We start from the raw sequence: 51588 nt of genomic DNA, 5'->3' as shown, positions 1-51588 counted from the left end.
CCCCCCCCCCACCCCCCCCCCGCCCCCCCCCCCCCCGCCGCCCCCCCCGCCCCCCCCGCCCCCCCCGGGCCGCCGCCCCGCCCCCCCCCCCCCCCCCCCCCCGGGGGGGTGCCTCGCGCCGGGTTTCAGGCGAAGAAGCCCAATCCCCTGAATCGCTTGGCGCCATCTATTCAACGAACACCTTCACGCTTGCCGCGCGTCCCACGGCGTCGATGACGGTGAGCGTTGAATAGCCGGCGCCGTCGGGCAGCCAGGTCGCGGTGCGGCGGCGGTCGATGCCGACGAGCGGCTTGCCATTGGCCAGCCAGCGGAACGGCGCGCGGCCGCCTTGCAGTTTCAGCACCAGCGGCGAGGCCTCGGCGGAATTGGTGGCGAGATCGACGCGGGCGCCGTTGGGCGGGAAAATGATCGTTGGCGCCGGTTCCGTCGGGCCTGCCTGCACCAGTCCGTCGGCGCCGGCGCCGAAGCGCCCCAATGTCACCGGCAGGTCTTCGCGCCTGGCCTTGAGGACACCGGCCGGCTGGCTGGGCAACGGGACGGCGGTGAGGCCGGAGCGGACGAAGCCCTCGAACAGGATGGGGGCGGCCGAGACATAGCCGGACAGGCCGGGCACCGCACCGGCATCGGCGCGGCCGACCCACACACCCAGCACGTAGCGGCCGTCGAAGCCGACCGACCAGGCGTCGCGATAGCCGTAGGACGTGCCGGTCTTGTAGGCGATGCCGCGCTGCAAGGCGCCCTCGGGCGGCTTCACGCCCGACAATATGTCGGTGATCTGCCAGTTCGCCTGGGCGTCGAGGATGGTGGCGGTGGTGCGCTCGGAATTGGCCGGCTCGGTGCCGTCATGCAGCGTGTTTGCCTTCCCGCCATTGGCGAGGCCGGTATAGAGCTGGACGAGATCGCGCAGCGTCACGCCGACGCCTCCGAGGCCGATGGCGAGGCCCGGCGCCTCGTTGACCGGTAGCACCGGGCTGACGCCGGCCTGGCGGAAGCGCGCCATCAGCCGTGCCGGGCCGACAGAGTCGAGCACGCGGATTGCCGGCACGTTGAGCGACAGCTGCAGCGCCTGGCGGATCGAGACATCCCCCTGATAGCCCATGTCGAAATTCTTCGGCCGGTAGCCGCCGAAATCGACCGGGCTGTCCTCGATCAGCATTTCCTGGGCCACCAGCCCCTGCTCGAAGGCGAGGCCATAGATGAACGGCTTCAGCGTCGAACCGGGCGAACGCACGATCTTGGTCATGTCGATCCAGCCGGAGCGGCTGGCGTCGAAGAAATCGGCCGAACCGACTTCGCCGAGGATGTCCCCGGTGCGGGCATCGGCCATCACCATGGCGACGGAGAGGCGCGGCCCAAGTTTGATCGCGGCATCGCGCGCCACCTGCTCCAGTCCTTGCTGGACGCTTTTGCGGATCGTCAGCTGCAGCGGCTTGCCGGGGACGGCCTTGGGCAGCATGGCGTAGGCGGCGTGTGGCGCCAGCGCTGGCAATTTGCGGCGCAGGCCCGAGACATCGTCTAGTGCGGCGCGCGCGGCTTCGCGCTCGCCGAGCAGGCCAGCTGATACCATGCGGGTCAGCACGCGGTCGCGGGCGGCATGAGCGATGGTGAGATTGCGGTCGGGACGGCGCTTTTCCGGCAATTGCGGCAAGGCGACGAGCAGGGCTGCTTCCGAGACGGTCAGCCGCTTCGGCTCTTTGCCGAAATAGGCGAGCGAGGCGGCACGCACGCCTTCGAGATTGCCGCCATAGGGCGCCAAGGTCAGGTAGCGTTCCAGTATCTCCTGCTTGGACAGGCGCCGCTCGATCTGGATGGCGCGCAGCATCTGCTTGATTTTCGAGCCGAGGCTGCGGCTTTCGCGGGGCTCGATCAGCCGGGCAAGCTGCATCGACAGGGTCGAGCCGCCGGAGACGATATGGCCGGTGGTGGCGAACTGGCCGGCGGCGCGCGCCAGCGCCAGCACATCGACGCCATCATGGTCCCAGAAGCGCTTGTCTTCATAGGTGACCAGCATGTCGACGAACTGCTTGTCGACCTGGTCGAGATGAGTGTCGAGCCGCCAGTAACCGTCCGGCGTGGCGAAGGCGCGCAACAGCTGGCCGTCGCGGTCCTGGACCTCGGTGGAGACGGTGAGCCTTCCGGGCAGCGGCGGCGGAAAAGCGCGGTCGAGTTCCCAGAGAGAAGCGGCAGCGATCGCCGCAAAGCCGACGAGGGAGGCGGCGGCGATGCCTGTTCGACGGAGAAATTTTCTGGAGAGCATGGTGGTGCCCTTCATCCGCCTGCCGGCTCCTTCTCTCCGCATAGCGGGGAGAAGGAGATGGTCGCGGACATCGGCGTGTTCATCTTCGTCAAGGCGCCTTACGGCGCCTTGATCTCCATCATGCCGGTGGCGGTGCGGGCCGAATATTGCGGCCGGTACATGTCCTCCACCGTGGCCGCCGGATGGGCGTAGGTGCCCGGCGTCACCGCACGCACGACATAGGCCAGCATGATGTTGCGGTCGCCATCGCCGTCATTGGGATTGAATGCCGCGACGAAACGGTCGTCGCGGAATTCGAGATGGGCTGCGTCCGTTTGCGCCAGCCAGGTGAAGTTCGACAATTGGGCGCTGGAGACAAGGCCCGGATTGTCGATCTCGAAGCCGGCCGGCAACAGGTCGGTGATCAGCAGGCGCGAAGGCCAGCGGTTCTGCTCGTAAACCTTGAGCACGACCACGTAGCGTTCGTTCTGCGTCGCCTCGGTGACGTTGGCTTCGGTGCCATCGAGCTTGTAGTAGGTGCGGTCGATGGTGAAGCCGTCGCCGCCGGCCGGCAAGGGCTCTACCGGCGAGGCGACCGTGGTGACGACCGCCTGCAGCGGCGTGGCGCCGGTGTTGGCGATGGTCAGCGGGCTGTCGGCAATGCCGGTGCCGCTGAGGTGGTTGGAATACCCACCGGCATGAGGCGCGCCGTTGACCGAGAGCGTGATCGAGTCGTTGCCCGACTTCAGCGCGCGGGCCGCCAGAAGCATCCAGGACTCGTCCTGCGTGCTGGTCCAGCGGGCATCGGCGCGTTCCCTTGCCACCAGCCGGATCAGCTCCGGCACGATGGTCGGCACCGGCTTCGATTCGGCGGCGAGCGCCAGGATCGCGGCGCCATCACGCAGCCGCGAGCCATAGTCGGACCGGTAGTAGTCGTATTCGGTGGTCGACTTGGCCAGCTGCAGCGCCGTCTGGAAGGTTGCTTCCGAACGCTGCGCGTCGCCGTAGAGCGCCAGGCTCGCCGCCAACTGGGCGACGGCCATCGGGCTCGAGAAGGCTTCGAGCTTGGTGTCGGCGTAGTAGCGCAGATCGCCGACCGAGGCCTTCTTGTTGCGGGCCAGAACATAGAGCGCGTAGGCGATTTCGCTGCCGCGATCCTGGACGTCCTGGTCGTAACCGACCGAGTTTTGCAGATTGCTCAGCGCCTGGCTCATCGCCAGGGCCGGCACGTCGTAGTTCTGCTCGCGCGCCCGGGTCAGGAAGTCGGTGACGTAAGAGTCGAGCCACAGATCGCCGGAGCCCGGACCCCACAGGCCGAAGCTGCCGGCCGAAGCCTGGTAGCTCAGCACCTTGTAGATGGCCGCCTGGACGCGGTCGTGCAGTTCGGGATCGCTTTGCATGCCGACGCCGGACGCCAGATCGTTGACGTAGAGAAGCGGCATGGCGCGGCTGGTGGTCTGCTCGGCGCAACCATAGGGGTAGCGGTCGAGCGTCATCAGCAGCGACGGCACGTCGAAGGCCGCAGCCTGCGAAACGCCGACGCTGATCGAGGCGCCGTCGAGCAGGCTTGCCGCGAGCAGCTCCTTGTCGACGCGCAGCGAGCCGCCATTGCCCTTGAGGTCGACGACCAGACGGGTGGTGACCGGCAATTGCGCCGGACGCACCGGAACATACAGCGTCTGCTCGACGGAGGTGCCGTCGCCATGGGCGAGCTTGATGGTGATCGAGGCATTGCCCGCCGTCTGTGCAATCAGCGGCACGGTCAGCGTCTGGCGCTTGCCCTTGGCCAGCGTCAGCTTTTCGGGGAAGGGCTTGTCGCCGGTCGAGAGGTCGCCGGTCGTGGCGATCGACAGGGCATAGTCGCCCTCCGGACCGTCGGTGTCGGCGACGTCGAGCCGCATGATAGCTGCATCTCCAGGCGCCAGGAAGCGGGGCAGGCCGGCGGTGATCACCACCGGATCGCGCACAATGACATCGGTCGTGGCATGGCCGACGGCCTCCTTGGTCCAGGCGACGGCCATGACGCGCACGGTGCCGTTGAACTGCGGGATGTCGAAGTCGATCCTTGCCTTGCCGTCGGCGTCGAGCTGGACCGGGCCGGAGAAGAAGGCGACCAGCTTTTCGGTCGGGGGACTGCCTTGCGGCTGCATCGAGGCGCCGTCGCCACCGGTCCTGAGCTTGCCGGTGGTGCCGAGCGAGCCGTCGATGAGACGGCCATAGATGTCGCGGACTTCAAGCCCGAGCATGCGCTGGCCGAAATACCAGCCCTCCGGATCCGGCGCCTTGTAGTTGGTGAGGTTCAAAATGCCGACATCGACGGCAGCGACCGTGACATAGGCATTGCTGCCCGGTGCTACGCCGGCGACCGAAACCGGGATCGACAGCTGCTGGCGCGGCATCGTCTTGTCCGGCGGCGTCAGGGTAACCGCGAGCTTTTTCGAGCCCGGGTCGACCGTCAGCCATTTTACGCCGATGGCGCGCGCCGGCATGCGGGTTTCCTGCGCATCGCCGGGCCGGAGCAGGGTTGCGGTGATGTAGGCGCCGGCGCCCCAGTCGTCACCGACCGGGATGTCGACCGTGCTGCCGCCGGCCGGCACGGTTGCCGTGACGGTCTTGAGCAGCTTGTCGGCGCCGATGGTGACCAGCAGTTCGCCGGCAAAATGCGGCGACACCTTCAGCTTGGCCACGTCGCCGACGGCATAGCTGTCCTTGTCGAGAGCGATCTCGAGCCCATCAGGCGTTTCGGTGGAGGTCGAGGAGACATACCAGCCGGCGTCGAACTCATAGCTGGTCGCCGGGCCCTCGGGATCGGCAGTCTCGATCTCGAGCCGGTACTGGCCCCAGTCGACCGGCATCGTCACGGTCGCCTCGGCATCGGCGCTGAGATCGACCTGGCCGTTGGCGATCGACTTGGTGAAGGTGACCGGTTCGTAGTTCCACGAGTTGTTGTTGCGGTACCACTGGTAATTGCGTTCGACCTTGACCAGCGACCACTGTGCGCCCTTCAGCGTCTCGCGCTTGCCGTCGGGGTCGACCGCGATGAGGCTGAACTTGGCGGTGCCGCCCTGCGGCACCTCATTGTCGGCGAAATCCGGACGAATGCCGATCATGTGGCCTTGCGGGCGGATGCCGATGTTGAGCGAGCGTTCGATGGCGCGGCCGCCGGTTTCACGCATGCGAACCGTGACCTTGGCGTCGACCAGCTTGGTGGTCGCGGGCAACTGGTCGACCGTGACCGGGAAGGTCGCCTTGCCGTCGTCGCCGACCACCGGCAGACCGGTGAACGGGGTGACCGAAGGCTCGGCCGACTGCTCGTCGGCAAGGCCGAACGAATAGCCGGCGAAACGGTCCCAGTCGCGCGCCGTCGACAGCGTCAGCTCGCCTTCGAGCGCGAGGCCGGCGGCCGGCGCGCCATAGAGGAAGCGGCCGTCAATGTCGATGTTGGCGGTTTCGCCCTGGGCGATCTCCTGCTTGTCGGACTTCATGTCGAACTCGATGCGATCCGGCACGAAGTCTTCGACCAGGAACATCTGGCTGGAAACGGCCGCCTGCTTGGGATCGGTATAGATCGACACCGTCCAGGTGCCGCGCATGGCGTTGGCTTCCAGCGGCAGGTCGACGGCATAGCCGCCGGCCGAGACGCCATCGGCAACGATGCGGCGGTTCTCGACGCCGTCGGGACGGGTGAAGATGAAGGTCAGCGGCAGGTTTTCCACCGCTTTGGAGGCGCCGTCGCGGGCAAGGGCTGCGACATGCACATCCTCGCCGGCGCGGTAGATGCCGCGTTCGGTCCAGGCATAGACATCGAGCGCGCCCGGTGCGGCGCGTCCGGCGACGCCGCGATCGGACAAATCGAAGCCGGCGCGGCCCATGTCGAGGAAGACGAAATCGTTGTCGCCCTGCTTGGCCATCAGAACGGCCGGCACCATGCCGCCGTCGCCGCGCGTCAGGCCGGGGTTGAAGACAGCATGGCCTTCGGCGTCCGACGTGGCTGTGCCGAGGATTTCATTGTTCCTGGCCAGCAGCGTCAGTTCGGCGCCGGCGATCGGCTTGGCGGTTCCGAGCGAGCGGGCAAAGACATTGAGGCCATCCTGGCCGGTATAGGTCGACAGGCCGATGTCGGAGACGACGAACCACTGCGTGGCAAGCGAATTGTAATTGTCCTCGTCATTCTCGTTTACCGCTTGCGCGGTCAGCACGTAGACGCCGGGCTTGCGCTGCGGCAAGGCTTCGTCGACCGGGAACGACGTCGTGACGTCCTTGTTGAGGTCGTTGGCGATATCGAGCTGGCCCTGCCAGACCGGCTCACCCATCTGGTCGGAAATGCTGGAGATATCATAGCTGTCGAGCTGCTTCAGGAACTGATAGCCGGACAGAAGCTGCGCCAGCGAACGATCCCCGATGCGGTAGAGCTTCATCTGCGCGGTGTTCATGTTGACGGTGACGACCGGGATGCCGCGGCGGGCGCCGGCGGGCAGCACGAAGCTGTCGCCGGTGAAGCGGGCGGACGGCGCACGGTCCTGCACATAGATCGACAGCACGACCGGAGCGGCGGTGACCTCGCCAATGGCGGCCGGCAGACCGGCGCGGAAGGTCACTTCGTAATGTTGGCCGTGCTCCAGGCCTTCGACGCAGATCTGCTTGTCCTTGGCCTCGATGCCCTTGGGCGGCTGGTTGTCGACGGTGACGAACTGGGCGTAGTCGACGCCGGTCTTGACCAGCTCCTCGGAAAACTGCGCGCAAATGCGCGGCGCGCTGGTGTCGGCGTCGATCGAGTGATCGATGACGCGGAAGCCCTTGCGGGCCTTGAGATCCTCATATTCGGCCTTGACCGCCGGCGAACTGACCAGCGCGAGGCTGGCTTCATAAGCCTGCAGGGCTGGACGGTAGAGATCGCGGCGGTCGAGGCCGTTGCCGAGCAGCGCCAGCACTTCGGCGCGGGTCTTGGTAGTGCGCAGCAATTTGTAGGCGTTGATGGCGGCGGAGGTGCCTTTGACCGGCAGATTGTAGGATTCGGAGGTGCCGCTGGCCGGCTGTATGGCAAGCGTTTCACGCGCCAGACCGAGCCAAAGCTGGCCGTCGTCAGGCAGGACCGAGACCGCGGCCTCGTATTTGTTCATGGCCTGGCCATGGTCGCCGGTCAGTGCAGCCTGTTCGGCGGCGGCGCGGAGTGATTCCAGCCCGTCGGTCGGCTTGTCATAGGCCGGATCGGTCAGCTTGTTGCGGTATTGCTGGGCCTGGTCGGCCATCCAGTTGGGGAAGAAGGCGAGTTCCGGCGGGGCGCCGATATCGGGGTCGCCATCGACATTGACGACCTTGCCCGCGACCGCGCCGCTGAAGGGTTTCAACTGGTTATAGTCGGATTTTAGGAAGCACCATTTGGCCTTGTTGTTGTAAGTAAAGGCGCGGCAGGCGGGGTCGCCGAGGCATGTCGTCTTGCACTGATCGAGGCTGACATTCTGGTCCGATCTGAGATCGAAGCCGAAATAGTCGGAATTATTTGAGGTCACCACCCGGCGGGCTTCGGCCGCTTGCGCTACAGACCCCCAGGCGAAAATGAGAAGAATCAAGATCGACAGACCACGAGCCGCCGCGCGCATCGCCATAACACCCTCCAGACACTGCTACGTCCGCGGCATGTTCAAGCTTCAGTCAAGCTTGTCAACACGAGGACGGGCAGGTTTCCGCCCGCCAACGGTTCCCAAACCGGCCAATGACCGGTATGCCGATAGTTCATCCACGGGAAAGGGATCACGCTTTCTTGCGAAAACGCAGAAGGTGTGAATTCCAAGCCCTGCCTATTTCAGACAATTGGATTGTGGCCCCTTTACGAGCGCTTCAAAACTTCATTCCAATTTTAGTTTTGTAACCTAGGTTGTCCTGATGCCGGCGTATGAAGCGCAGATGTCGAAGGTAAGTGCGCCACGGCGCACGCTTTCGCGCGCGCTGATTGTGGCGTTGGCGTGCTCGACCGTGCTCGTTGCCGAATCGGGGTCGGCGGCCGCCTTCGAGCTCTTCGGCATCAAATTGTGGGGCTCTTCGAATGACGAGGACGCCGATATCGTCGACCCGCTGCGCTATGCGGTGACCATCGAAGCGCCCGATGCCGACAAGGACTTGGTTAAGAAGCTCGAAAACGCCTCGTCGCTGAAATCCGACGAGGACCGCCCGGTTTCCGGCTCGCTCGGCCTTTTGGCCAAGGCGCGTAGCGACCGCGAACAGCTGGTCGCCGCGCTTTATGCCGACGCCCGTTATGAAGGCGTCGTCACCATCACCATCCAGGGCAAGGCGCTGGACGATTTGCCGCCCGATGCCGAATTTACGGGTCCGCAGCCGATCCCGGTGGTGATCAGCATCTCGAGCGGGCCCAAATTCACGCTCGGCAATATTCGGCTGGAGGGCGATGCCGCCGGGCTGGCGAGCGCCGATTTCGGCCTGATAGCCGGCGGCGATGCCGGCTCGGGCGCCGTGCTCAAGGCCGAGGCGCTGATCGTGCGGGCGCTGAAGCAGGAGGGCCGGCCGCTGGCCCGGATCACCGACAGGCAGGTCGTGGCCGAGCACACCACCTCGACGCTAGACGTGACGCTGACGGTGGCCGCCGGGCCGGTTGCCGGTTATGGCGACACCACCGTCGATGGCACCGAGAAGGTCAATCGCGAGTTCACTGAATATATGACCGGGCTGAAACGCGGCCGGCAATATTCGCCCGACGAGATCGACGATGCCCGCGACCGGCTGCTGAGGCTCGAAGTGTTCAACAGCGTGACGCTGAAGGAAGCCGACAGTCTCGACGCCGACGGCAACATTCCGATCGGCGTTCAGGTCAGCGAGCGCAAACCACGCTATTTCGGCGTCGGCGGCACTTTCTCCAACACCGAAGGGCTAGGCCTGGAAGGCTATTGGGGCCACCGAAATCTGTTCGGCCGGGCCGAAAAGCTGCGCATCGAGGGCAAGATCAGCGGCATCGGCAGCAACGATCTCAGCGAGCTCAACTACAATGCCGGCATCATGTTCGAGAAGCCGGGCGTGATCGGGCCGGCTTCGAAATTCATCGCCAGCGTCAAGACCGTCCTCGAACATCCCGATGCCTACGACCATTTCTCGGTCAAGGGCAGCACCGGCCTGTCCTATGAGATCGACAAGAAGCAGACGGTTTCGGCTGAAATCGCGCTGGACTATTCCAGGATCACCGACGCCTTCGGCAAGCACAAATACCTGATCGCCAGCATTCCGCTGCAATATGTCTATGACAACAGGGACAACCGGCTCAACCCGACCAGCGGCTTCAGGGTTCTGGCCTATGCCGAACCGAGCTACGACATTCTGAGCGGCGCCGCCTTCCTCAAGCTCAGGGGCGAGGGGTCGGCCTATCAGTCGCTCGACACGGCCTCGAAATTCGTGCTTGCCGAACGCGTCGCGCTGGGTTCGATCGTCGGCACCGGCCTTCAGAACGTTCCAGCCGACAGGCGCTTCTATTCCGGCGGTGGCGGCTCGGTGCGGGGCTATGCCTATCAGGGCATCGGACCGAAGGACATCGACAACCAGCCGATCGGCGGGCTTTCCTTCTTCGAAACATCGGTCGAAATGCGCATTGCGCTGACCGACACGATCGGCATCGTGCCGTTCGTCGACGCTGGCACTGTCTCGACCACAGCGACGCCGGACTTTTCCGACGTGAAGGTCGGCGCGGGCGTTGGCCTGCGCTACATCACGCCGTTCGGGCCGCTGCGCATCGACGCCGCCGTGCCGCTCAACCGCGACCGTGGCGACCCGCGTTTCGGCATCTATGCCGGGATCGGACAGGCGTTCTGACGATGAAGATTTTGAAACGCATCCTTCGCCTGTTTTTCTACACGCTGCTGATCGTGGCGGCGGCGGGCATCGGCGCGTTGGTCGTGCTGACCAAAACCGAGCGCGGCCGCGAAAATCTCGCCGGCATCATCTCTGACATGGCCTCGTCAGGGGACAGCAAAGTCACGGTCAGCGGCATTAACGGTATCTGGTCCGGCGCGCTGACGGTCGACCATGTCGTGCTGGAAGACCGCGAGGGCGCCTGGCTGGTGGCCCGCAAGGTGGCCGTCGACTGGTCGCCGCTGGCGCTGTTGTCGAAGAATTTCAGCGCCGACCGCATAGCGGCCGAACGGATAGAACTGGCACGGCTGCCTGTGGCGAGCACCGAGCCGAGCAAGAGCGGGTCGACCGGCCTGCCGGTTTCGCTTGATATCAGAGCGATCGATTTGCCGGAGATCGCGCTCGGCCAGCAACTTGCCGGCAGCGGCATTGCCGAACTTGCGGCCAAGGGATCGGCCAAGGTCGATGCGTCGCCGCTGGCGATCCAGACGGTGCTCAACGTTACCCGCCATGACGGCAAGCAAGGCAATGTCGACGCCAACATCCACTTCGCGCCGGATGAAAACAAGCTCGACCTCGATCTCAAGGCTTCCGAGCCGGCCGGCGGCATCATCGCCAACCTGCTCAAGCTACCCGGCGCGCCGCCGGTCAACATCGTCGTCTCGGGCACCGGGCCGCTGGCCAACTGGAGCGGCATCGGCACCTTCATGGTCGACGGTCAGATCGTTACCCAGCTCACCGGCCGGCACCAGCTCACCGACAAGGGCAACCGGATCGAGGCCAAGGGCGACGGTTCGTTCGAAGGCTTCCTGCCGGAACGGTTCAAGTCGCTGTTTGCCGGCAAGACCAGCTTCGACCTAGCCGGCACCGCGACCGCGGCCGGCGGCGTCGACATCGAGCGCGCTGCGATCGAGAGCGACGCAGTTCATGGTACCGCTGCCGGCATGGTCGAGCCCAAGGGCGCCAGCGACCTTTCGGTCGAACTCGTGGCCAAAGCCAAGCCGGTCACGGTCAATGTCGGTACCCAGGCGCAGCCGATCATGGTGGCCATCAACAATGTGACCGCGCGCGCCTTCGGTGACGGCAAGGCGCCGATGATTGACGCCAGCGCTTCACTGGTCTCGGTGGTGGCGGGCGGCTCTCAGGTGAACAATCTGGATGCGAAGATCCATTCCGACGGTTTCGACATCGAGAGCCGCAGCGGCCCGGTCAGTGTAAGTCTGGCGGCCGCCGGGCTGAAGACCGACGTGGCGACGCTGGCGCCGCTGATCACCGGCAAGCTGACGGCCTCTCTTGCCGGTTCGATCAGCAGGGACGAGATTTCGCTCGACGAAGGCACGCTGCGCAGCGATGCTCTCAATGCCGGGCTGACGGCTAAGGTGACGCTGGCCGATCTCGCCATGACGCTGAAGATGAATGCCGATGCTGTGTCGACGGCGCTGCCGCCGCAGATCAGTTCGCTGCTTGGCGAACGGGTCAAATTCTCGGCGACCGCGACGCGCGATCCGCAGGGCTCTTTCGCCGCCAACTCGATCGAACTCACTTCCGGTTCGCTGAGCGCCAGCGGCACCGCCAGCGCGCAAGGCAGCGATATCCAGGCCGACATCAAGGGCAAGCTCGGCGACGTCTCGGTGCTGTCTTCGCTGGTCGGCGTGCCGATCGCCGGCGGGGTCGATTTCGCGCTGACGGCAAGCGGCGCGCGCAACGCACCGGATTTCTCGGTTTCGGCCGACAGTGCCAGCCTGACGGCCTCCGGCCGCACCGTCAAGGACATCAAGCTGACCGCATCGGGCAAGGCCGACATTGTGAGCCCGGCCGCAGATGTCTCGCTGACCGGCGCGGTCGACGAACAGCCGCTCGCCATCAAGGCGGCGCTGGTGACGAGCGACGGCAAGCGCTCCATCAAGGGGCTCAGCGTAGCGCTGGGCGACAACAAGGTGTCGGGCGACCTCGCGCTCGATGAAAAATTCCTGCCGCTGGGGACGCTGACGATCTCCGCCCCCGACATCGCGCCGCTGGCGTCGCTGGCCGGGCAGACGGTGGCCGGCGATATCGGCGGCACCGTGGTGTTCTCCAAAGACGGCGAGGCGCCCACCGTCACCATCAATGCAGCCAGCGTGTCGATCGCGCGCGGTGATGTGGCAGCCAAGGCAGTCACCGTCAGCGCACTGATCGCCAACTATCTCAACAGCCCTGCGATCTCCGGCACGATCAAGGCCGACAGCGTGACCTCGGGAACGACCGTCGTCAGCGGCATCGGCGTCGACCTCAAGCGTGACGGCGACTGGACGAATTTCACCGGCGGCGCAACCATATCAGGCATTCCGGCGACAGCTGCCGGGCGGGCGAAGATTGCCGGCGGCGCGACCAGCGTCGAGATCGCGTCCGGCGAGGCGACGGTGCGCGGCATCAAGGTGGCGATCGCCGAGCCGTCGAGCCTGACCATTGCCGATGGCATAACCAACATTCAAAGGCTGGTAGTCGATCTCGGCGGCGGCTCGGTGACGCTGTCGGGCACGGCGGGCCAGACGCTCGATCTGGCGGCGACCTTCTCGGCGCTGCCGGCTGCGCTTGCCAATGGCTTTTCACCCGGCCTCGATGCCGGGGGCACGCTCGACGGCACGGCGCAAATCACCGGGCCATCGGCAAATCCCGACATCCACTTCGATGCAAAGCTGGCCGGCGCCGAGACCAGCCAGACCCGTCAGGCCGGGCTCGGGCCGCTCGATGTCGATGCGGCCGGCAGCTATTCCGCGGCCGGCGGCGTCGTGCTCGACCAGGCGACGCTTTCGGGTGAGAAAATCTCCGGCAAGGCGGCCGGCACCCTCAACCCGAACGGCGCCAGCGATTTCGCGCTCGACCTGACCTCTTCCGGTCCGAGCCTGCCGCTGGCGTTCGGCAGCGTGGAAGGCCCGATCAAGCTCGAACTGCAGGCGCTGTCCGTGAAGGCGGCGGGGCAGGCTGCGCAAGCCAAGCTCGATATCTCGGCGGTGTTGCCGTCGGTGGCGACGAATTTCACCAAGGTCGAGGGCATCTCGCTGGCGCTGCATTCCGACGCGTTCGATGTGAGAAGCCGCACCGGTCCGATCTCGGGCACGGTGACGGCGGACAAGATCGGTCTGGACAATCCGACCATCGCACCGCTGATCGCCGGCAAAGTCACCGCCAAGGTCGCGGGCAGCCTGGCGGCCGATGCGATCACCATCGACAGCGGCTCGGTGCAGGGCGATGCGCTGGGCAGCGCCTTCAATGGCCGTGTCGGCTTTGCCGATGGAGCAATCGACCTCAACCTCGACGCCGACGTGCTGTCGGCGGCGTTGCCGGCGGCGGCGCGCAGCGTGCTGGCAGAGCGCACGCAGCTCAGCGCCACGCTGAAGCGGGATGTCAATGGCAATGTCAGCGCCAATCCGGTCACGCTGGCGTCGGGCGCACTGACCGCGGACGGTCAGGCCAGCCTCGCCGACAACAAGCTTAGCGCAGATATCAAGGGTGCACTGGCCGACATCTCGCTGTTGTCGAAAGATGCCAAAGGCGCGATCAGCTTTGCACTCAACGCGCAGGGGCCCAGCCTGGCGCCGGACCTGTCGCTGACGGTCAACAGCGACCGCCTGCTGGTGGCGGAACGCGAAATCACCGGGTTGAAGCTGACCGCCACCGGCAAGGCCGATGCCGCCAATCCGGCGGCCAATGTGCAACTGACCGGCAATGTCGCTGGACAGGCGCTGCAAGGCAGCGCGGTGCTGGCGACGGCGGACGGCAAGAGCGCCATCAACGGACTGCTGTTGTCACTCGGCAAGAACAGGATTTCCGGCGACCTTGCGCTCGACGAGGCTTTCGTGCCGGTCGGCACCATCGCGCTCGACCTGCCGGATATCGGGCCGCTGGCGGCGCTGGCGCTGGAAAAGGCCGAAGGCGATGTGCGCGGCACGATTGCATTCTCCAAGACCGCGGATGGCCCGAACGTCGCGGTCAAGGCTGCGACCGCTTCGATCACGCGCGGCGACCTGCAGGCGAAGACGGTGTCAATCGATGCGCTGGTCGCCAACTATCTCGCCGCGCCGGTCATCTCGGGCAAAATTCGCGCCGACAGCGTTATTTCCGGCGGCACCGCCATCAGCGGCATCGATGTCGATTTGAAGCGCGACGGCGAATGGACCGGGTTTTCCGGCGGCGCCACCGTCAAGGGCATTCCGGCGAAGGCTGCGGGCAGGATAAAGGTGGCTGGCGGCACCACCACCATCGAACTCGCTTCCGGCCAGGCCACGGTGCAGGGCATCAAGGCGGCCATCGCCCAGGCCTCGACCGTCAGCATCGCCAACGGCACCACGACGCTGGACAAGCTGGTGCTCAATCTCGGTGGCGGCACGGCGACGGTGACCGGCAAGGTCGGGCAGGCACTCGACATCAGTGCCGCGCTGTCGAAGGTGCCGGCTTCGCTGGCCAACAGTTTTTCGCCGGGCCTCCAGGCCGCCGGTTCGATTTCAGGAACAGTCAAGGTAACCGGCGCGCCGGGCAATCCGACTGTCGCTTTCGATATCGATGCTGGTGGGGTGCAGACCTCGCAGACGCGCAGCGCCGGCCTTGGCGGCATGAATATCTCTTCGTCGGGAACATTCGCCGGCAAGAAGCTCACCTTCAACGCTGACATCAGCGACGGCGCCGGGCTTGGCCTCAAGGGCGGCGGTACGGTGACGACGGCCGGCACACCAGCGCTGGTGCTCGACTTCAACGGCAAGGTGCCATTTTCCTTCCTGGCCGCCAAGCTTGCGGCGCAAGGGCTGTCGCTCAGCGGTACCGCCAACGTCAATATCCAGATGCGCGGCCCGGCGGCGTCGCCGGTGATCGGCGGCACGGTCAGCACGTCGGGCGCCCGCCTGGTCGACGCGCGTTCCGGCCTTGCCGTCAACGACATTGCCGCCGACATTTCGATCGGCAACGGCGTTGCCCGGATCAACCGGCTGACCGGCACGCTGTCGACACGCGGCAGCCTGTCGGCCTCCGGCACCCTCGGCATCAATCCGGCGCAAGGTTTCCCAGCCGATTTGTCGATCAAGCTGGTTGACGGCCGCTATACCGACGGCAGGGTGGTGACAGCCAATCTCGGCGGCGACCTGACCATCAAGGGGCCGCTCACCTCGGCGCCGGTGATTTCGGGCACCGTCAACCTGGCCAAGACCGTCATCACCGTTCCCGATAAGCTGCCGGGCTCGCTGGCAGCGCTCGGTGTCAAGCACAAGAACGCGCCCGCCTCCGTGCGGGCGCAGGACAAGGCCTTGCGACCGGCGGCGGCCAGCGGGGGTGGCGGCAGTGGACTTGTCCTCGACGTCACGGTCAATGCGCCGAACCAGATCTTCATCCAGGGCAGGGGTGTCGATGCCGAGTTCGGCGGTTCGCTGAGGCTGACCGGCCCGGCGGCTTCGCCGCAGGCGGTCGGCACCTTCACTTTGCAGCGTGGGCGGCTGTCGATCCTCGGCAAGCGGCTGACCTTTACCGAAGGCACGGTCGGCTTTTCGGGCTCGCTGGTGCCCTACCTCAACTTGACCGCGACATCGACCACGACCAGCGCCACCGTCACCATCGTCGTCTCGGGCGAAGCGACCAATCCGAAATTCGACTTCTCATCGGTGCCGGCGCTGCCCGAGGACGAGGTGCTGGCGCAGCTGATTTTCGGCCGCTCTATGTCGAACCTGTCGCCGCTGCAGATCGCGCAGCTGGCCGAGGCCGCCGGCCCACTGGCCGGCGTCGGCGGCTCGACCGCGCTGCTCGAAAACCTGCGCAGTGCAATCGGCGTCGACGACCTGGATGTGACCACCGATGACCAGGGCGGGACGGCCGTGTCTGCGGGCAAGTATCTCAATGACCGCACCTATGTGACGATCCAGAAAGGCGACAGGCCAGGATCGGGCAAGGCGACGATCGACCTCAATGTCGGGCGCGGCGTCAAGCTGCGTGGCGAGGCTAACGATGGCGGCGAGGCCAAGGGCGGCATATTCTACGAAAAGGAATATTGAGTTCCTGGCCCTTACCGCCGCCGGAACTGGCGCTGTCTCAACCCGCCCAAATGTATCAGTTACTCGCCTAAGCAGATTCCGGCGGAATCTGGGCGCGCTAGCACTTTTGCGCCAAGTCTGTCGTTATCACGCGAACCGCTCCCTTTTCAAAGTTGCACATTCCCTAACAGGTTCCGTAGCCATGCCGTCTTTGACATCACGGCAGGGATGCGGAATGTTAAAAGGCGGAAAGCCAACAATGGGAGTTAAGGTATGACAAATTACAAGAGTAATGGCGATCGCGTTCCCGATCACATCCTGGCCATGGCCGAAGAAGCCAAGGCAGGCAAAGTCGATCGCCGCGAGTTCCTCGCCATGGCCAGCGTGTTCGGCGCGTCGACTGCGATGGCCTACGGCATGCTCGGCGTAGCCGTGCCGACCCAAGCCAGGGCCGAAGAGGTGCAGGGCAAGAAGGGCGGCATCCTGAAAGTCGCGCAATGGGTCAAGGATCCCAAGGATCCACGCAAGGCCGACTGGTCGGAAATCGCCAATGCCGAGCGCCAGGCGCTTGAGCCGCTGGTCAAGTACACCAGCGAATACACGTTCCGCCCGTACCTTCTGGAGAGCTGGGAGGTCAACGACGACGCCACCGAGTACACGCTGCATGTGCGCAAGGGTGTGACCTGGTCGAATGGCGATGCCTTCACCGCCGATGACGTCATCTTCAATCTCAAGCGCTGGGCCGACAAGAAGGCCGAGGGCAATTCGATGCCTGGCCGTCTCGGCACGCTGGTCAAGGACGACAAACTCGACGAAAGCGCCGTGACCAAGGTTGACGACCACACCGTCAAGCTGAAGCTCGGCAAGGCCGACATCGCGCTCATTCCGAACATGTGCGACTATCCCGGCCTCATCGTGCACAAGAGCTTCGACGAGAAGGGCGGCGACTTCAAAGCCTGCCCGATCGGTACCGGCCCGTTCGAGCTCGTCTCCTACGATGTCGGCCAGAAGGTGGTCTACAAGCGCCGCGAGGACAACAAGTGGTGGGACGGCGAGGTGTTCCTCGACGGCATCGAATTCGTCGACTACGGCACCGATCCGGCAGCCATGGTCAGTGCCTTCGAGGCCGGCGAAGTCCATACCAATTTCGAGACCTCGGCCGACTATGTGTCGATCCTCGACGGACTGGACCTGGTCAAGTCCGAAATCGTCACCGCCTCGACCATCGTGTGCCGCACCAACATCAACAACAAGCCTTACGGCGATCAGAAGGTGCGTAACGCGCTGCAATTGGCGGTCGACAACAATGTCGTCCTGCAGCTTGGCTACGGAAATGCCGGCACGGTGGCTGAAAACCACCATGTCTGCCAAATCCACCCGGAATATTACGAGCTGCCCAAAGTCGCTCGCGATCCGGCCAAGGCCAAGGCGCTGATGGCGGAAGCCGGCCAGGCCGACTTCGAGCACGAGCTGATCACGGTCGACGAAGACTGGCACAAGAATACCGGCGACGCCATCGCCGCGCAGATGCGCGACGCCGGCCTCAAGGTAAAGCGCACGGTGCTGCCGGGCTCGACGTTCTGGAACGACTGGACCAAGTATCCGCTGTCGATGACCAACTGGAACATGCGCCCGCTCGGCGTTCAGGTTCTGGCGATCGGCTACCGCACCGGCGAGGCGTGGAACGAGTCGGCCTATTCCAACCCCGAATGGGATGCCAAGCTCAATGCAGCATTGGCCGTTGCCGATGCGGCCAAGCGCAAGGAGATGATGAAGGACATCGAGCAGATCCTGCAGGATTCCGGCATCATGATCCAGCCATACTGGCGCAAGCTCTACAGCCACTCGGTCAAGGCGGTGCAGAATTACAAGATGCATCCGACCTTCGAGCGCGACTACGGCAAGGTCTGGCTCGACCAGGCGTGATCGGAACGTCAGGGAAGGGGCGCTTCGCTCCTTCCCGTCACGCCTCGCTTGGTCCAGAACCGGAAGCCGCCGCAGCAAAAAGTTGCGGACTCTCCTGAAAGACCGTTCAATAAAACTGGGTTGATTGCATCCGAGTGCCGATTTGACGGCCAACTCTGCCGGCAACGGCAAAGCTGGTTTTTCGAACTGGCTCCAACCCCAACCAGACCGGCAGGGGACCGCCATGCTTTCTTTCGTAATCCGGCGTCTCGGCACCATGGCATTGACGATGCTGTGCCTGACGATGATCGTCTTCTTCCTGATCAACCTCGAGCCGAATTTGAAGAAGCTGGCGATCAGCCAGACCGAAATGCACACATCGGCCGAACAGCTCGAAAGCTGGCTGGTCAACCATGGCTACCGGCAGAACTTCTTCGTGCGCTACGGGCAATGGCTGGGCGTCGTCCCGAAGCAACCGGTGACCGATCCGGCGACCGGCAAGCCGACGCAGCGTTTCTCCTTCTGCAACGATCCGCTGGAGCCGAAATTCTCCGGCATCCTGGAAGGTGATTTCGGCTGCTCGACGAAGTTCAAAACCTCCGTTGCGTCAAAGCTCTTCCCCGCACTCGCCGCCACCGGCATTCTGATGCTCTGCGTGCTGTTGGTGATGGTACCGATTTCGCTGCTGATCGGCATCCTGGCCGGCATGCGCGAGGGCTCGCGAACGGACCGAACGCTGTCCGTCGCCTCGATCGCGTCGACGGCGACGCCCGAATATGTGTCCGGCGTCATCTTCACCGTCATCTTCGCCTCCTGGCTCGGCTGGCTGAACGGTTCGGCCGCCTCGGCAAGCCAGGGCATCACCTTCTACAATTTCACCCTGCCGGTGATGACGCTGGCGATCTACGGCATCGGCTACATCGCCCGCATGACGCGCGCCTCGATGGTCGAGGTGATGACGCAGCAATATATCCGCACCGCCCGGCTGAAGGGGCTTTCCTTCGGCAGCGTCGTCGTCAAGCACGCGCTGCGTAATGCGCTGATCGCGCCGTTCACCGTCATCATGCTGCAATTTCCCTGGCTGCTTACCGGCGTCGTCATCGTCGAGGTGATGTTCCGCTACCAGGGCTTTGGCTACACGCTGGTCGAAGCCGCCGGCAACAACGACATCGATCTGCTGCTTGGCTGTTCACTGGTCTCGGTGTTCATCGTGCTGATCACGCAGCTCATCTCGGATGTCGGCTACGCGTTCCTCAATCCGCGTATCAGAGTTCAATAGGGGGCTGGGGCAGATGCAGGTCGAATATATCGGTGCCTTCAATGTCGTGCTCGGCGTGATTGGGCGTTTCTGGCCGGTCTGGTTAGGGCTTGCCCTGGTGATGGGAGCCAGCTTCGCCTACAAGAAAAGGCTCGGCCTCTACGGCCAGCTGTTCGATAGCGGCGTCGGCATAGTGGGTGTCGGCATCTGCCTGTTCTGGCTGTTCACGGCAATCTTCGCGTCGACCGTCGCGCCCTTCGATCCGCTCGCCCAGGTGCCGATCATGAAGGATGCGCTGCCGGGCGCGCTCGAGCCGGTATCGAAACTCATCTACTATTTCGGCGGCGACAAGCTCGCCCGCGATGTCTTTTCGCGCATGGTCTATGGCAGCCAGATCGTGCTGATCATCGCACCGGCTGCGACCGGTTTCGCGCTGATGGTCGGCATTACGCTCGGTCTGCCCGCCGGCTACTATGGCGGCCGGATCGACACCGTGCTGTCCTTCCTGGCCAATCTGGTGCTGGCCTTCCCGGTGATCCTGCTGTTCTACCTGCTGGTGACGCCGGGCATCATGGATACGCCGATCCCATACGCCATGGCCGGGCTGTTCTTCCTGTTCCCGATCATCTTCTTTTCGGTGCTGTTCTGGACCCGCTACAAGAACCGGCCGGACCGCCTCTATATATTGCTCGGGCTGACGCTGATCATCGGCGGCTGGGTCTATGCCGGCCTGGTGTTCGACGCCGATCCGTTCAAGATCATCCACATCGATCCCAACCAGCTCAACATCTTCGTGGCGGTGGTGTTCGCCTCCAGCCCCGGCGTATTCCGCATCGTGCGCGGCCTGGTGATGGACATCAAGACGCGCGACTATGTGGCGGCGGCGCAGACGCGCGGTGAATCGCCCTGGTACATCATGCTGTGGGAGATCCTGCCCAATGCGCGCGGGCCGCTGATCGTCGATGCCTGCCTGCGCATCGGCTACACCACGATCCTGCTCGGCACGCTCGGCTATTTCGGGCTGGGCCTGGCGCCGGAGAGCCCGGACTGGGGCACCGCAATCAAGGACGCCAGCCGCCTGCTGCGCTCCTTCATCCACCCGGCGCTGCCGCCGACGATCGCGCTGATGTCGTTCGTGCTGGGCTTGAACCTGCTTGCCGACTCGCTGCGCGAACAATCGATGAAAGACTGATCTGCGGGTTTCGGCCCGCGAGCATGAAAATAGGATTGGAGCGACCCATGAATGAGGCAGTTCGAAATCCCGGCAACCCGACCCTTGGGCCAAGCGCTGCGCCGATCATCGAGATCGAGAACCTGTCGATCTCCTTCTTCACCCGCAAGGGCGAGATCCCCGCCGTCATGGACTTTTCCTGCACGGTGATGCCGGGCGAAGCCATGGGCATCGTCGGCGAGTCCGGCTGCGGCAAGTCGACCGTGTCGCTCGGCATCATGCGCGACCTCTCCAACATCGGAAAGATCGTCGGCGGCAAGATCAAGTTCCAGGGCAAGGACATGGGCGAGCTGTCCGACGAGGAGTTGCGCTCCATCCGCGGCAACAAGATCGCCATGATCTACCAGGAGCCGATGGCGAGCCTCAATCCGGCGATGAAGGTCGGCCAGCAATTGATGGAAGTGCCGCTGATCCACGACAAGGTGTCGAAGGAAGAGGCTTACAAAAGGGCGCTCGAAATGGTGCGCTCGGTGAGATTGCCCGATCCCGAACGCATGATGCGTTCCTATCCGCACCAGCTGTCCGGCGGCCAGCAGCAGCGCATCGTCATTGCCATGGCGCTGCTGTCGAAGCCGGCGCTGCTTCTGCTCGATGAACCGACGACGGCGCTCGACGTGACGGTGGAGGCCGGCATCGTCGAACTGGTCAAGGGGCTGGGCGAGAAGTTCGGCACGTCGATGATCTTCGTGTCGCACAATCTGGGCCTCATCCTCGAGACCTGCGACCGCATCACGGTGATGTATTCGGGCGAAGCGGTCGAGACCGGCAAGATCAAGGACGTGTTCGACCGGATGCGCCATCCCTATACGCAAGGGCTGTTCCGCTCGATTCCGCTGCCGGGCGCCGACAAGAATTCGCGGCCGCTGATCTCTATCCCCGGCCAGTTGCCGCTGCCGCATGAGCGGCCCAAGGGCTGCAATTTCGGCCCGCGCTGCCACCATTTCGTTGAGGGCGTCTGCAATGCCGCCGAAATCCCGATGATCGAGGTCGCCGGTCACGAAGGGCATTTCTCGCGCTGCGTGCGCTTCAACGAGATCGACTGGGAAGCGCTGCCTCCCGGCGCCAAGAAGGTCAATGAGAAGGTCGTGCCCGGCGCGCCGGTGCTCAAGATCGAGGATTTGAGAAAATACTACAAGGTCGGCGGCAGCGAAGTGTTCGGCTCCAGCGAAGGCCGCGTGGTCAAGGCCAATGAGACGATCTCGTTCATGGCGCGCGAATCCGAGACCGTCGCCATCGTCGGCGAGTCCGGCTGCGGAAAGTCGACACTGGCCAAGGTCCTGCTGGGGCTGGAGACGGCAAGTGCCGGCACAGTGACGCTGGGCAACAAGGAGATCCAGTCGACCGGCATCGAGAAGCGCAGCGTCGAAACGGTGTCGTCGATCCAGATGGTGTTCCAGAACCCGTTCGATACACTCAATCCCAGCCACTCCGTCGGTTCGCAGATCATCCGCACGCTGGAAAAATTCAAAGTCGGCAACAATGTCGCCGAGCGGCGCAAGCGCATGCTGGAGCTGCTCGACCTGGTGAAGCTGCCGCGGGCCTTCGAGACGCGCAAGCCGCGTCAGCTCTCAGGCGGCCAGAAGCAGCGCATCGGCGTGGCGCGTGCCTTTGCCGGCGATGCCAAGGTGGTGGTGGCCGACGAGCCGGTGTCGGCACTCGACGTCTCGGTGCAGGCGGCGGTGACCGAGCTGCTGATGGACATCCAGCGCAAGAACAAGACGACGATGCTGTTCATCAGCCACGATCTGTCCGTCGTGCGCTACATCGCCGACCGCGTCGTCGTCATGTATCTCGGCTACATCGTCGAGCAGGGCACGACCGACCAGATCTTCGCGCCACCCTATCACCCCTACACAGAGGCGCTGCTGTCGGCTATCCCGATCGCCGACACCAGCGTGGTCAAACGGCACATCGTGCTCGAAGGCGATATCCCGTCGGCGATGAACCCGCCGAGCGGCTGCCCGTTCCAGACGCGCTGCGGCTACAAGAAACTGGTGCCGGACAATCTGTGCGAGACCAAGGTGCCGCCGGTGAAGCATCTCGGCGATGGCCATATGAGCCTGTGCTGGCTGTCGGACGATGTGCTGGCGACGATGGAGCCCGTGATCAAGTTCGACAGGGAACACGCAGCGCATGAGGGCGTGCCGGAAGACGCACCGGATGGGATCGGCCCCGGTTTCGCCGGCGAACCGCCGAAGCGCCCGCATGGCAAGAAGCCGAGCTGACCAGCCATAGAGGCAATGCCGCTCGTTGGCGCATTGCCGCAGCGTCGCCATAGCTCAAGGAACGACAGCTACGTTCGCTTGAATATTGCTGTCCATTGCATTATGTGATGCGTGATGTTTGATGCGCGATAGGGAGCATATTGTGAGAACCACACTTGCAATCGATGACGATGTCCTACTTGCGGCCAAGGCCATTGCGCGGCAGCAGGATCGCAGCGTTGGCGATGTCATTTCCGATCTGGCTCGCCGCTCACTGCGCAGGCCACCGACCGGCGGTGAACGCAACGGCATCCCCTTGCTTGCATCGCGGCCCGACGGCCCGATGGTCGATCTCGAAATGGTCAATGCGCTTCGCGACGAATTGGCGTGACCTTCCTGCTCGACGTCAATGTGTTGATTGCGTTGATCGATCCGGCTCACGTCGCGCATGAAGATGCCCATCGGTGGTTCCAATCCACCGGGCATTTATCATGGGCAACATGTCCCATTACCGAGAATGGCGTCATCAGGATTGTAAGCAACCCGAAATACCCCAATTCTCCGGGTTCGCCCGCCGTGGTGGCGCAGATTGTCGGCAAGCTGCATGCCCTTTCAGGACATCAGTTCTGGCCTGACGAGATCAGCCTTGTCGGTTCCAACGACATCGATGCAGCCAGGATCCTCACCCCGGCACAGGTAACGGATAGCTATCTGTTGGGACTCGCCAAGGCGCGTGACGGCCAATTGGCGACGTTTGACCGAAAGCTGTCGACGGCAGCGGTAAAGGGAGGGAGGTCGATCCTCCACCTGATCCCAAGCGAATGAATGGCTGAGTTCCGCTTCGATCGCAAACTGCGTGGCTGCAAGACCGCTTGGCAACGTCAGCTGCTGCATTGCTGCAGCTGTTCGGCATAGTCGCGGGCCATCTTTTCGGTCGCCCTGGCATAGCCCTGCACGCCGGCATCGCCACGGTTGCCGCGGCCGTAGGCGGTCCAGCCGAGATAGTAGGCGAGATAGAGATTGTAGGTGTCGTTGCGGGCGACGCCGAACGTGTCTGATGTCTTGGAATGATACCAGCCGACGAAATCGACGGCATCGGCAAACTTGGTCCGCCGCGCCGCCCAGCTGCCGGTTTCGCTCTGATATTGCGACCAGGTGCCGTCGAGCGCCTGCGAGAAACCGGTGGCCGACGAGACATGTTTCCACGGAATGAAGCCGAGCAGTTTGGTACGCGGCGGCCTGGCATTGCTCTTGAAACCGGATTCCTTGCGCACCGTCGCCATCAGCACGGGGACAGGGACGCCGTATTTCTGCGAGGCGCGCTCGGCGGCCGACTGCCAGTTGTCGAACCAGCCGTCGTTCTGGTCGAAGACGGCGCAGACATTGTTGATATGGTTGGGCGGCGTCGCGCAGGCCGGCAAAGCCAGCAGCACGCCAACCGCTACAATTTTACTCAAACTCGAACTACGCATTGGAAAACGAATAGGCCGAAATCATAAAGGGAATCTTGCGGTGTTTGTTAACGGCTTGCCGGCCTGGCTGCGCTCGGTGGGCCTGTATCATTATTCCGACCTTTCGCGTCGCCTTTATCTCCATCAGAATTCAAAAATGCCGCCTTGGATAAAATCACGCCCGCGAAGGGCGGATTTCTGACAGCGATATCCGGATGCCGGCGCTCTGATGCCAGGCATGAATGAACCAAGACGAAAGCGCGGCGCGGAGCGAACCAGCAACCGGGGGCCCGCCGCCATCCCGCAACTTCCACTGCGGCGGGTGACCAATCCCTATCCGCCGATGGCGATGCTCTCAGTCGACCAGGTCGAAGCGATCCACCAGGCGTCGATGCACATTCTGGAAAATTTCGGCATCGAGGTGATGTCTCAGCGGGCGCTGGCGCTGTTCGAGAAGGCGGGCGCAAAAGTCGACCATGCGACCGCGAATGTCCGCATCGACCGGGGCCTTGTCGCCGAGGCGCTGAAGACCACGCAGTCCAGCTATCGGCTGACGCCGCGCAACCCCGCCAACACCATTCATCTCGGCGGCAACACGATCAATTTCACCCTCGTCGCCGGGCCGCCCAATGTGCACGACATGGAGCGCGGCCGGCGCGCTGGAAACTTGCACGACTATGCCGATCTGACCCGGCTGGCGCAGCATTTCAACTGCATCCACATGCTCGGCAACCAGGTCTGCGCGCCGGTGGAACTGCCGGCCAACACCAGGCACATGGATACCTATTTCACCAACCTGACGCTGACCGACAAATCGTTCCATGTCTCGGCGATCGGACGAGGCCGGGCGCTGGACGGCATCGAGATGATGGCAATCGCGCGCGGGCTGACGCTGGACGAGATGCGCGATGATCCCGGCATTGCCACCATCATCTCGGTCAACTCGCCGCGGCGTTTCGACGAGATGATGGCCGAAGGGCTGATGACCATGGCTGAGTTCGGCCAGTCGGTGGCGGTGACGCCGTTCACGCTAATGGGCGCGATGAGCCCGGTGACGCTCGCCGGCGCCCTGGCGCAGCAGAATGCCGAGGCGCTGTTCGGCGTGGTGCTGACGCAACTGGTGCGCCCCGGCGCGCCAGTGATGTACGGCGCCTTCACCTCCAACGTCGACATGAAGTCGGGCGCGCCGGCCTTCGGAACGCCGGAGAACACCAAGGCCAACATCGCCTCGGGGCAATTGGCGCGGCGCTACAACCTGCCCTACCGCACCACACCGGGGTCGGCATCGAATGCGGCGGACGCGCAAGGCGCCTACGAGACGCTGATGGCGCTGTGGGGCGCTGTGCTCGGCCACGGCAACCTCGTCTATCATGCCGCCGGCTGGCAGGAGGGCGGGCTGACGGCATCGTTCGAAAAGCTCATCATCGATGTCGAGATGATCCAGCACATGATGGAATTCCTGCGCCCGATCGTCGTCGACGAGGCGGAGCTTGCTGTCGAGGCGCTGGGCGCGGTGCCGACCGGCGGCCATTTCTTCGGCGAACCGCACACGCTGGAACGCTATGCCACGGCCTTCTACCAGCCGATGCTGTCCAACTGGCAGAATTACGAGGCCTGGCAGGAAGCCGGCGGCCTCGACACCACGGCGCGCGCGACGCGGCTGTGGAAGAAGGCGCTGGAAGATTATGTCGAGCCGGTAATGGATATCGCCGTGCGCGAGGCGCTGGAGGCGTATGTGGCCAGGCGCAAGGAAGCGATCGGGCAGGGCGAGCCGTGACTTTTTCAGCGTCGGCGCGCGGCGCTGCCTTTCTGATTCACCTTATCTCCTCAACTCATTGATAACAGAGCAAAACTCATGAAATCGCATGCAAAGGTCGTGGTCATTGGCGGTGGCGTCGTCGGGTGTTCGGTGCTGTTCCATCTGGCCCGCCATGGCTGGACCGATGTCGTGCTGCTGGAGCGCGACGAGCTGACCTCGGGCTCGACCTGGCATGCGGCTGGCGGCATGCACACGATCAATGGCGACCCCAACGTCGCCAAGCTGCAGAAATACACGATCTCGCTCTACAAGGACATCGAGGAGCTGTCGGGACAGGCGACCGGCGTACATCTGACGGGCGGCGTGCTTCTGGCGGCGACCGAGGCGCGGCTCGACTGGCTGCGCGGCGTCGTCGCCAAAGGGCGTTACCTCGGCATCGAGCTCGAAGAAATATCGGCCAATGAAGCGGCCGAGCTGATGCCGCTGCTCGACCCGAAACAATTCGTCGGCGCCGTCCGCAACAAGGAGGACGGCCATCTCGATCCCTCCGGCGTGACCCATGCCTATGCCAAGGCCGCGCGGAAACTGGGCGCCGAGGTCGAGCGCTTCACCAAGGTCGAGGACATTGTGCGCCGGCCCGACGGCATGTGGCGCGTCGTCACCAACAAGGGCGAAGTGGTGGCCGAGCATGTCGTCAATGCCGGCGGGTTATGGGCGCGCGAGGTCGGCCGCATGGTCGGGCTGGAGCTGCCGGTGCTGGCAATGGAGCACATGTACCTGATCACCGAGGATATGCCCGAGGTGGCGGCGTGGAACGCCAAGACCGGGACCGAGATCATCCATGCCGTCGATTTCGATGGTGAGCTGTACCTGCGCCAGGAGCGCGGCGGCATGCTGATGGGCACGTACGAGAAGGCCAATAAGGTCTGGTCCGAATTCCAGACGCCGTGGAATTTCGGCCATGAATTGCTGGAGCCGGACATCGACCGCATCGCGCCGTCGCTCGAAGTCGGCTTCAGGCATTTCCCGGCCTTCGAGAGGACCGGCATCAAGCAGATCATCAACGGGCCCTTCACCTTCGCGCCGGACGGCAATCCGCTGGTTGGGCCGGTGCGTGGCCTTCCCGGCTTCTGGGTCGCCTGCGGCGTCATGGCGGGCTTTTCACAAGGCGGCGGCGTCGGCCTGGCGCTGTCCAACTGGATGATCGAGGGCGATCCCGGCGCCGACATCTGGGCCATGGATGTGGCGCGCTACGGCGACTGGGCGACGATGGCCTACACCAGCGCCAAGGTGCGCGAGAACTACTCGCGCCGTTTCTCGATCCGTTTCCCCAATGAGGAGCTGCCCGCCGGGCGGCAGCTGAAGACGACGCCGATCTACGATTTGCTGTCGGCCAAGGGCGCGCAATGGGGCGTGTCCTATGGGCTGGAAGTGCCGCTGTGGTATGCGCCCGAGGGCGTCAGGGACGAGTTCTCGTGGCGGCGTTCCAGCGATTTTTCCCATGTCGCCAATGAGGTCGCGACGGTTCGTGAGAGCGTCGGCCTGGCGGAGATTTCGAACTTCGCCAAATACAAGGTGACGGGAGAAGGGGCGGCCGCTTGGCTCGACCGGATCTTTGCCTGCAAGTTGCCGAAGCCCGGCCGCATGACGCTGGCGCCGATGTTGAAGGACGACGGCAAGCTCATCGGCGATTTCACGCTGGCCAATATCGGTGCCCCCAATTCCAACGGGACCGAGTGGTTCATCGCCGGCTCCGGTATCGCCGAGCAGTATCATATGCGCTGGTTCGAGGCACATTTACCTGCGGATAGCTCAGTGCGCATAGAGGCGCTGGGGCAGAAACTGACCGGTCTGGCGATCGCCGGACCCAAGGCGAGGGAGGTGCTGGCGAAGGTCAGCCGCGCGGATGTCGCCAACACCGCATTCCCCTTCATGGCGGTCGCGAAAATGGACATCGGCCCGGCGCCGTGCCTGGTCGGCCGCGTCAGCTACACCGGCGATCTCGGCTACGAGATCTGGGTGGCGCCGGAATATCAGCGCGCTGCCTTCCAGGCGTTGATGGCGGCAGGCGCGGAATTCGGCCTCGGCCTGTTCGGCTCGCGCGCGCTCAATGCGCTGCGGCTGGAGAAAAACTACGGCTCATGGGCGCGCGAATACCGGCCGATCTACGGGCCGCTGGAGGCCGGGCTCGACCGTTTCGTCGCCTATGGCAAGGATGCCGATTTCATCGGTAAAACCGGCGCTCTTGCCGAGCGCAAGCAGGGCGGCAAGCTCAGGCTGCGCACATTTATCCTCGATGCTGACGATGCCGATGTCATCGGCGACGAGCCGATCTGGTACGATGGCGCGGTGCGCGGCTGGGTGACGTCAGGCGGCTATGCGCATCACTCGAAGAAATCCGTCGCCATCGGCTATGTGCCGAAGGAGATCGCCGATGAGAGCGACGGCTTCGAAATCGAACTTTTGGGCAAGCGCCACGCGGCGCGCGTTCAGGCAGCGCCGCTCTTTGACGCGAACTTCGAGCGAATGCGCGCCTGAAGCGCTTCGGCTTTCGCCGAGGCGCTTCAGATTCCTTTGTGCATGTCGTTATCCCAAAACCGCTGCGCACCTTTGGGCGACATGCATTGCGCGTCAGGCGTTGCGGCGGTTGTCGAGCGCGAAGGCGCCGGCGCCGGCAAACACCAGATAGAGGAAGATGAAGCAGAAGGAGATTGCCGCGTCGCCGCTGTTGTTGACCGGGAAGAAGTCGCGCGGGTAGTGCGCCATGAAATAGGCGATGGCCATCTCGCCGGCCAGCAGGAACGCGACCGGGCGGGTCAACAGACCGAGCGCCAGCAGGATGCCACCGGCGAACTCCAGGATGCCTGCAGTCATCGTCAGACCGGTAAGAGCGTGAGGCTCGGCGCTGACCGGAAAATTGAACAGTTTCTGCGAGCCATGCTCGAGGAACTGCAGGGCTGTGATGATGCGCAGGACGCCGAGCGCCTGCGGCTGAAATCTGGCGAGACCGTCAAAAAGCTTCATCTAAACTCCATTTTTCCAACCATGTGGCCCGGCCATAAATCATCACCCGGCGCTGGACCATTCACTTCCCATGGCCTGTCATCAACAATCGGTGATTGCAATTATTTCCAGTCTGACTTCGAAATTTGCTCTCGTTATGGTTGCATACATCTCGTTAAGGTTGTATATCTGCGTGTAGACACTTCAAACCAGACGGGTTCCTTCGCCATGAAAAAAGTCGCCATCAGCCTGTTCGCAATCCTCGCAAGCACCAGTTTCGCCATGGCCGCTGATGCTGGCTGCGATGCCTTCAAATGGCCGGTGACACGCGAGCAGGAACTGTTTCCGGCAGCGCCCGCCGCGCAGTCCGGTGCCTCTCTTGCTTTCGGCGAAGCCGCGGATATGGCGCTGGAGCCGGTCGATGCGGTCAGCTTCACGGTCTCACCGCAACGCGCGCCGGCAGCCGGCACGTTCGGCGCGACGGCAAACGTGGCCGTGCCAACGGAAGGAGAGCTCCAGATCAGCCTGTCCGATGAGGCCTGGGTCGACGTCATTCAGGAGGGCCAAGCCGTGAAATCAGCGGGTTTCAGCGGCGTGAAGACCTGCCCCGGCATCCGCAAGAGCGTGCGCTTCAAGCTGACGCCTGGCGCAGCCACGATCCAGCTCAGCGGCGCCAGGAAAGAGAACCTCAAGGTCGCGGTGCTGGCGCCGGAGTGACCGCGCCCGGACGCGCCTCTCATCGCACCGGCAGTGCGATGAGAGCAGTTTCCGTGCAGGCGAGTACCGGAGGGGATCAGCGGCCCGGCGCGATCAGCGCGAAATAGGCGCCTTGCGGATCGGTGAACTGGGCAATCCATTGGCCGGTCGGCACCGGCATCGGACCCATGACAATCTTGCCGCCATTGTCGGTGACGCGTTTGGCGGCTGCGTCGATGGCGTCGACATTGAAGTAGAACAGCCACACCGGCACCGGCAGCTGTTGTGGCTTGTTCATGATGCCGCCGCCATTTTCGGGGCCGGCCGAGAAGGTCTGATAGATGCCCATCTCGCCGATGTCCATGCTACCGGCATCGGTCCAGCCGAACTGGCTGGAGTAGAAATCGAAGGCCTTCTGGCGGTCGGACGCATAAAGCTCGTGCCAGCCGACATGGCCCGGCGTCGTTGCCGGAAGGACGGGCTGGTCGGCACCATTGGGCTGCAGGAACATGAAGGCGGCGCCTTGCGGGTCGGCGACGACGGAGAAGCGGCCGACGCCGGGAATGTCGTCGGGTTTGCGGTGAACAGTCCCGCCGGCGGCTTTCAGTGCCTCGGTCGAGGCATCGGTATCGCTGGTGTGGACATAGCCGAACCAGGCCGGCTTCAGACCCGTCCTGGCTGCTTCCTCGGGCAGGGTCATCAGCCCGCCGACGCCACGCTCGGCGGAGTTCACCACGATATAGCGCGGCATGCCGGGCGCCTTGTCGAAGGGCTCGGCCCGCCAGCCGACCACGGTGGTGTAGAACGCTTGCGCCGCATCGAGGTCGCTGGTCATCAACTCGTACCAGAAGAAGGGCATTGGGGATCTCGGCATTCTCGGTCTCCTCACCTATGCATCGATCGTCGTCCGATCTATCAAAGGACGTTTTCAGCGACGCGAATCCGACAGCGAACCGGAGCAAATTCAACGGCTGCGTTGACACATCGTTCCGCACTTCGTCCCGCTCGACGCCTTGCACGTGCGGCGGTTTTCGACTTTCCTTGGGCAAACGAGGGGTAGTCGATCATGCGCCTTATGTCGCTCACGCCTGAGCTTGTGTCACTGTGTCATCGCGAAGAGGTCGATCCCGGGCCGGACGGCAGCTGGACGCAGCTGAACGACGAGGATTTTCGCACGCTTGCCTTACAGCTCTCCGACGAAGCCGATGCGGGGCCGTTATGGGTGTTCGCCTATGGCTCGCTGATCTGGAAGCCGGCTTTCGAGTCCGTCGAACGCCAGCGCGCCACTGCGTTTGGCTGGCATCGCTCCTTCTGCCTCGACATGGTGCGCTGGCGCGGCAGCGTCGCGCAGCCGGGGCTGATGATGGCGCTCGAACGCGGCGGCCGATGCGACGGCGTCATCTACCGCCTGCCCGACGGCGACAAGCCGCAGCAGATCGAAAGACTGCTGCGGCGCGAGATCGACGACCATGAGAGTGTCAGCTCGGTCCGGTGGGTTCCCGTGCGCACGGAGCAGGGCCGGATACGGGCGCTCGGCTTCTGGGTCGGGGTGACTGGCAGGGGAACGTCGCTCGGGCAGCCGCTGGACACGGTGGCGGGGGTGCTTGCCAGAGCCTGCGGCCATGTCGGCTCGGGCGCGGAATATCTCTACAACACCGTCAGCCACCTCGAGGAATTCGGCATCCGCGACCGCAATCTGTGGCGGCTGCAGCAACTGGTTGCCGACGAGATCAGGTCGATCCATGGCGGCCGCTCAGATGCCAGCCTACAGCTGGCACCTTCGTAGCGAACAGCCACCAATCTTGGCCTGTGCCGGAGCGTATGCGGTTTCAAGGCGTTTCGCTCCCCGGGTGATCAGATCCAAGAAGGAGTGGCTTCACGAGCAATGACCTCAACCGTGCATTCGAGACTGAGCAGCAGAAAATGCGTACAGTCTTCTGTCGGGCCAAGTGTCGATCGCAACCAGTGCGAGTTCTCCACTCGCAGGATCGGCCACCTGTAGGAGGCTTGCCTGCCAGATCCAATCAATGGGATCGAGGTGTCCGCACGGATTTTGGTCAGTCCCAGCATGTCATCATGGGCAGCCAGGGCTACTACCCCTTGAAAATCGATCTTGAGAGTTCGTTCCGATGTCCCGAAGTCGCCTTCGACGGTCAGCTCAAAGTTATTGTCGGATTTTAGACGCCACACCTGACAGGCAGCCAGAGGTAAATCTCCCACGGGCTCCCACCGGTGAGCCGTCTCCCTATCATCGGTCATCGCCTTCTCCGTTGAATGAAAGCCGCGCATCGTGCTCAAGCGCCCTATCATTTCGCGCTGGCCTGGAACAGCTTGCCGCGACTTGGAGCTTATCGCGCTCCCCTCTTTGAGGACGCAACCGTCACTCATAACATGAGCAACTAAATCATATTACCAGCTAATCTTTTCAGCGGCTTGGGTCGAAAATTGACCAATTGATAAAAAAATAAAACGTGCTAGCCTTCCCCAAAACGAAAACAGGGGAACTGACGATGCCAGAAGGCCAGTTCAAGGACGGCATTGCCGGCGGCCGGCTTGCCGCCGACCAGTACGCCGAGAATTTTTCCGATCTGCATCCGCCGCTCGATCACCACGAAGCGCTGGTCGAATCCGATCGCTGCTATTTCTGCTACGACGCGCCGTGCATGAATGCATGCCCGACCTCGATCGACATTCCGCTGTTCATCCGCCAGATATCGACCGGCAACCCGATCGGTTCGGCCAAGACGATTTTCGACCAGAACATACTGGGTGGCATGTGCGCCCGCGTCTGCCCGACCGAGACGCTTTGCGAAGAGGTCTGCGTGCGCGAGGTGGCGGAAGGCAAGCCGGTGCAGATCGGCCGCCTGCAACGCTACGCCACCGATGTCGCCATGGCCGAGCACAAGCAGTTTTATCCGCGCGCTGAATCGACCGGCAAGTCGGTCGCCGTCGTGGGCGCCGGACCGGCCGGTCTTGCCGCGGCCCACCGGCTCGCCCGCCAGGGCCATGACGTCACCATTCTGGAAGCCCGCCCGAAGGCCGGCGGCCTCAATGAATATGGCATCGCCGCCTACAAGAGCATCGACAATTTCGCCCAGGCCGAGGTCGACTATGTCACGGGGATCGGCGGCATCGATATCCATAACGGCAAGGCGCTCGGCCGCGACTACCAGCTGTCGGACCTGATCCTGAATTACGATGCCGTCTTCCTCGGCGTGGGGCTAGGCGGCGTGAATGCGTTGCGCGCGGATGGCGAGGACGCCGATGGCGTTGTCAATGCGGTCGAGTTCATCGCCGGGCTACGCCAGGCCAGCGATCTCGCGAGCCTGCCGGTCGGCCGGCGCGTCGTCGTCATCGGCGGCGGCATGACGGCGATCGATGCCGCGGTGCAGTCGAAGCTGCTCGGCGCCGAGGAGGTGACGATCTGCTACCGGCGCGGCCAGGAGCACATGAACGCCTCCGAGTTCGAGCAGGATCTGGCCGCGGCCAACGGCGTCACCATCCGCCACTGGCTGCAGCCGAAGCGGGTCATCGCCGAGGCTGGCAAAGTGTCGGGCATCGAGCTCGAATACACCGCCATGAACGGGGACAGGCTTGCCGGCACGGGCGAGACGCTGACGCTTACCGCCGACCAGGTGTTCAAGGCCATCGGCCAGAGCTTTGTGCCGGCCGCGCTTAATGGAAGCGGCGCCTCGATCGATCTTGAAGCCGGCCGCATCAAGGTCGATGCGGAAGGCCGCACCTCGCTCGCCAATGTCTGGGCCGGCGGCGACTGCATCTTCGGCGGCGACGATTTGACGGTCTCGGCCGTCGCGCAAGGCCGCGACGCGGCGGAGAGCATCAACCGGGCACTGGCTGGAGGAAGCTGGAATGCCTAACGTCGTCAAGTTCGTTGGAGCTTTAAGCACGAGCCTGTTGCTGTTTTCTGCCAACGCCTCGGCGGCTCATCGTGTGACCAGATATTTTGATCAACCGGACGTTCGCGCAGGGGAGGCGTTCTCTCCTATGCTTGGGTGCGGGAACGAGGAGCTCATCCCTGGAGGTTACGCGCTTGATATCCCGCCGGCCAACCCTACTGCGTTGGTTGTATCGGCAAGTTATCCGTTTAGCGACCATGTGTGGCAGGTCGTCGTCCGAAACGATTCGAGTGAGCCTGTAGCAGTTCAGATGACTCTTGTTGTGATCTGTAGCTAGCGGAGAGAGTTATGACCGACATCCGCAACAATTTCGTCGGCATCAAATCGCCCAATCCGTTCTGGTTGGCCTCGGTAAAGCCGACCCGCTTGATCAACCGGGCACTGCGATGATCGCGCCGATCCTCGCTGCCGTCATCGGCACCGCGGCAATGCCGGCGGCTTCACCGGACTATTGGCTCTATACGCAATGGTGTGACGCGAAGGGTGAAGAGCGGATGTCCGTCGAGGCATCCGGTGTCGGCTTCAGCGAGCACACGATCTGCCAATGGACATCCGGGCCGCCAAGCGGCGATCATGTTGAGACAAGGATTTCATGCGCCAGCGTCTATCTCAACGGGGACGAGACCGTGCGCATGGATGAAAAAATGGTCGGGCTGGAAGCGCGCAAGGGCGATCCGGACCAGATCACGGTAACGGTCGAAGGTGAACCGCCATCGGTTTTTCTTCGATGCGAGGAATGATCCGATAGGCAACGCTTTAAGGTGGCGGTAAGCCCGCCACGGCCAGAGGAGAAAGACCCATGGCAGACATCCGCAACAATTTCGTCGGCATCAAATCGCCCAATCCGTTCTGGCTGGCTTCGGCGCCGCCGACCGACAAGGCCTACAATGTCATCCGCGCCTTCAAGGCGGGCTGGGGCGGCGTCGTGTGGAAGACGCTGGGCGAAGAAGGTCCGCCGGTGGTCAACGTCAACGGCCCGCGTTATGGCGCGATTTGGGGGGCGGACCGGCGCCTGCTCGGCCTCAACAATATCGAGCTGATCACCGACCGCGATTTGCAGGTCAATCTGCGCGAGATCAAACAGGTCAAGAAGGACTGGCCCGACCGCGCCATCGTCGTCTCACTGATGGTGCCATGCGTCGAGGAAAGCTGGAAGGCGATCCTGCCGGTGGTCGAGGAGACCGAAGCCGACGGCATCGAGCTCAATTTCGGCTGCCCGCATGGCATGTCGGAACGCGGCATGGGCGCGGCTGTCGGCCAGGTGCCTGAATACATCGAAATGGTAGTGCGCTGGTGCAAGGCCAACACCCGCATGCCTGTCATCACCAAGCTGACGCCGAATATCACAGATGTGCGCAAGCCGGCGCGCGCCGCACTCTCCGGCGGAACCGACGCGGTGTCGCTGATCAACACCATCAACTCGATCACCGGCGTCGACCTCGACAGTTTCGCGCCGCAGCCGACCATCGACGGCAAGGGCTCGCATGGCGGCTATTGCGGCCCGGCGGTGAAGCCGATCGCCATGAACATGGTGGCCGAGATCGCCCGCGATCCGGAAACGCGCGGCCTGCCGATCTCCGGCATTGGCGGCATCACCACCTGGCGCGATGCGGCTGAATTCATGGCGCTCGGCGCCGGCAATGTGCAGGTGTGCACGGCGGCGATGACATACGGCTTCAAGATCGTGCAGGAGATGATCGCCGGTCTCGAAAACTGGATGGACGAGAAAGGCCACGCCTCGCTCAACGACATTGTCGGCCGCGCCACGCCCAACGTTACCGACTGGCAGTATCTCAACCTCAATTACATCGCCAAGGCGCGTATCGACCAGGACGCCTGCATCAAATGCGGCCGCTGCCACATCGCCTGCGAGGACACTTCGCACCAGGCAATCACCAACATGGTCGACGGCGTCAGGCATTTCGAGGTGATCGAGGCCGAATGCGTCGGCTGCAATCTGTGCGTCAATGTCTGCCCGGTCGAGAACTGCATCACCATGGAGCCGCTGGCCGCCGGCGTGATGGACCAGCGCACCGGCAAGCCGGTGTCGCCGGTCTATGCCAACTGGACGACGCACCCGAACAACCCGATGGCCAAGGTGGCTGCGGAGTAGGGAACGGGTCGAAGAAAAAAGCGGCGCTTTCGAGCGCCGTTTTTCATTTTCCAATTGCAGATAAAATTTATCTAGGATAAAAGATATCCATGAATAGGAGCGCAACATCGTGAAACTGGGCGAGGGTGTAGAAGCGGCCATCCATTGCGCGGCCACACTGGCCAGCGTGGAGGGCAACAGCACGATACCGGGTGCTGCTTTGGCAGAGTCCTTCGGCCTGTCGCCGAGCTATCTGCTGAAACATCTGAACCAGCTGACTGCTGCGCGCATCCTGGAATCGGTGCCGGGACCGGCGGGCGGCTACCGGCTGGCGCGTCCGGCCGAGCGCATCACGCTGCTCGATATCGTGCTTGCGGTCGAGGGTCGCGAGCCGGCCTTCCGCTGCGGCGAGATCCGCCAGCGCGGCCCGGTCAAGATCGATGCTTCGGCCTATGTGAAGCCGTGCGGCATCAATGCCGCGATGCTGAAAGCCGAGCGTGCCTATCGTGCCGCTCTCGCGGAAACCCGGTTGTCCGACATCGTGGCTGACTACAAGGCCGAAGGCGATCCGCGATCGTTTGCCGCCAGCTGTGCCTTTGTGGCGCGCCATCAGCGGCCGCAGAAACCCGCTTCGACCAAACAGATTTAATCCCCCGCAAACAGATGTGAAAGGAAAGACGATGAAACAGAGACTGCAATTCTTCGCCAAGGCGCCTGAGATCATGAAAGCCGTGTCGGCGCTCAACAAGGCGGTCGACGAATGCGGGCTTGAAGTGAGCCTGCTGCATTTGATCAAGCTCCGCGCCTCGCAGATCAATGGCTGCTCCTACTGCGTCGAGATGCATAGCCGCGAGGCGAGGCGCGATGGCGAAACCGAGACACGGCTCTATCTGGTTTCGGCCTGGAAGGAATCGCCGCTGTTTTCCGAGCGCGAACGCGCGGCGCTTGCTTGGACCGAGGCAACGACCCTGATCGCCAACAATGGCGTTTCGGACGAACTCTATGCCCGCACGCTAGAGCACTTCTCGGAAGAGGAACTGGTCAAGCTGTCGGTCGCGATCGGCATGATCAACACCTGGAACCGGCTCTGCATCCCGTTCCACGCCATTCACCCGATGCCGGCTGCCAAAGCAGCCTGACCGTCCGGTTAGTCATGGAGCGCCGTGGAAAGGGCGGCGCTCCACCTGTTTCATGCTTAAGTACGGGGAAGATTTCATGCCTGTCGATTTGCCTTCGACCTTTTTGTTTCTCGGCCGCCTGTTGCTCGGCGGCGCCTTCGTTTGCGCCGGCCTGCGCAATGTTCAGAACGAGACCTTCCTGACCGGGCTGATGACCGCGCGCGGCGTGCCGCAGGCGAGATTGGCGTTGTGGGCCGGCATCGTCCTGCAGACCATTGCCGGCGCGCTGTTGATGGCCGGCCTGTGGACTGCGACCGCCTGCGCCGTGCTGCTGCTGTTTCTCATCGTCGCCACGCCGATGTTCCACAATTTCTGGGACCATCAGGGCCCGGACCGGGCGTCGCGCATCAACGGTTTCGTAGGCAACGTCGCACTGGCCGGAGGCCTTCTCACGCTGATCGCGCAGTCGCTGTAAGGTCACGCCGCGTAGCGCAGGCCGCCGTCGCAGGTCAGCACCTGGCCGGTCATGAAGCCGTTGGAGACTAGAAAGGCGATTGCGCCGGCGACGTCTTCGGCGCGGCCGATCCTGCCCACCGGGGTTTTGCCGGCATATTCGCTGAACACCGCCTGCCGCTGGTCTTCGGCCAGGAAATCCCACCACGGCGTGTCGATGACGCCGGGCGCCACGACATTGACGCGCAGCGGCTTCAGTTCGACCGCCAGGATCGGCACCACCGTCAACAGCATGCCGTTGACGGCGGCAATGCCAGCCACGCCGGGCGCCGACAATTGTGCCGACACCGCCGAGATGAAAGTGACCGATCCCGATCTGTTGAGCGTCGGCAAGGCAGCCTGCAGGCAGGACAGCTGCGGCCTGACTTTCTCGTCGACGCCGCCGGCGATGTCTGAGAGATCGAGGGTTTCGAACGGCCCAAGTCCCTTGCCGCCGCTGGCAGCCAGCACGAGGTGATCGAACGGTCCGAGTTCCCCAAAGAAATGGCGGACTTCATCCGGCTTCGAAGCATCGAAGGCAGCTTTTTCGGCGGCGCCGCCGAGGCTCTTCCAGGCGCTGGTGAGCTTGTCCTGGCTTCGTCCGGTGATGGTCACCTTCATGCCTGGGCCCAGCAGTTTTCGCGCCGTTGCGAGGCCGATGCCGGATGAGCCGCCGATGACGACCGTGTGTTCGATCTTGCCGGTCATGAATGCTGTTCCTTCGATTTTGCGGAGACTTGGCCGACGAAGTCGAGGCTCAGGGTTCGCAATTGCTGTCTGGCCTTGGCGTCATAGGCTTGTGCTTCGGCGCGGGATTCCTTTAGGCCATCGAAATAGAGGCCACTGCGGCCCTCCAGGGCGGGCGATGTCGCGAGGTTGAGAATGGCGTCGGCGCCGGTCTCGACCGAGCTCCATGGCGTCACGCCGGCTTGGCGGACCATGGTGGTGTTCATGTAGCTCGCTGGATGCAGAGCGTTGACGGTGACGCCGCTGCCTTTCAACTCTCCGGCCAGGTCGATGGTGAACAGGATCTGCGCCAGCTTGCTCTGGCAATAGGCGCGCACGCCGTCATAGGAACGTGTCAGCATGACATCGCCGAAATCGATCGCCTGCTGGCCGGCCGAAGCGACGTTGATGATGCGCGCCGGCGAACTCGCCTTGAGCAGCGGCAGCAGTTCCGAGGTCAGCAGGAAACCGGCGAGATAGTTGACCGCAAAGCGCAGTTCGAAGCCGTCGGCGCTGAGCTGTCGCTTGGCGCCGGCCGTGCCGATGCCGGCATTGTTGATGAGGATGTCGAGCCGGTCGGTTTTTGCGCGTACGGCCTCGGCAAGGCGGCGGACCTCGGCTAGCGAGGCGAGGTTGGCGGCGAGGAACTCGGCCTTGCCGCCGGCGGATTCGATTTCTGCGACGGTTGCCTTGCCGCGAGCCGCGTCACGGCCATGCACCAGCACGCGCGCGCCGCCGGCGCCCAGCCTTTGCGCGACGACACGGCCGACGCCGTCGGTCGAACCGGTGATGAGGATTGTCTTGTCTTTCAGATCCATATTCAGAGCCTCCATCTCTCTGGATGGAAGATGGGGCGCCTGACCCAGCCCAAACAGTTCAAACTTTATCCTGGTATCAATACTGCTATAATAGCTCTCATGGATGCCCCCACGCACTCCGCTGAAGACAGCCGCCGGCGCGAGCTTGGCGCCTTCCTGCGCTCGCGCCGCGAAAGATTGACGCCGTCCGCCACCGGCATCGCGACCGGCCTGCGGAGACGCACGCCAGGCTTGCGTCGCGAGGAAGTGGCGATGATCGCCGGCGTCGGCACCACCTGGTACACATGGCTAGAGCAGGGGCGCGAGGTCAGACCCTCGGTGGAGGTGCTAGCGGCGCTCAGCGAAGCGCTGCGCCTCGACGCCGTTGAAAGGCGGCATCTGTTCATCCTGGCAGGCCGCCAGCAACCGGAGAACCGCGTGGCTGCGCCGGAAAAGGTCGATGGCCCGCTAATGCATATGCTGGAGAGCCTGGTGCTGCAGCCGGCCTATGTCGTCGGGCGGCGCTGGGATGTGCTGGCCTGGAATCCGGCGGCGGTAGCGGTGTTCGGTGATTATGGCCTGCTAGAGGGCGACGCCCGCAACATCGTCCACATGGTGTTCACCAATCCGCATCACCGGCGCCTGCTGGTTGACTGGGAGCAATTGGCGCGCACCGTGCTGGCCTCGTTCCGGGCGGAAAGCGCCCGCTATGTGGGCGATGCGGATTTCGAGCGGCTGATCGTGCTTATGACGCGCTCAAGTCCGGAGTTTCGCGACTGGTGGCCGCAACGCGACGTGGCACGCCGATTGTCGGGGGTGAAACATGTCCGACATCCGAGCGCCGGCGCCATGACGTTCGAGCATATGAGCCTGTCGATCGACGACGGCTCGGACATGAAGCTGATCGTCTACACGCCGCTGGCCGAACAGAATTCGATCGAGAAGCTGCAGAATTTGCTTGAGGCGATGTCGGCGGAGCGCCGCAGCGCCTGACGCCCAAGGTCAGCCCTTCGGCTTCAGCCCATCAATGAACAACTGCTCCAGAAACCGCGCCGCATCCTCGAAGCGGCCGTCGCCGCCGCGATCGGGCCCAAGCACCGCGCGGACCTGGACATCGAAATCGGCATAGTGCTGCGTCGTCGCCCAGATCGAAAAGATCAGGTGCCAGGGATCGGTGCGGGCGATTTTTCCTGCGCGCATCCAGCCCTTGATGACGTTGGCCTTCTCGTCGACCAGCGTTTTCAGCTCACCCGCCAGCAGCGGCATGATGCGCGGCGCGCCTTGCAGGATCTCGTTGGCGAACAGCCGGCTTTCCCTGGGAAAATCACGCGCCATTTCGAGCTTGCGCCGGATGTAGCTCCTGAGCTCGGTCAGGGGGTCGCCGATGTCGTCGAGTTCACGTAGCGGCGCCAGCCACGTCGCCAGCAGCCGCTCCATCAGCGTTTCGTGGATGTCTTCCTTGCGGCGGAAATAGTAGAGCAGGTTCGGCTTCGACATCCCGGCGGCCTCGGCGATCTGGTCGATGGTCGAACCGCGAAAGCCGTTGGCGGAGAAGACTTCGAGGGCTGCCTCCAGGATCAGTTCGCGCTTTTCCTGCTGGATGCGGGTGCGGCGAGGGGCTGAGCCTTCCATGGCGCCGCTCACCCCTGCAAGCCTTGGCCGCAGGGTTCATCTGGACCAATTCTCTGGACCAGTTTTTCTCTTACCCGTGGAGCGCACTTCGCAGGCCGCATTTCCGCTAGTAATCCCTTGACCGCCGACAGGGCGGTGCTAACGTTTGTCCAATCGGTCAAAAATTTGCGTAGCATGAAAACGCAGCAAAGACCAAGCTTTGGAAAGACCAAGCGTTAGCCGCACCGAAACAGGTTACAAGGGGAAGTCTTGGTCATGTCCAACCGGCTGAAAGTCACGCCGAACGATCTCAGCGCATTCTGGATGCCGTTCACGGCAAACCGGCAGTTCAAACAGGCGCCGCGCATGTTCGTGTCCGCCAAGGACATGCACTACACCACCAGCGACGGCCGCAAGGTGCTCGACGGCACCGCCGGCCTCTGGTGCGTCAATGCCGGCCATTGCCGTCCCAAGATCACCGAGGCGATCCAGCACCAGGCGGCCGAACTCGACTATGCGCCGGCCTTCCAGATGGGCCACCCCATCGTGTTCGAGCTGGCCAACCGCCTGGTCGATCTCGCGCCCAAGGGCATGGACCATGTCTTCTTTACCAATTCCGGTTCGGAATCGGTCGAAACGGCGCTGAAGATGGCGATCGCCTATCACCGTGTGAAGGGCGAGGGCGCGCGCACCCGCCTGATCGGCCGCGAACGCGGCTATCACGGCGTCAATTTCGGCGGCATTTCGGTCGGCGGCATCGTCACCAACCGCAAGATGTTCGGCACGCTGCTCGGCGGCGTCGACCACATGCCGCACACGCATCTGCCGGAAAAGAACGCCTTCTCCAAGGGCGTGCCGGAATATGGCGCCGAACTCGCCAACGAGCTGGAGCGCATCGTTGCCCTGCATGACGCCTCGACCATCGCCGCCGTCATCGTCGAACCGGTCGCCGGCTCCACCGGCGTCATCCTGCCGCCGAAGGGCTATCTGCAGAAGCTGCGCGAGATCTGCACCAAGCACGGCATTTTGCTGATCTTCGACGAGGTCATCACCGGTTTCGGCCGTCTCGGCGCGCCGTTCGCAGCGGATTATTTCGGCGTCACGCCCGACATCATGACCACCGCCAAGGGCGTCTCCAACGGCGTCATCCCGATGGGCGCGGTGTTCGTGAAGAAGGAAATCCACGACGCCTTCATGACCGGCCCCGAGCACATGATCGAGTTCTTCCACGGCTACACCTATTCGGGCAATCCGATTGCGTGCGCCGCGGCACTCGGCACGCTCGACACCTACAAGGAAGAGGGCCTGCTCACCCGTGGCGAGGAACTGGCGCCCTACTGGGAAGATGCGCTGCATTCGCTGAAGGACGAGCCGCATGTCATAGACATCAGGAATATCGGCCTGATCGGCGCGATCGAACTGGCGCCGATCGCCGGCAGCCCGACCAAGCGGGCCTTCTCGGCCTTCGTCAAGGCGTTCGAGCGCGGCGCGCTGATCCGCACCACCGGCGACATCATCGCGCTGTCGCCGCCACTGATCATCACCAAGGGCCAGATCAACGAATTGATCGACCATGTCAGAGAAGTGCTGAAGGCGATCGACTAATCTATCCAGCCAGTCGGGCGGCGGCGGGAACCGCCGCCCGGTTGGTTATATGAAATGAGAGGACTTTGAATGGCCGCCCCGGGCGAGAATCTGCGAATCAATTCAGACCGTTTGTGGGATTCCATCATGGAGATGGCGAAGATCGGCCCCGGTATTGCCGGCGGCAACAATCGCCAGACCGTGACCGACGAGGACGGCGAGGGACGGCATCTGTTCAAGCGCTGGTGCGAGGCGGCCGGGCTCGAAATGGGGCTCGACGAAATGGGCACCATGTTTGCCCGCCGGGAAGGCGCTGATCCCAGCCTGCCGCCGGTTTATGTCGGCAGCCATCTCGACACGCAGCCGACCGGCGGCAAATATGACGGCGTGCTCGGCGTGCTCGGCGGGCTGGAGATTATTCGCTCGCTTAACGATCTCGGCATCCAGACCAGGCATCCGATCGTCGTTACCAACTGGACCAATGAGGAAGGCTCGCGCTTTGCCCCGGCGATGATGGCGTCCGGCGTGTTCGCCGGTGTGCTCGATCAGGCGGACGTGTATCAGCACACTGATAAACAGGGGAAAAAGTTCGGCGAGGAGCTGGAGCGCATTGGCTGGAAGGGAACCGAGAAGGTCGGCGACCGCAAGATCCACGCCTTCTTCGAACTGCATATCGAGCAGGGGCCGATCCTCGAGGACGAAGGCATCGACATTGGCGTCGTCACCCACGGCCAGGGCCTGAAATGGCTGCAGGTAACGCTGACCGGCAAGGAGGCGCATACCGGCTCGACGCCGATGCCCAAGCGCCGTAATGCCGGTCTAGGCATGGCGCGCGTGATCGAGCTGGTGCATGAGATCGCCATGGACTACCAGCCCGACGCCGTCGGCGCGGTCGGCCACATGGAGGTGTTTCCGAACTCGCGCAACATCATTGCGGGACGCACCGTCTTCACCATCGACATCCGTTCGCCCGAGAAGGAAGTGCTGGACGCTATGGATGGGCGCATACGCGAAGGCATCGACACGATCTGTGAGGCGCTCGACATCCAGTACAAGGTCGAGCAGGTCGGCGCTTTCGATCCGGTCACCTTCGATGCCGGCTGCGTCAAGGCGATCCGCGACGCAGCCGAACGGCTCGGCTATTCCCACCGCAACCTCGTCTCCGGCGCCGGCCACGACGCCTGCTGGATCAACCGCGTCGCGCCGACCGCTATGGTGATGTGCCCCTGCGTTGACGGGTTGTCACACAACGAGGCCGAGGAAATCACCAAGGAATGGGCCGGCGCCGGCGCCGACGTGCTGTTCCATGCGGTGGTAGAGACAGCGGGGATCGTGGCGTGAACTAAGATCTGTATTCAAAACGACGCTCACAAGAAGCGCGAAGAGAACAAGGGAACACGACAATGACCAAAGTCATCCGAAACGGCACCATCGTCACCGCCGACCGCACCTGGAAGGCCGATGTGCTGATGCAGCACGGCAAGATCGTCGCCATTGGCTCGAACCTGCATGGCGACCATGAGTTCGACGCCAGCGGCTGTTACGTCATGCCGGGCGGCATCGATCCGCACACCCATCTCGAAATGCCGTTCATGGGCACCTATTCGGCCGACGATTTCGAGTCCGGGACGCGTGCGGCCCTTTCCGGTGGCACCACGATGGTGGTCGATTTCTGCCTGCCGGCGCCGCAGCAATCGCTGCTGGAAGCGTTGCAGATGTGGGACAACAAGACCTCGAAGGCTGCCTGCGACTACTCCTTCCACATGGCGATCACCTGGTGGGGCAAGCAGGTGTTCGACGAGATGGCCACCGTCGTCGACAGAGGCATTACCTCGTTCAAGCATTTCATGGCCTACAAGGGCGCGCTGATGGTGGACGACGACGAGATGTACGCGTCGTTCCAGCGCTGCGCCGATCTCGGCGCGCTGCCGCTCGTTCATGCCGAGAATGGCGACGTGGTTGCGGCGCTGTCGCAAAAGCTGCTCGCTGCCGGCAATAATGGTCCCGAGGGACACGCCTATTCGCGGCCGCCGGAAGTGGAAGGCGAGGCGACCAACCGCGCCATCATGATCGCCGACATGGCCGGCGTGCCGCTCTATGTCGTGCATGTGTCCTGCGAGCAGAGCCACGAAGCGATCCGCCGCGCCCGCCAGAAGGGCATGCGGGTTTTCGGCGAGCCCCTGATCCAGCATTTGACGCTGGACGAGAGCGAGTATTTCGACAAGGATTGGGACCATGCGGCGCGCCGCGTCATGAGCCCGCCCTTCCGCAACAAGCTGCACCAGGATTCGCTGTGGGCCGGCCTGCAGGCGGGATCGCTGCAGGTGGTGGCGACCGACCACTGCGCCTTCACCACCAAGCAGAAGCGCAACGGCCTCGGCGATTTCACCAAGATCCCGAACGGCACCGGCGGGCTCGAAGACCGCTTGCCCGTGCTGTGGACGACGGGCGTCAACACCGGGCGGCTGACGATGAACGAGTTCGTCGCGGTGACTTCGACCAACATCGCCAAGATCCTCAACATGTATCCTAGGAAGGGCGCCATCGTCGAAGGCGCGGACGCCGACATCGTGGTGTGGGACCCCAGCGCCAAGAAGACCATCACCTCGAAGAAGCAGCAATCGGTGATCGACTACAACGTCTTCGAAGGTTTTGAGGTGACCGGCCTGCCGCGCTTCGTCTTTTCGCGCGGCGAATTGTCGGTCGAGGAAGCGGAGGTCAAGGCCAAGCCCGGCCATGGCGAATTCGTCGCCCGCGAGCCGAACGCGGCGGTCAACCGGGCTCTGTCGACCTGGAAGGACATTACCGCGCCGCGCAAGGTGGAACGCACCGGCATTCCGGCGACAGGCGTTTGACGTTGCGGAGCCCGGGGGCGCTCATTTCACTGGTCGTGGCGATGGTGGTCGCTGGTCCGGCAACAGGGGCCGAGAGGCTGGCCGGCTCCTGGGGCAACGATGCCGGCTGTGTCTTTGCAAAGGCCGGTTTTCAGGGCCGGGACGATTATATCGTGCTGACCGCCGAAGGCATCGAGACCTATGGCAGCGGCTGCCGGTTCGCGCAGCAATTGACGTGGGCGCCGGGCACGCAATCGCTTGATGCGACCTGTTCCGCCGAAGGCGAGGCGGGGACGACGGCTGAAACCGTTGTGGTCACCAACAAGGGCGAGGGTGGGTTCTTCGTGACCATTCCCGGTCTTGAAGAAATGGGGCCGTTGCAACCGTGTTCGTGACGTTGGAGCTGGGGGAATGAGCGCGCGCGGTTTGGGGCCGTCTGTTGCGATGATAGTCGTTCTGGCTGCGGGTCAGGCCCTTGCGGCAGGCATCGACCTGACGAAACCCTATGGGGACAAATATGGCTGCATCAACCGCAACGGCCAGGAAGTCGCCGCCGATCGGATGCTGCTTTTGACCGACGAGGCATTGGTCACCGCCGCCAGCGCCTGCACCTTCACGGAGAAGCAAGCGCAGGCTGATGGGTCGCTGGTGGTGACGGCAACATGCGAGGCGGAAGGCGAAGAGGGACAGGAGCCGACCAAATTCACCATCAAGCGCAGCGCCAAGAACGCCAAGAAGCTGACGGTCGCCGACGACGACGGCAATGTCATGGGCGAAGTGGCGCGGTGCAAATGACGGCAGTCCCGTCAGCGTCAGGCCACCAGCGCATCCAGTTCGGGCAACAGGACGACGCTTTCCTGTTCATTGGGATCGGTGCGGGCGATGACGGCCGAGGACGGGGCGTTGCTCAGATTGGCCGGCAGATGCGGTACGCCGGCCGGGATGTAGAAGAGGTCGCCGGCCTTGACGACGATGTGGTTCTCGAGCCTGTCGCCATACCATGTGTGGACCTCGCCCGAGAGCACATAGATCGCCGTCTCATGGCTTTCATGCAGATGCGCCTTGGCGCGGGCGCCAGGCGGCAGGGTGAGCAGATGCATGCAGATGCCGGACGAGCCGACCGTCTCGGTTGCAATGCCGGCAAAATAGGTCAATCCCTGCTTGCCTTCATAAGTGCTTTCAGGACGGATAAGGTGACAAGTGGGTTTGGGCGACATCGGCAAGGCTCCGGGCGTCGATTGGGTGGGATTGGACGAGTGGAAAGCAACATCAACGCGAATGCAACGGCATTTCATCCTGGGCGGCTGCGAGAGGCAGGCAGCAAGCGATGACGGGACAATCGCCAGCCGTCGTCTCGGCAAGCAGACTTGGCCTTACCTTTCAGACCAATGACGGTCCGGTAGAGGCGCTCTCCAATGTCGACCTGACCATCGGCAAGGGCGAGTTCGTCTCCTTCATCGGCCCATCGGGCTGCGGCAAGACCACCTTGCTGCGCGTCATCGCCGATCTGGAAAAACCGACATCGGGCACGATCTCGGTCAACGGCATGACGCCGGAACAGGCGCGCGAGAAACGCGCTTATGGCTACGTCTTCCAGGCGGCAGCCCTTTTCCCGTGGCGCACGATCGAGCGTAACGTGGCGCTGCCGCTGGAGATCATCGGCCTTTCGAGAGCGGAGCAGGCCGAGCGCATCAAGCGCACGATGGAGCTCGTCAACCTCTCCGGCTTCGAGAAGAAATACCCCTGGCAGCTTTCCGGCGGCATGCAGCAGCGCGCTTCGATCGCCCGCGCGCTCGCCTTCGACGCCGACCTGTTGCTGATGGACGAGCCCTTCGGCGCGCTGGACGAGATCGTGCGCGACCATCTCAATGAACAGCTTCTGGAATTGTGGGCGCGCACCAACAAGACGATCTGCTTCGTCACCCATTCCATCCCCGAGGCGGTGTATCTGTCAACGCGCATCGTCGTCATGTCGCCGCGCCCAGGTCGGGTTACCGACATCATCGAATCGACGCTGCCAAAGGAGCGGCCACTGGACATCCGCGAGACGCCGGAATTTTTGGCGATCGCGGCCAGGGTACGCGATGGCTTGAGGGCAGGGCACAGCTATGATGATTGAGGGGGCGAACGACCGGCTGGCTCCTCTCCCCAACGGGGAGAGGGTGGCCGGAGCGAAGCGGAGGTCGGGTGAGGGGGCGGCGCCGACGGATCCGACCAAGAGAAATGTCGGGGCAACCGCTCGCGCCCGAAAGCTGCGGTTTGACGAGACCGAAGCTGAATACCGGCTTTGGGGGGAATTGAGAGGACGTCATCTCAACGGCTACAAATTTGTGCGGCAAGTGCCGCTCGGACCTTTCATCGCGGACTTCGTCTGCCGCGAGCAGGGGCTGATTGTCGAACTTGATGGCAGCCAACACGCGGATTCACTGACCGATCCCGCCAGGACAGCCTGGCTGAACGGACAAGGTTATTCGGTTCTGCGCTTCTGGAATCACGAAGTTTTGGCTGAGCGCCGAGCGGTCCTGGATACGATCTTGGCTTGTCTCGACGGAAAGATTTCTACCCCCTCACCCGACCTCCGCTTCGCTCCGGCCACCCTCTCCCCGTTGGGGAGAGGAGGGCGCCCCGCTGGCGAGGCGCGCTAGATGGACACCTTCCGCGAAAAACTCATCCCCGTGACCTCCATCCTCCTGGGCGTGGTGGTGCTCTGGTATGTCTTCGCCGTCATCCTCAACGCGCCGTTCCAGCGCGACCTCGACCGGCGCGCCGGGGAAACCCACGGCACCGTCGAATTCATCGGCAAGACGCTGTCGCAGCCCAAGCCGACGCTGCCGGCGCCGCATCAGGTGGCGGTGAACTTCTTCGAGAACACCTTCCTGCGGCCCATCACATCGAGCCGAAGCCTCGTCTACAATGCCTGGGTGACCCTGTCGTCGACGTTGCTCGGCTTTGCCTTCGGCACGGCGCTCGGCATCGTCATCGCGGTCGGCATCGTGCATGTGGCGACGCTCGACCGCAGCCTGATGCCGTGGATCATCGCCTCCCAGACGATTCCCATTCTGGCCGTGGCGCCGATGATCATCGTCGTGCTGGGGGCGATCGGCATCAGCGGTCTGATCCCAAAGGCGATGATCTCGACCTACCTGTCGTTCTTCCCGGTGACGGTGGGCATGGTGAAGGGCCTGCGCTCGCCCGAACTCATGCATCTCGACCTGATGCACACCTACAATGCCAGTGTCTCGCAGACCTTCTGGAAGCTGCGGGTGCCGGCCTCGGTGCCGTTCCTGTTCACCTCGATGAAGGTGGCGGTGGCGGCGAGCCTGGTCGGCGCCATTGTCGGCGAACTGCCGACCGGTGCTGTCGCCGGCATCGGCGCCAAGCTTTTGGCAGGTGCCTATTACAGCCAGTCCATCGACATCTGGTCCGCCCTTGTGGCGGGCTCGGTGGTGGCGGCCCTTCTGGTCATGGTGGTCGGCATAGCCGGGCGCCTCGTTGACCGCGCCATGGGCGGGAGGCCGGCATGAACTGGCTGAAGCCCTCCTGGCAAGCCGTGCTGGCCGTTGCGCTGTGTCTTGTAGCCCTGTCGCTCGGCGCGATGTCGAAGCCGGAAGCGGCCACCCTTGCAGACGCGACGGCAAGCTTCGACTACCCCTATTTCGGTATAAAGACCCCGATGATCGGCCTGGCCGTGCTGGCGGGGCTGATCTCGATGCTCAGGATTTCGGCGGTGGCCGAGGCTGCGGTGCTGTTTATCGGCGCTCACCTTGTCGCCTGGATGCTGATCTCGAGCATTACAGGGTTCGAAGGCACGGCATTGGCGCCTTATTTCCTGCTGCTCGCGGCTGCCTGGCTGCTGGCCTGGCGCTGTGTGGCGGTGCTGTCTGGGCTTCGCCCGATGGCAAAAGGGGCGCGAATGGCGCTGCGCCTCATCATCCCGGCGATCTTCGGCGCCTGGATCCTGATCATATGGGAAGCGGTGACGCGTGGCGCCGGCATTCCCTTCATCCTTTTGCCGCCGCCGAGCGCCATCGGTGTGCGCATCGCCAGTTCCCTGCCGGTGCTCGGCGCCGATATCAGGCAGACCATCTTCAAGGCGGTGATCTTCGGTTATGTCATCGGCAGCGGCGCCGGCTTCCTGGTGGCGATTGCGGCCGACCGCGTGCCGTTCCTGCGCCGCGGTCTGCTGCCGATCGGCAATATGGTCTCGGCGCTGCCGATCATCGGTGTGGCGCCAATCATGGTGATGTGGTTCGGCTTCGACTGGCCGTCCAAGGCCGCGGTCGTCATCATCATGACCTTCTTCCCAATGCTGGTGAACACGGTTGCCGGTCTTGCCGCCTCCGGCCATATGGAGCGCGACCTGATGCGCACCTATGCGTCGGGCTACTGGCCAACACTCTTGAAGCTCCGGCTGCCGGCGGCAGCGCCCTTCATCTTCAACGCGCTGAAGATCAACTCGACGCTGGCGCTGATCGGCGCCATCGTCGCCGAGTTCTTCGGCACGCCTGTGGTCGGCATGGGCTTTCGCATCTCGACCGAGGTCGGGCGGATGAACATCGATATGGTCTGGGCCGAAATCGCAGTTGCAGCACTGGCGGGTTCGGTCTTTTATGGCGTGGTCGCTCTCGTCGAGAGAGCCGTCACGTTTTGGCATCCCTCTGTCCGTGGTGGATAGGGCGGTGGGTTCGGGTGTTAACTTCAGAGGGTAAAAACATGAAAAGACTGATCATTCCGATGCTGGCCGGCGCGATGTCGCTGGCCGCGTTCCAGGCAATGGCCGCCGACAAGGTGACCTTGCAGCTGAAATGGGTCACGCAGGCGCAGTTTGCCGGCTACTATGTCGCCAAGGCCAAGGGTTTTTATGAAGCAGAAGGCCTCGACGTCGACATCAAGCCGGGCGGTCCCGATATCGCACCCGAGCAGGTGATCGCCGGCGGTGGCGCCGACGTCATCGTCGACTGGATGGGCGGGGCGCTCGCCGCGCGCGAAAAGGGCGTGCCGCTGGTCAACATCGCCCAGCCGTTCAAGAAGGCCGGTATGGAGCTGGTCTGCCCGAAGGACGGCCCGATCAAGACCGAAGCCGATTTCAAGGGTCACACGCTCGGCGTCTGGTTCTTCGGCAACGAATATCCTTTCTACGCCTGGATGAACAAGCTCGGCCTGAAGACCGAAGGCGGCCCGGATGGCGTCACGGTTTTGAAGCAGAGCTTCGACGTGCAGCCCCTGATCCAGAAGCAGGCGGATTGCATTTCGGTCATGACCTACAACGAGTACTGGCAGCTGATCGATGCCGGCTACAAGCCGGACCAGCTCACCGTGTTCAACTACTCGGCGATGGGCAACGACCTGCTTGAGGACGGGCTCTATGCCTCGGAAGACAAGCTCAAGGATCCGGCTTTCGAAGACAAGATGGTGCGTTTCGTGCGCGCCTCGATGAAGGGCTGGAAATATGCCATCGACAACAATGACGAGGCCGCGGGCATTGTCATGGACGGCGGTGGCCAGGACGAAAACCACCAGAAGCGGATGATGAGCGAAGTCGCCAAGCTGATCGACAATGCCGACGGCAAGCTCGACCCGGCGACCTACGAGCGCACCGCCAAGGCGCTGCTCGACCAGAAGATCATCACCAAGGCGCCGACCGGCGCCTACACCACGGCCATCACCGACAAGGCGATCAAATAAGCCTGGCCAGGCAATTTCGACCTCGAGAGCGGCGCCTTTGACCAAATGTCAGAGGCGCCGTTCCTTTATGGTGTTCATGACGAAGCTGGTCTCGATCGAAGCGACGCATTTCAGCCGCGCGATCTTTTCCTTGATGAAGCGCTCGTACTGTTCGAGGCTGCCGGTCACCACCTTCAGCACATAGTCGCGCGACCCGGTGACGAGGTGGCATTCCAGCACCTCCTCCCAACCGCGGATGGCGTCCTCGAACATGACGATCTCGTCCTCGTTCTGGCGGCTGAGCCGGACGGTGGCGATGGCGACCATGTTCCACCCGAAGGCGGCCGGGTCGACCAGCGTGGTATAGCCCCTGATGATGCCGGCCTCCTCCAGCCGGCGTACCCTCCTCAAACATGGCGACGGCGACAGGCCGATGCGCTCCGCCAGCTCATTGTTGGTGATGCGGGCGTCGGCCTGCAGCTCGCGCAGGATCTTGCGGTCGAAATCGTCGGCTATCTTCTGTTGCACTTTTGCTCTCGCTCGGCAATTTGTTGCCGGAATGCAGCCATGCGAGGCCGAAAATAGCAAGGACTGGTGGACCGGGATCGCATAAATTGCTGGACGAGACTCCTCCAGAACGCAGGAAAAGCCATGACCGCGCCGCGCCCGTCGAAAACCCACATCGGCAACCACAAGCTCCATCCGGAAACGTTGATGTTGAGCTATGGCTTCGATCCGCAACTGTCGGAAGGCGCCGTCAAGCCGCCGGTGTTCCTGACCTCGACCTTCGTGTTCAAATCGGCGGAGGAGGGACGCGACTTCTTCGACTACACATCCGGCCGCAAGGAGCCGCCGAGCGGCACGGCGTCCGGCCTGGTCTATTCGCGCTTCAATCATCCCAACTCGGAGATCGTCGAGGACCGGCTGGCGGTCTATGAGGGAACGGACGCCTGCATCCTGTTCTCGTCGGGCATGTCGGCGATCGCCACGACGCTGCTCGCCTATGCCCGGCCGGGCGATGTCATCCTGCATTCGCAGCCGCTTTACGGCGGCACCGAGACGCTTTTGACGCGCACGCTGTCCGGCTTCGGCATCGGCGCTGTCGGGTTTGCCGCCGGGGGCGCCGCCAACGCGGGGGGGGCCCCGGGGGGGTGCGCGGGGGGGGGGGG

General features: G+C 63.5%; 42 protein-coding genes. 31 read left to right on the top strand and 11 right to left on the bottom strand.

Annotation, left to right across the window (positions count from 1 at the left end; genetic code table 11):
* Window positions 1-166 precede the first annotated feature (166 nt).
* The gene (gene pbpC / locus NKH35_RS23570; RefSeq protein WP_352916607.1) at window positions 167-2272 is read right to left on the bottom strand and encodes a penicillin-binding protein 1C; all 2106 of its coding nucleotides are present in this window, start codon (window positions 2270-2272) and stop codon (window positions 167-169) included.
* An 83-nt stretch (window positions 2273-2355) separates the two neighbouring features.
* Complete coding sequence (locus NKH35_RS23565) at window positions 2356-7842, bottom strand: alpha-2-macroglobulin family protein (RefSeq protein ID WP_352916605.1); 5487 nt, start codon at window positions 7840-7842, stop codon at window positions 2356-2358.
* A 277-nt stretch (window positions 7843-8119) separates the two neighbouring features.
* On the opposite strand from NKH35_RS23565, the gene NKH35_RS23560 reads away from it, so the two are divergent.
* From NKH35_RS23560 to NKH35_RS23525, 8 genes are all read left to right on the top strand, one after another.
* Entirely contained in the window at window positions 8120-10048 is a 1929-nt protein-coding gene (locus tag NKH35_RS23560; RefSeq protein ID WP_023746958.1) for an autotransporter assembly complex protein TamA, read from the top strand.
* 2 nt (window positions 10049-10050) lie between these two features.
* Window positions 10051-16098, top strand: coding sequence for a translocation/assembly module TamB domain-containing protein (locus NKH35_RS23555; protein WP_352916603.1), 6048 nt, complete (start codon window positions 10051-10053; stop codon window positions 16096-16098).
* Between the two features lie 252 nt (window positions 16099-16350).
* Complete coding sequence (locus NKH35_RS23550; RefSeq protein WP_023668187.1) at window positions 16351-18003, top strand: ABC transporter substrate-binding protein; 1653 nt, start codon at window positions 16351-16353, stop codon at window positions 18001-18003.
* A 223-nt stretch (window positions 18004-18226) separates the two neighbouring features.
* Complete coding sequence (locus NKH35_RS23545; protein WP_023668188.1) at window positions 18227-19261, top strand: ABC transporter permease; 1035 nt, start codon at window positions 18227-18229, stop codon at window positions 19259-19261.
* A 13-nt stretch (window positions 19262-19274) separates the two neighbouring features.
* Window positions 19275-20432, top strand: a complete 1158-nt coding sequence (locus NKH35_RS23540) for an ABC transporter permease (RefSeq protein WP_023668189.1) — start codon at window positions 19275-19277, stop codon at window positions 20430-20432.
* A 47-nt stretch (window positions 20433-20479) separates the two neighbouring features.
* The gene (locus tag NKH35_RS23535) at window positions 20480-22696 is read left to right on the top strand and encodes a dipeptide ABC transporter ATP-binding protein (protein WP_023729392.1); all 2217 of its coding nucleotides are present in this window, start codon (window positions 20480-20482) and stop codon (window positions 22694-22696) included.
* Between the two features lie 142 nt (window positions 22697-22838).
* The gene (locus tag NKH35_RS23530) at window positions 22839-23066 is read left to right on the top strand and encodes a CopG family transcriptional regulator (RefSeq protein WP_352916601.1); all 228 of its coding nucleotides are present in this window, start codon (window positions 22839-22841) and stop codon (window positions 23064-23066) included.
* Window positions 23063-23500 (top strand): TA system VapC family ribonuclease toxin, encoded by a 438-nt coding sequence (locus NKH35_RS23525; protein WP_023682204.1) that lies wholly within the window; start codon window positions 23063-23065, stop codon window positions 23498-23500. The genes NKH35_RS23530 and NKH35_RS23525 overlap by 4 nt, the downstream gene beginning before the upstream one ends.
* Before the next feature lie 56 nt (window positions 23501-23556).
* On the opposite strand, the gene NKH35_RS23520 is transcribed toward NKH35_RS23525, so the two are convergent.
* On the bottom strand, window positions 23557-24147 hold the full coding sequence (locus NKH35_RS23520) for a transglycosylase SLT domain-containing protein (protein WP_352916599.1): 591 nt from the start codon (window positions 24145-24147) through the stop codon (window positions 23557-23559).
* Between the two features lie 217 nt (window positions 24148-24364).
* Here NKH35_RS23520 and NKH35_RS23515 point away from each other — a divergent pair, with 217 nt between their 5' ends.
* Window positions 24365-25903, top strand: a complete 1539-nt coding sequence (locus NKH35_RS23515) for a trimethylamine methyltransferase family protein (protein WP_352513516.1) — start codon at window positions 24365-24367, stop codon at window positions 25901-25903.
* A gap of 78 nt (window positions 25904-25981) precedes the next feature.
* Entirely contained in the window at window positions 25982-28423 is a 2442-nt protein-coding gene (locus NKH35_RS23510) for a GcvT family protein (RefSeq protein WP_352916597.1), read from the top strand.
* Window positions 28424-28516: 93 nt separating this feature from the next.
* Here NKH35_RS23510 and NKH35_RS23505 read toward each other — a convergent pair whose 3' ends face one another.
* The gene (locus NKH35_RS23505) at window positions 28517-28909 is read right to left on the bottom strand and encodes a DoxX family protein (RefSeq protein ID WP_023833924.1); all 393 of its coding nucleotides are present in this window, start codon (window positions 28907-28909) and stop codon (window positions 28517-28519) included.
* A gap of 207 nt (window positions 28910-29116) precedes the next feature.
* On the opposite strand from NKH35_RS23505, the gene NKH35_RS23500 reads away from it, so the two are divergent.
* Entirely contained in the window at window positions 29117-29605 is a 489-nt protein-coding gene (locus tag NKH35_RS23500; protein ID WP_023699015.1) for a hypothetical protein, read from the top strand.
* 76 nt (window positions 29606-29681) lie between these two features.
* On the opposite strand, the gene NKH35_RS23495 is transcribed toward NKH35_RS23500, so the two are convergent.
* The gene (locus tag NKH35_RS23495) at window positions 29682-30458 is read right to left on the bottom strand and encodes a VOC family protein (protein WP_023733105.1); all 777 of its coding nucleotides are present in this window, start codon (window positions 30456-30458) and stop codon (window positions 29682-29684) included.
* A 192-nt stretch (window positions 30459-30650) separates the two neighbouring features.
* On the opposite strand from NKH35_RS23495, the gene NKH35_RS23490 reads away from it, so the two are divergent.
* The gene (locus NKH35_RS23490; RefSeq protein WP_023699643.1) at window positions 30651-31370 is read left to right on the top strand and encodes a gamma-glutamylcyclotransferase; all 720 of its coding nucleotides are present in this window, start codon (window positions 30651-30653) and stop codon (window positions 31368-31370) included.
* 68 nt (window positions 31371-31438) lie between these two features.
* Here the strand turns inward: NKH35_RS23490 and NKH35_RS23485 are convergent, their stop codons facing one another.
* Entirely contained in the window at window positions 31439-31882 is a 444-nt protein-coding gene (locus NKH35_RS23485) for a hypothetical protein (protein ID WP_156935986.1), read from the bottom strand.
* 212 nt (window positions 31883-32094) lie between these two features.
* Between NKH35_RS23485 and NKH35_RS23480 the strand changes: the two genes are divergently transcribed.
* From NKH35_RS23480 to NKH35_RS23455, 7 genes are all read left to right on the top strand, one after another.
* Window positions 32095-33462, top strand: a complete 1368-nt coding sequence (locus NKH35_RS23480) for an NAD(P)-dependent oxidoreductase (RefSeq protein ID WP_352916594.1) — start codon at window positions 32095-32097, stop codon at window positions 33460-33462.
* Window positions 33455-33778: a hypothetical protein gene (locus NKH35_RS32050; RefSeq protein ID WP_502906994.1), complete on the top strand. Its 324-nt coding sequence runs from the start codon at window positions 33455-33457 to the stop codon at window positions 33776-33778. The genes NKH35_RS23480 and NKH35_RS32050 overlap by 8 nt, the downstream gene beginning before the upstream one ends.
* Window positions 33779-33887: 109 nt before the next feature.
* A complete protein-coding gene (locus tag NKH35_RS23475; protein WP_023668203.1) occupies window positions 33888-34241 on the top strand; it encodes a hypothetical protein in 354 nt (117 codons plus the stop codon).
* A 59-nt stretch (window positions 34242-34300) separates the two neighbouring features.
* Window positions 34301-35614: an NAD-dependent dihydropyrimidine dehydrogenase subunit PreA gene (preA, locus tag NKH35_RS23470; RefSeq protein WP_023668204.1), complete on the top strand. Its 1314-nt coding sequence runs from the start codon at window positions 34301-34303 to the stop codon at window positions 35612-35614.
* Between the two features lie 109 nt (window positions 35615-35723).
* Window positions 35724-36242: an RrF2 family transcriptional regulator gene (locus tag NKH35_RS23465; RefSeq protein ID WP_023668205.1), complete on the top strand. Its 519-nt coding sequence runs from the start codon at window positions 35724-35726 to the stop codon at window positions 36240-36242.
* Window positions 36243-36273: 31 nt separating this feature from the next.
* Window positions 36274-36732, top strand: coding sequence for a carboxymuconolactone decarboxylase family protein (locus tag NKH35_RS23460; protein WP_023668206.1), 459 nt, complete (start codon window positions 36274-36276; stop codon window positions 36730-36732).
* 76 nt (window positions 36733-36808) lie between these two features.
* The gene (locus NKH35_RS23455) at window positions 36809-37186 is read left to right on the top strand and encodes a DoxX family protein (protein ID WP_023668207.1); all 378 of its coding nucleotides are present in this window, start codon (window positions 36809-36811) and stop codon (window positions 37184-37186) included.
* 2 nt (window positions 37187-37188) lie between these two features.
* Here NKH35_RS23455 and NKH35_RS23450 read toward each other — a convergent pair whose 3' ends face one another.
* Window positions 37189-37911: an SDR family oxidoreductase gene (locus tag NKH35_RS23450; protein ID WP_023668208.1), complete on the bottom strand. Its 723-nt coding sequence runs from the start codon at window positions 37909-37911 to the stop codon at window positions 37189-37191.
* Entirely contained in the window at window positions 37908-38747 is an 840-nt protein-coding gene (locus tag NKH35_RS23445; protein ID WP_023668209.1) for an SDR family oxidoreductase, read from the bottom strand. Before NKH35_RS23445 ends, NKH35_RS23450 begins: the two co-directional genes overlap by 4 nt.
* A gap of 99 nt (window positions 38748-38846) precedes the next feature.
* On the opposite strand from NKH35_RS23445, the gene NKH35_RS23440 reads away from it, so the two are divergent.
* On the top strand, window positions 38847-39719 hold the full coding sequence (locus tag NKH35_RS23440; RefSeq protein ID WP_023668210.1) for a helix-turn-helix transcriptional regulator: 873 nt from the start codon (window positions 38847-38849) through the stop codon (window positions 39717-39719).
* Window positions 39720-39728: 9 nt separating this feature from the next.
* Here NKH35_RS23440 and NKH35_RS23435 read toward each other — a convergent pair whose 3' ends face one another.
* Window positions 39729-40358 (bottom strand): TetR family transcriptional regulator C-terminal domain-containing protein, encoded by a 630-nt coding sequence (locus tag NKH35_RS23435; RefSeq protein ID WP_023668211.1) that lies wholly within the window; start codon window positions 40356-40358, stop codon window positions 39729-39731.
* 255 nt (window positions 40359-40613) lie between these two features.
* On the opposite strand from NKH35_RS23435, the gene aptA reads away from it, so the two are divergent.
* The 5 genes from aptA to NKH35_RS23410 all read left to right on the top strand — a co-directional run bounded on the left by aptA (window position 40614) and on the right by NKH35_RS23410 (window position 45550).
* The gene (gene aptA, locus NKH35_RS23430) at window positions 40614-41942 is read left to right on the top strand and encodes an omega-aminotransferase AptA (protein ID WP_023712059.1); all 1329 of its coding nucleotides are present in this window, start codon (window positions 40614-40616) and stop codon (window positions 41940-41942) included.
* Window positions 41943-42011: 69 nt separating this feature from the next.
* Complete coding sequence (locus NKH35_RS23425; protein WP_023829228.1) at window positions 42012-43262, top strand: Zn-dependent hydrolase; 1251 nt, start codon at window positions 42012-42014, stop codon at window positions 43260-43262.
* A gap of 62 nt (window positions 43263-43324) precedes the next feature.
* Complete coding sequence (hydA, locus tag NKH35_RS23420; protein ID WP_023712057.1) at window positions 43325-44776, top strand: dihydropyrimidinase; 1452 nt, start codon at window positions 43325-43327, stop codon at window positions 44774-44776.
* The gene (locus tag NKH35_RS23415) at window positions 44773-45150 is read left to right on the top strand and encodes a hypothetical protein (RefSeq protein WP_023668216.1); all 378 of its coding nucleotides are present in this window, start codon (window positions 44773-44775) and stop codon (window positions 45148-45150) included. The genes hydA and NKH35_RS23415 overlap by 4 nt, the downstream gene beginning before the upstream one ends.
* Before the next feature lie 16 nt (window positions 45151-45166).
* Window positions 45167-45550: a hypothetical protein gene (locus NKH35_RS23410; protein ID WP_027050643.1), complete on the top strand. Its 384-nt coding sequence runs from the start codon at window positions 45167-45169 to the stop codon at window positions 45548-45550.
* A gap of 17 nt (window positions 45551-45567) precedes the next feature.
* On the opposite strand, the gene NKH35_RS23405 is transcribed toward NKH35_RS23410, so the two are convergent.
* Complete coding sequence (locus tag NKH35_RS23405) at window positions 45568-45972, bottom strand: cupin domain-containing protein (protein WP_502906993.1); 405 nt, start codon at window positions 45970-45972, stop codon at window positions 45568-45570.
* Window positions 45973-46082: 110 nt separating this feature from the next.
* Here NKH35_RS23405 and NKH35_RS23400 point away from each other — a divergent pair, with 110 nt between their 5' ends.
* From NKH35_RS23400 to NKH35_RS23380, 5 genes are read left to right on the top strand one after another with little or no spacing between them, the layout of a single operon-like run.
* On the top strand, window positions 46083-46874 hold the full coding sequence (locus tag NKH35_RS23400) for an ABC transporter ATP-binding protein (RefSeq protein ID WP_023687997.1): 792 nt from the start codon (window positions 46083-46085) through the stop codon (window positions 46872-46874).
* Window positions 46864-47400: an endonuclease domain-containing protein gene (locus NKH35_RS23395; RefSeq protein ID WP_023705579.1), complete on the top strand. Its 537-nt coding sequence runs from the start codon at window positions 46864-46866 to the stop codon at window positions 47398-47400. The genes NKH35_RS23400 and NKH35_RS23395 overlap by 11 nt, the downstream gene beginning before the upstream one ends.
* Entirely contained in the window at window positions 47401-48279 is an 879-nt protein-coding gene (locus NKH35_RS23390) for an ABC transporter permease (protein ID WP_023697049.1), read from the top strand.
* On the top strand, window positions 48276-49430 hold the full coding sequence (locus NKH35_RS23385; RefSeq protein ID WP_352916589.1) for an ABC transporter permease: 1155 nt from the start codon (window positions 48276-48278) through the stop codon (window positions 49428-49430). Before NKH35_RS23390 ends, NKH35_RS23385 begins: the two co-directional genes overlap by 4 nt.
* Before the next feature lie 38 nt (window positions 49431-49468).
* On the top strand, window positions 49469-50440 hold the full coding sequence (locus NKH35_RS23380; RefSeq protein ID WP_023682178.1) for an ABC transporter substrate-binding protein: 972 nt from the start codon (window positions 49469-49471) through the stop codon (window positions 50438-50440).
* 48 nt (window positions 50441-50488) lie between these two features.
* Here NKH35_RS23380 and NKH35_RS23375 read toward each other — a convergent pair whose 3' ends face one another.
* On the bottom strand, window positions 50489-50947 hold the full coding sequence (locus NKH35_RS23375; protein WP_023682177.1) for an Lrp/AsnC family transcriptional regulator: 459 nt from the start codon (window positions 50945-50947) through the stop codon (window positions 50489-50491).
* A 123-nt stretch (window positions 50948-51070) separates the two neighbouring features.
* Between NKH35_RS23375 and NKH35_RS23370 the strand changes: the two genes are divergently transcribed.
* Window positions 51071-51588 (top strand): PLP-dependent transferase (locus NKH35_RS23370; RefSeq protein WP_352916587.1); only part of this gene is annotated, 518 nt, incomplete at its 3' end.

Source organism: Mesorhizobium sp. M1143 (genome assembly GCF_040318435.1).
GTDB lineage: Bacteria > Pseudomonadota > Alphaproteobacteria > Rhizobiales > Rhizobiaceae > Mesorhizobium.
The sequence above is the reverse complement of the archived record's forward strand: the minus strand, read 5'-3'. Positions and strand labels throughout refer to the sequence as shown.

Coding starts and splice junctions, on each gene's coding strand:
- NKH35_RS23540 (WP_023668189.1), top strand. CDS start 19,275: ATGCAGGTCGAATATATCGGTGCCTTCAATGTCGTGCTCGGCGTGATT.
- pbpC (WP_352916607.1), bottom strand. CDS start 2,272: ATGAAGGGCACCACCATGCTCTCCAGAAAATTTCTCCGTCGAACAGGC.
- NKH35_RS23425 (WP_023829228.1), top strand. CDS start 42,012: ATGGCCGCCCCGGGCGAGAATCTGCGAATCAATTCAGACCGTTTGTGG.
- preA (WP_023668204.1), top strand. CDS start 34,301: ATGGCAGACATCCGCAACAATTTCGTCGGCATCAAATCGCCCAATCCG.
- NKH35_RS23450 (WP_023668208.1), bottom strand. CDS start 37,911: ATGACCGGCAAGATCGAACACACGGTCGTCATCGGCGGCTCATCCGGC.
- NKH35_RS23395 (WP_023705579.1), top strand. CDS start 46,864: ATGATGATTGAGGGGGCGAACGACCGGCTGGCTCCTCTCCCCAACGGG.
- NKH35_RS23490 (WP_023699643.1), top strand. CDS start 30,651: ATGCGCCTTATGTCGCTCACGCCTGAGCTTGTGTCACTGTGTCATCGC.
- NKH35_RS23460 (WP_023668206.1), top strand. CDS start 36,274: ATGAAACAGAGACTGCAATTCTTCGCCAAGGCGCCTGAGATCATGAAA.
- NKH35_RS23550 (WP_023668187.1), top strand. CDS start 16,351: ATGACAAATTACAAGAGTAATGGCGATCGCGTTCCCGATCACATCCTG.
- NKH35_RS23435 (WP_023668211.1), bottom strand. CDS start 40,358: ATGGAAGGCTCAGCCCCTCGCCGCACCCGCATCCAGCAGGAAAAGCGC.
- NKH35_RS23405 (WP_502906993.1), bottom strand. CDS start 45,972: ATGTCGCCCAAACCCACTTGTCACCTTATCCGTCCTGAAAGCACTTAT.
- NKH35_RS23475 (WP_023668203.1), top strand. CDS start 33,888: ATGATCGCGCCGATCCTCGCTGCCGTCATCGGCACCGCGGCAATGCCG.
- NKH35_RS23440 (WP_023668210.1), top strand. CDS start 38,847: ATGGATGCCCCCACGCACTCCGCTGAAGACAGCCGCCGGCGCGAGCTT.
- NKH35_RS23515 (WP_352513516.1), top strand. CDS start 24,365: ATGAATGAACCAAGACGAAAGCGCGGCGCGGAGCGAACCAGCAACCGG.
- NKH35_RS23545 (WP_023668188.1), top strand. CDS start 18,227: ATGCTTTCTTTCGTAATCCGGCGTCTCGGCACCATGGCATTGACGATG.
- NKH35_RS23480 (WP_352916594.1), top strand. CDS start 32,095: ATGCCAGAAGGCCAGTTCAAGGACGGCATTGCCGGCGGCCGGCTTGCC.
- NKH35_RS23555 (WP_352916603.1), top strand. CDS start 10,051: ATGAAGATTTTGAAACGCATCCTTCGCCTGTTTTTCTACACGCTGCTG.
- NKH35_RS23500 (WP_023699015.1), top strand. CDS start 29,117: ATGAAAAAAGTCGCCATCAGCCTGTTCGCAATCCTCGCAAGCACCAGT.
- NKH35_RS23535 (WP_023729392.1), top strand. CDS start 20,480: ATGAATGAGGCAGTTCGAAATCCCGGCAACCCGACCCTTGGGCCAAGC.
- NKH35_RS23445 (WP_023668209.1), bottom strand. CDS start 38,747: ATGGATCTGAAAGACAAGACAATCCTCATCACCGGTTCGACCGACGGC.
- NKH35_RS23560 (WP_023746958.1), top strand. CDS start 8,120: ATGCCGGCGTATGAAGCGCAGATGTCGAAGGTAAGTGCGCCACGGCGC.
- NKH35_RS23510 (WP_352916597.1), top strand. CDS start 25,982: ATGAAATCGCATGCAAAGGTCGTGGTCATTGGCGGTGGCGTCGTCGGG.
- NKH35_RS23390 (WP_023697049.1), top strand. CDS start 47,401: ATGGACACCTTCCGCGAAAAACTCATCCCCGTGACCTCCATCCTCCTG.
- NKH35_RS23505 (WP_023833924.1), bottom strand. CDS start 28,909: ATGAAGCTTTTTGACGGTCTCGCCAGATTTCAGCCGCAGGCGCTCGGC.
- hydA (WP_023712057.1), top strand. CDS start 43,325: ATGACCAAAGTCATCCGAAACGGCACCATCGTCACCGCCGACCGCACC.
- NKH35_RS32050 (WP_502906994.1), top strand. CDS start 33,455: ATGCCTAACGTCGTCAAGTTCGTTGGAGCTTTAAGCACGAGCCTGTTG.
- NKH35_RS23400 (WP_023687997.1), top strand. CDS start 46,083: ATGACGGGACAATCGCCAGCCGTCGTCTCGGCAAGCAGACTTGGCCTT.
- NKH35_RS23565 (WP_352916605.1), bottom strand. CDS start 7,842: ATGGCGATGCGCGCGGCGGCTCGTGGTCTGTCGATCTTGATTCTTCTC.
- NKH35_RS23410 (WP_027050643.1), top strand. CDS start 45,167: ATGAGCGCGCGCGGTTTGGGGCCGTCTGTTGCGATGATAGTCGTTCTG.
- NKH35_RS23380 (WP_023682178.1), top strand. CDS start 49,469: ATGAAAAGACTGATCATTCCGATGCTGGCCGGCGCGATGTCGCTGGCC.
- NKH35_RS23520 (WP_352916599.1), bottom strand. CDS start 24,147: ATGCGTAGTTCGAGTTTGAGTAAAATTGTAGCGGTTGGCGTGCTGCTG.
- NKH35_RS23495 (WP_023733105.1), bottom strand. CDS start 30,458: ATGCCGAGATCCCCAATGCCCTTCTTCTGGTACGAGTTGATGACCAGC.
- aptA (WP_023712059.1), top strand. CDS start 40,614: ATGTCCAACCGGCTGAAAGTCACGCCGAACGATCTCAGCGCATTCTGG.
- NKH35_RS23455 (WP_023668207.1), top strand. CDS start 36,809: ATGCCTGTCGATTTGCCTTCGACCTTTTTGTTTCTCGGCCGCCTGTTG.
- NKH35_RS23385 (WP_352916589.1), top strand. CDS start 48,276: ATGAACTGGCTGAAGCCCTCCTGGCAAGCCGTGCTGGCCGTTGCGCTG.